Origin of the sequence: Cryobacterium sp. MLB-32, from assembly GCF_000738085.1 — a bacterium.
Taxonomy (GTDB): Bacteria; Actinomycetota; Actinomycetes; order Actinomycetales; family Microbacteriaceae; genus Cryobacterium.
The window spans coordinates 1-57,671 of sequence record NZ_JPRS01000006.1 but is presented as its reverse complement, the minus strand read 5'-3'; the positions used below and the strand labels follow the sequence as shown (position 1 = coordinate 57,671).

Annotated in this window: 47 protein-coding genes and 3 pseudogenes (1 of these 50 running past the window's edge); 30 read left to right on the top strand and 20 right to left on the bottom strand. The window is 67.0% G+C overall.

Annotated features, from left to right (window positions below):
• Positions 1-906, top strand: partial view of an L-serine ammonia-lyase gene (locus tag JF66_RS01620; protein WP_035874161.1) — the 3' portion only. It extends 468 nt beyond the left edge of the window; 906 of the gene's 1,374 nt are visible here — the last part of the coding sequence; its start codon lies off the left edge, out of view; the stop codon is at positions 904-906.
• Positions 907-997: 91 nt separating this feature from the next.
• A complete protein-coding gene (locus tag JF66_RS01615; RefSeq protein ID WP_156109610.1) occupies positions 998-1,480 on the top strand; it encodes a LysM domain-containing protein in 483 nt (160 codons plus the stop codon).
• A gap of 18 nt (positions 1,481-1,498) precedes the next feature.
• On the opposite strand, the gene JF66_RS01610 is transcribed toward JF66_RS01615, so the two are convergent.
• Both JF66_RS01610 and JF66_RS01605 read right to left on the bottom strand, forming a co-directional pair.
• A complete protein-coding gene (locus JF66_RS01610; protein ID WP_035874154.1) occupies positions 1,499-2,536 on the bottom strand; it encodes a Gfo/Idh/MocA family oxidoreductase in 1,038 nt (345 codons plus the stop codon).
• 100 nt (positions 2,537-2,636) lie between these two features.
• A complete protein-coding gene (locus tag JF66_RS01605) occupies positions 2,637-5,159 on the bottom strand; it encodes an RNA helicase (protein ID WP_035874153.1) in 2,523 nt (840 codons plus the stop codon).
• Between the two features lie 257 nt (positions 5,160-5,416).
• On the opposite strand from JF66_RS01605, the pseudogene JF66_RS01600 reads away from it, so the two are divergent.
• Both JF66_RS01600 and JF66_RS01595 read left to right on the top strand, forming a co-directional pair.
• Positions 5,417-6,969: pseudogene (locus JF66_RS01600) on the top strand (molybdopterin-dependent oxidoreductase).
• A 17-nt stretch (positions 6,970-6,986) separates the two neighbouring features.
• Positions 6,987-7,784, top strand: coding sequence for a putative protein N(5)-glutamine methyltransferase (locus JF66_RS01595; protein ID WP_035874152.1), 798 nt, complete (start codon positions 6,987-6,989; stop codon positions 7,782-7,784).
• Here JF66_RS01595 and JF66_RS01590 read toward each other — a convergent pair.
• Positions 7,771-8,202 carry a nitroreductase/quinone reductase family protein gene (locus JF66_RS01590; protein WP_081882067.1) on the bottom strand — a complete coding sequence of 144 codons (432 nt, stop codon included), beginning with the start codon at positions 8,200-8,202 and terminating at the stop codon, positions 7,771-7,773. The genes JF66_RS01595 and JF66_RS01590 overlap by 14 nt on opposite strands.
• Before the next feature lie 279 nt (positions 8,203-8,481).
• On the opposite strand from JF66_RS01590, the gene JF66_RS01580 reads away from it, so the two are divergent.
• Positions 8,482-8,865 carry a TraR/DksA C4-type zinc finger protein gene (locus JF66_RS01580; RefSeq protein ID WP_051972985.1) on the top strand — a complete coding sequence of 128 codons (384 nt, stop codon included), beginning with the start codon at positions 8,482-8,484 and terminating at the stop codon, positions 8,863-8,865.
• Between the two features lie 71 nt (positions 8,866-8,936).
• Here JF66_RS01580 and JF66_RS01575 read toward each other — a convergent pair whose 3' ends face one another.
• Together JF66_RS01575 and JF66_RS01570 are read right to left on the bottom strand one after the other, a co-directional pair.
• The gene (locus tag JF66_RS01575; RefSeq protein WP_035874146.1) at positions 8,937-9,167 is read right to left on the bottom strand and encodes a hypothetical protein; all 231 of its coding nucleotides are present in this window, start codon (positions 9,165-9,167) and stop codon (positions 8,937-8,939) included.
• Between the two features lie 129 nt (positions 9,168-9,296).
• The gene (locus JF66_RS01570; protein WP_035874144.1) at positions 9,297-9,611 is read right to left on the bottom strand and encodes a carboxymuconolactone decarboxylase family protein; all 315 of its coding nucleotides are present in this window, start codon (positions 9,609-9,611) and stop codon (positions 9,297-9,299) included.
• Between the two features lie 430 nt (positions 9,612-10,041).
• On the opposite strand from JF66_RS01570, the gene JF66_RS01565 reads away from it, so the two are divergent.
• On the top strand, positions 10,042-10,839 hold the full coding sequence (locus JF66_RS01565) for an RNase H family protein (protein WP_035874141.1): 798 nt from the start codon (positions 10,042-10,044) through the stop codon (positions 10,837-10,839).
• 260 nt (positions 10,840-11,099) lie between these two features.
• Entirely contained in the window at positions 11,100-11,486 is a 387-nt protein-coding gene (locus JF66_RS01560; RefSeq protein WP_051972984.1) for a TraR/DksA C4-type zinc finger protein, read from the top strand.
• A 78-nt stretch (positions 11,487-11,564) separates the two neighbouring features.
• Here JF66_RS01560 and JF66_RS01555 read toward each other — a convergent pair whose 3' ends face one another.
• From JF66_RS01555 to JF66_RS01545, 3 genes are all read right to left on the bottom strand, one after another.
• Complete coding sequence (locus JF66_RS01555) at positions 11,565-12,776, bottom strand: exonuclease domain-containing protein (protein ID WP_035874139.1); 1,212 nt, start codon at positions 12,774-12,776, stop codon at positions 11,565-11,567.
• Positions 12,777-12,880: 104 nt separating this feature from the next.
• Positions 12,881-14,350, bottom strand: a complete 1,470-nt coding sequence (locus tag JF66_RS01550; RefSeq protein WP_156109609.1) for a sugar porter family MFS transporter — start codon at positions 14,348-14,350, stop codon at positions 12,881-12,883.
• 91 nt (positions 14,351-14,441) lie between these two features.
• On the bottom strand, positions 14,442-14,732 hold the full coding sequence (locus tag JF66_RS01545) for a hypothetical protein (RefSeq protein WP_035874132.1): 291 nt from the start codon (positions 14,730-14,732) through the stop codon (positions 14,442-14,444).
• A gap of 175 nt (positions 14,733-14,907) precedes the next feature.
• Here JF66_RS01545 and JF66_RS01540 point away from each other — a divergent pair, with 175 nt between their 5' ends.
• Positions 14,908-15,825: an oxygenase MpaB family protein gene (locus JF66_RS01540; RefSeq protein ID WP_035874289.1), complete on the top strand. Its 918-nt coding sequence runs from the start codon at positions 14,908-14,910 to the stop codon at positions 15,823-15,825.
• On the opposite strand, the gene JF66_RS01535 is transcribed toward JF66_RS01540, so the two are convergent.
• Positions 15,822-17,105: a M18 family aminopeptidase gene (locus tag JF66_RS01535; protein ID WP_035874129.1), complete on the bottom strand. Its 1,284-nt coding sequence runs from the start codon at positions 17,103-17,105 to the stop codon at positions 15,822-15,824. The genes JF66_RS01540 and JF66_RS01535 overlap by 4 nt on opposite strands.
• A 58-nt stretch (positions 17,106-17,163) precedes the next feature.
• Between JF66_RS01535 and JF66_RS23455 the strand changes: the two genes are divergently transcribed.
• A complete protein-coding gene (locus JF66_RS23455; RefSeq protein ID WP_035874123.1) occupies positions 17,164-17,772 on the top strand; it encodes a DUF2510 domain-containing protein in 609 nt (202 codons plus the stop codon).
• Between the two features lie 2 nt (positions 17,773-17,774).
• On the opposite strand, the gene JF66_RS01525 is transcribed toward JF66_RS23455, so the two are convergent.
• Entirely contained in the window at positions 17,775-18,557 is a 783-nt protein-coding gene (locus JF66_RS01525; RefSeq protein WP_035874122.1) for a hypothetical protein, read from the bottom strand.
• Between the two features lie 136 nt (positions 18,558-18,693).
• On the opposite strand from JF66_RS01525, the pseudogene JF66_RS01520 reads away from it, so the two are divergent.
• From JF66_RS01520 to JF66_RS01500, 5 genes and pseudogenes are all read left to right on the top strand, one after another.
• Positions 18,694-20,807, top strand: a pseudogene (locus tag JF66_RS01520) (RecQ family ATP-dependent DNA helicase).
• A gap of 134 nt (positions 20,808-20,941) precedes the next feature.
• On the top strand, positions 20,942-21,769 hold the full coding sequence (locus JF66_RS01515; RefSeq protein WP_051972983.1) for an amino acid ABC transporter substrate-binding protein: 828 nt from the start codon (positions 20,942-20,944) through the stop codon (positions 21,767-21,769).
• 9 nt (positions 21,770-21,778) lie between these two features.
• The gene (locus tag JF66_RS01510) at positions 21,779-22,447 is read left to right on the top strand and encodes an amino acid ABC transporter permease (protein ID WP_035874121.1); all 669 of its coding nucleotides are present in this window, start codon (positions 21,779-21,781) and stop codon (positions 22,445-22,447) included.
• On the top strand, positions 22,434-23,234 hold the full coding sequence (locus JF66_RS01505) for an amino acid ABC transporter ATP-binding protein (protein WP_035874120.1): 801 nt from the start codon (positions 22,434-22,436) through the stop codon (positions 23,232-23,234). Before JF66_RS01510 ends, JF66_RS01505 begins: the two co-directional genes overlap by 14 nt.
• 92 nt (positions 23,235-23,326) lie before the next feature.
• A complete protein-coding gene (locus JF66_RS01500) occupies positions 23,327-24,019 on the top strand; it encodes a Pr6Pr family membrane protein (protein ID WP_156109608.1) in 693 nt (230 codons plus the stop codon).
• A gap of 248 nt (positions 24,020-24,267) precedes the next feature.
• Here JF66_RS01500 and JF66_RS01495 read toward each other — a convergent pair whose 3' ends face one another.
• The gene (locus JF66_RS01495) at positions 24,268-27,201 is read right to left on the bottom strand and encodes an AAA family ATPase (protein WP_035874118.1); all 2,934 of its coding nucleotides are present in this window, start codon (positions 27,199-27,201) and stop codon (positions 24,268-24,270) included.
• Positions 27,198-28,364 carry an exonuclease SbcCD subunit D gene (locus JF66_RS01490; RefSeq protein ID WP_035874280.1) on the bottom strand — a complete coding sequence of 389 codons (1,167 nt, stop codon included), beginning with the start codon at positions 28,362-28,364 and terminating at the stop codon, positions 27,198-27,200. The genes JF66_RS01495 and JF66_RS01490 overlap by 4 nt, the downstream gene beginning before the upstream one ends.
• Before the next feature lie 179 nt (positions 28,365-28,543).
• On the opposite strand from JF66_RS01490, the gene JF66_RS01485 reads away from it, so the two are divergent.
• From JF66_RS01485 to JF66_RS01460, 6 genes are all read left to right on the top strand, one after another.
• Entirely contained in the window at positions 28,544-29,332 is a 789-nt protein-coding gene (locus JF66_RS01485) for a DeoR/GlpR family DNA-binding transcription regulator (protein WP_035874277.1), read from the top strand.
• Entirely contained in the window at positions 29,329-30,315 is a 987-nt protein-coding gene (locus JF66_RS01480; RefSeq protein ID WP_051972981.1) for a 1-phosphofructokinase family hexose kinase, read from the top strand. Before JF66_RS01485 ends, JF66_RS01480 begins: the two co-directional genes overlap by 4 nt.
• Positions 30,312-32,372, top strand: a complete 2,061-nt coding sequence (locus tag JF66_RS01475; RefSeq protein ID WP_051972980.1) for a fructose-specific PTS transporter subunit EIIC — start codon at positions 30,312-30,314, stop codon at positions 32,370-32,372. The genes JF66_RS01480 and JF66_RS01475 overlap by 4 nt, the downstream gene beginning before the upstream one ends.
• A gap of 58 nt (positions 32,373-32,430) precedes the next feature.
• Positions 32,431-34,131, top strand: a complete 1,701-nt coding sequence (gene ptsP / locus JF66_RS01470; RefSeq protein WP_035874270.1) for a phosphoenolpyruvate--protein phosphotransferase — start codon at positions 32,431-32,433, stop codon at positions 34,129-34,131.
• Between the two features lie 39 nt (positions 34,132-34,170).
• Positions 34,171-34,449 carry an HPr family phosphocarrier protein gene (locus tag JF66_RS01465; RefSeq protein WP_035874117.1) on the top strand — a complete coding sequence of 93 codons (279 nt, stop codon included), beginning with the start codon at positions 34,171-34,173 and terminating at the stop codon, positions 34,447-34,449.
• A 105-nt stretch (positions 34,450-34,554) separates the two neighbouring features.
• Positions 34,555-35,121 carry a potassium channel family protein gene (locus tag JF66_RS01460; protein ID WP_156109607.1) on the top strand — a complete coding sequence of 189 codons (567 nt, stop codon included), beginning with the start codon at positions 34,555-34,557 and terminating at the stop codon, positions 35,119-35,121.
• A 45-nt stretch (positions 35,122-35,166) separates the two neighbouring features.
• On the opposite strand, the gene JF66_RS01455 is transcribed toward JF66_RS01460, so the two are convergent.
• The gene (locus JF66_RS01455) at positions 35,167-38,751 is read right to left on the bottom strand and encodes a bifunctional RecB family nuclease/DEAD/DEAH box helicase (RefSeq protein WP_051972978.1); all 3,585 of its coding nucleotides are present in this window, start codon (positions 38,749-38,751) and stop codon (positions 35,167-35,169) included.
• 241 nt (positions 38,752-38,992) lie between these two features.
• Between JF66_RS01455 and JF66_RS01450 the strand changes: the two genes are divergently transcribed.
• Both JF66_RS01450 and JF66_RS01445 read left to right on the top strand, forming a co-directional pair.
• Positions 38,993-39,265, top strand: coding sequence for a hypothetical protein (locus JF66_RS01450; RefSeq protein WP_035874116.1), 273 nt, complete (start codon positions 38,993-38,995; stop codon positions 39,263-39,265).
• A 2-nt stretch (positions 39,266-39,267) separates the two neighbouring features.
• The gene (locus tag JF66_RS01445; RefSeq protein WP_035874115.1) at positions 39,268-40,164 is read left to right on the top strand and encodes an FHA domain-containing protein; all 897 of its coding nucleotides are present in this window, start codon (positions 39,268-39,270) and stop codon (positions 40,162-40,164) included.
• Positions 40,165-40,175: 11 nt separating this feature from the next.
• Here JF66_RS01445 and JF66_RS01440 read toward each other — a convergent pair whose 3' ends face one another.
• Both JF66_RS01440 and JF66_RS01435 read right to left on the bottom strand, forming a co-directional pair.
• Positions 40,176-41,813: a DHA2 family efflux MFS transporter permease subunit gene (locus JF66_RS01440; RefSeq protein ID WP_035874111.1), complete on the bottom strand. Its 1,638-nt coding sequence runs from the start codon at positions 41,811-41,813 to the stop codon at positions 40,176-40,178.
• Entirely contained in the window at positions 41,810-42,628 is an 819-nt protein-coding gene (locus tag JF66_RS01435) for a tryptophan-rich sensory protein (protein ID WP_035874265.1), read from the bottom strand. Before JF66_RS01435 ends, JF66_RS01440 begins: the two co-directional genes overlap by 4 nt.
• A gap of 60 nt (positions 42,629-42,688) precedes the next feature.
• Between JF66_RS01435 and JF66_RS01430 the strand changes: the two genes are divergently transcribed.
• Positions 42,689-43,138 (top strand): MarR family winged helix-turn-helix transcriptional regulator, encoded by a 450-nt coding sequence (locus JF66_RS01430; protein ID WP_051972976.1) that lies wholly within the window; start codon positions 42,689-42,691, stop codon positions 43,136-43,138.
• 196 nt (positions 43,139-43,334) lie between these two features.
• A complete protein-coding gene (locus JF66_RS01425) occupies positions 43,335-45,590 on the top strand; it encodes a bifunctional diguanylate cyclase/phosphodiesterase (protein ID WP_051972975.1) in 2,256 nt (751 codons plus the stop codon).
• Between the two features lie 35 nt (positions 45,591-45,625).
• Here the strand turns inward: JF66_RS01425 and JF66_RS22805 are convergent, their stop codons facing one another.
• Positions 45,626-45,766: a hypothetical protein gene (locus tag JF66_RS22805; protein WP_156109606.1), complete on the bottom strand. Its 141-nt coding sequence runs from the start codon at positions 45,764-45,766 to the stop codon at positions 45,626-45,628.
• A 215-nt stretch (positions 45,767-45,981) separates the two neighbouring features.
• Between JF66_RS22805 and JF66_RS01415 the strand changes: the two are divergent.
• The 5 genes and pseudogenes from JF66_RS01415 (at position 45,982) to JF66_RS01395 (ending at position 52,053) form a co-directional block, all read left to right on the top strand.
• Positions 45,982-47,864: pseudogene (locus JF66_RS01415) on the top strand (gamma-glutamyltransferase family protein).
• Positions 47,865-48,069: 205 nt separating this feature from the next.
• Entirely contained in the window at positions 48,070-48,252 is a 183-nt protein-coding gene (locus tag JF66_RS22800) for a hypothetical protein (RefSeq protein WP_156109605.1), read from the top strand.
• Between the two features lie 139 nt (positions 48,253-48,391).
• Positions 48,392-50,527: a S9 family peptidase gene (locus JF66_RS01405; RefSeq protein WP_035874103.1), complete on the top strand. Its 2,136-nt coding sequence runs from the start codon at positions 48,392-48,394 to the stop codon at positions 50,525-50,527.
• Between the two features lie 103 nt (positions 50,528-50,630).
• Positions 50,631-51,296: a GAF and ANTAR domain-containing protein gene (locus tag JF66_RS01400; RefSeq protein WP_035874101.1), complete on the top strand. Its 666-nt coding sequence runs from the start codon at positions 50,631-50,633 to the stop codon at positions 51,294-51,296.
• Between the two features lie 43 nt (positions 51,297-51,339).
• Positions 51,340-52,053, top strand: a complete 714-nt coding sequence (locus JF66_RS01395; protein WP_035874096.1) for a GAF and ANTAR domain-containing protein — start codon at positions 51,340-51,342, stop codon at positions 52,051-52,053.
• 102 nt (positions 52,054-52,155) lie between these two features.
• Here JF66_RS01395 and JF66_RS23450 read toward each other — a convergent pair whose 3' ends face one another.
• The 3 genes from JF66_RS23450 to JF66_RS22795 are packed head-to-tail and all read right to left on the bottom strand — an operon-like array spanning position 52,156 to position 53,464.
• A complete protein-coding gene (locus JF66_RS23450) occupies positions 52,156-52,326 on the bottom strand; it encodes a hypothetical protein (protein ID WP_197059285.1) in 171 nt (56 codons plus the stop codon).
• A 14-nt stretch (positions 52,327-52,340) separates the two neighbouring features.
• Positions 52,341-53,270: a PIG-L family deacetylase gene (locus JF66_RS23445; RefSeq protein ID WP_197059284.1), complete on the bottom strand. Its 930-nt coding sequence runs from the start codon at positions 53,268-53,270 to the stop codon at positions 52,341-52,343.
• A 35-nt stretch (positions 53,271-53,305) separates the two neighbouring features.
• Entirely contained in the window at positions 53,306-53,464 is a 159-nt protein-coding gene (locus JF66_RS22795) for a hypothetical protein (protein ID WP_156109604.1), read from the bottom strand.
• Between the two features lie 133 nt (positions 53,465-53,597).
• On the opposite strand from JF66_RS22795, the gene JF66_RS22790 reads away from it, so the two are divergent.
• Positions 53,598-56,747: a DEAD/DEAH box helicase gene (locus JF66_RS22790; protein ID WP_051972974.1), complete on the top strand. Its 3,150-nt coding sequence runs from the start codon at positions 53,598-53,600 to the stop codon at positions 56,745-56,747.
• A 188-nt stretch (positions 56,748-56,935) separates the two neighbouring features.
• Here the strand turns inward: JF66_RS22790 and JF66_RS23440 are convergent.
• Positions 56,936-57,671, bottom strand: a 736-nt coding sequence (locus JF66_RS23440) for an HNH endonuclease signature motif containing protein (protein WP_197059283.1), incomplete at its 5' end; no start/stop codon positions are given.

Here is a 57,671-nt window from a genome sequence, read left to right as displayed (position 1 = left end):
CAGGACGGCGACCAGATCGCCACCTGCACCGCCACACAGCCTCTCCCCTACGCGTCCAGCGCTGAGCTGCTCGCGCTGTGCGACGAGCATGGAATCGGCATCTGCGAGGTCGCCCGCCGCAACGAAGAAGCCATCCACGGGGAGCGCGGGCTGAACGCCGGGCTGAACGCGATCTGGGACGCCATGCACGAGTGCGTCGAGGCCGGCCTGCAGGCAACGGGAACCCTCCCGGGCGGACTGAAGGTCAAGCGCCGAGCGGCATCCGTTCGTATGCGCCTTGAGGAATATGATGGCCAGTCGCAGCGTGACCGCGACACCTCGACCGAGTGGCTGCACGCGTTCGCCCTCGCCGTCAACGAGGAGAATGCCTCGGGCGGCCGCGTCGTGACGGCCCCCACGAACGGCGCGGCGGGCATCATCCCCGCCGTTGCGCACTATTACCTGCGTTTCGTGCCGGGCGCGGATGCCGCGGGAATCCGCCGCTACCTCCTCACCGCGGTGGCCATCGGATCGTTGGTGAAGGCCAACGCCTCAATTTCCGGAGCAGAGGGCGGCTGCCAGGCCGAGGTGGGTTCGGCCTGCGCGATGGCCGCCGGCGCACTCTGTGCGGTGCTCGGTGGAACGCCCCGACAGGTGGAGAACGCCGCCGAGATCGCCATGGAGCACCATCTCGGGCTCACGTGTGACCCGGTCGGCGGGCTCGTGCAGGTACCGTGCATCGAGCGCAACGCGATCGCCTCGTCGACGGCCGTCTCGGCCGCCCGCCTGGCGCTGCACGGTGACGGAACACACCTCGTGTCCCTTGATACGGTGATCGAGACGATGCGGCAAACCGGCCTCGACATGATGACCAAATACAAGGAGACCAGCGAGGGCGGCCTCGCGGTCAACGTGATCGAATGTTGATCTGACCCCGTAGGGTGGGGTGACACGTCCGGTTGGGGTTGCATTCGCACCGTTCCGGGAGTGCAACTGGGGGGTCACCATTTTTCGCACTGTGTCGCACCGAGCCGGCGTCGCCTCGGCTGCCATTGTTCTGCTCGTTCTGCTTGCCGGCTGCACGGGAACACCGACGCCCGCGGTGACCGTCACGTTCACCCCGAGTCCGAAGCCGACTCCGTCTCCCTCCCCGACTCCGACGCCCGCGCCCGCGCCTGAGCCCGTGATCACCGAGGCGCCCGCGCTCATCCCCAATCCCGAGGTACCCGACCTCGTGCCGAACGCGGAACCCGTTCCCCTGCCGCAGGGACCGGCCGTCGACCTCGGCTCCACTCCCGGAGCGCGTGGCCCGGCCGTCGCCAATTCCGCGGGCGCGCTCATGACCTATACGGTCGTCGAGGGCGACGCCTTCTTCGACATCGCCCAGCGGTTCAACATTCCCGTGCAGATGATGCTGACGATGAACCCGTCGGTGCCGGGATTGGGCGAGCGAATCTACCTCAAGCAGATCATCAACCTCGACTGGACCACCACGCGGTAGCTCCCGGCATCCGCCGGTTCAGCGGGCGGCGTGGATCCGTTCGATGATCTCGATCACGCGCAGGGCGTCGCGGGGATCGACCGGCACCGGTGCGCCTCGCAGGATCGCGTCCGCGAGGCCGGCGTAGAAGAGGTCATAGCGTCCGCGATCGGTGGGATACGGCGTGAGGTCGCCGTCGATTCCGACGAGGCCCCACTCTGCTTCGTCGGCCACTCCGAAGTCCGCGTCGGTCGGCAGGGCGCCGTTCTTGAGCGCTGCCTCCTGACCGTCGAGGCCCCAGACCGTGTAGGCCGACTCGGAGCCGAGCACGTGGAACCGCGGGGCGCGCTGGGCGGCGAGCCCGTTCATCCACAGGTGGGAGGTCACGCCGGACTCGTGCGTGAGCGCCACGAAGACATCGTCGTCGGCGAGGCCGCCCTCCCGTCGGGTGAGCGTCTCGGCGTAAACATCGACGACCGGTCCGAACAGCACGAGCGCCTGGTCGATCAGGTGCGGGCCGAGATCGTACAGCAGTCCTCCACCGTCTTCTGGCGTCGCCTCGAGCTTCCACGACGGCCTCGGGACGGGCTTCCAGAATTCGAAGCGCGACTCGAAGCGCCGCACGCGTCCCAGCGTGCCGCCCTCGATGAGCGCCCGAAGGGTGAGGAAGTCGCCGTCCCAGCGTCGGTTGTGAAACACCGTGAGCGTGGAGGCCAGCCGGTCGGCTTTCTCGACCAGGGCCCGGCCTTCGTCGCTGGTGACCGCGAAGGGTTTGTCCACCACGACCGCAAGCCCGGCATCCAATGCCCGGTCGGCGAGGTCGGCATGGGTGGCGGGCGGTGAACCGATCACGATGAGATCGAGGTCGGTCGCGCTCTCGAACAGCTCGTTCGTTGTCGCCACGATTCGGGCCTCGGGGTGGAGTCGTCGGGCGTCCGCCTGCCTGTCCGGGTTAGCCGTGACGATCACGGCGAGCGAGAACTCGGGGTTGGCCGCGATGAAGGGGCTGTGAAAGGTACGGCCGGCGAGCCCGAACCCGATCACGGCCGTGCGGATGGGTGCGAAGTGGTGAGCCATACCGCTCACGCTAACCCGTTCCGCCGGTCGCGCGCTGGTACCGCGCCGCTACAGCCGCGCGCTACCGCACCGGCGGGCGCGCGCCGCGGGTACGGCGTGGCTACAGCCGGTTGACGGCCGTCACGCGCAGCACGGCCTCGCCCGCCTCGTCGCTGGCGGCGAGGTCGACCTCGGCGCTGATGCCCCAGTCGTGATCGCCGGCCGGGTCGTCGAGGATCTGCCGCACATTCCACTGCGTCGAGGTGACCTCGATGAGCAGCAGGTCGGAACTGCGCGCATCCGCGCCGGTGAGGATCTCGTCGTGATCCTCGAAGTAGTCATCGAGCGAGTCGGCCCACACATCCGCCGTGAAGCCGTGTTCTTTATCGAGAACGCCCAGCTCTTCGTAGTTCTCCAGCGCCGCGAGCTGAACCCGGCGGAAGAGCTCGTTGCGCACCAGGATGCGGAAGGCCCGCACGTTGGTGGTCAGGCGTTTCGGGGCCGGCGGCAGGATGGCGTGCGCCTCGGTGGCGTGCTCGGCGGCATCCGGGTGCAGCATTTCTTCCCACTCGTCGAGCAGGCTCGAGTCCACCTGCCGCACGAGTTCGCCGAGCCATTCGATCAGGTCGAGCAGGTCTTCGTTCTTGGCCTCGTCGGGAATGGTCTGCCGAGCGGCGCGATAGGCGTCGGAGAGGTAGCGCAGCACGACGCCCTCGCTGCGGGCGAGTTTGTAGAAGGCGATGAACTCGCCGAAGGACATGGCTCGCTCGTACATGTCCCGTACGACGGACTTGGGGCTGAGCTCGAAGTCCGCGATCCAGGGCTGAGACGCCTTGTAGGTCTCGAACGTGTAATTCAGCAGCTCTTCGAGAGGCTTGGGCCAGGTGACCTCCTCCAGCAGCGCCATCCGCTCGTCGTATTCGATGCCCTCACGCTTCATGGCGTTCACGGCCTCGCCGCGCGCCGCGAACTGCTGGCCCATCAGCACGGGCCGGGGGTCGTCGAGGGTGGCCTCGAGGATCGAGATCATGTCGAGCGCGTAGTTACCGGTGCCCGGGCCGGGGCCCGTCTCCGGGTCGGGGTCGAGCAGTTCAAAGGCCGCGAGGGCGAACGGCGACAGCGGCTGGTTGAGCGCGAAGTTGGCCTGCAGGTCGACGGTCAAGCGGATACTGCCTGCCGCACTCTGCTCCACGATGCCGGCTTCGCGCAGGGTCTTGTAGATGCCGAGGGCGCGGCGGGCGAGCACGAGCTGGCGTTTCCACGGCTCGTGGTTGTCGAAGACGAGCGAGTGCACGTGGGCGAAGGCGTCGCCTCCGCGTCCGATCACGTTGATGAGCATGGCGGCGGTCATCTGCATGCTTGAGCTGAGCGTCTCCGGCTCGGCGTCGACGAGGCGGCGGAAGGAGGGCTCGCCCCAGGACACGAAGCCGTCGGGCGCCTTCTTGCGCACGATCTTGCGCTTCTTTTTCGGGTCGTCGCCGGCCTTTTCGATGGCCTTGAGGTTCTCGGACTCGTGGTCGGGGGCCTGGATCACGACCGTTCCCGCGGTGTCGTAGCCGGCCCGTCCGGCTCGTCCGGCGATCTGGTGGAATTCGCGCACGTGCACCTGGCGCATCTTCACGCCGTCGTACTTGGTGAGGGCGGTGAACAGCACCGTGCGAATGGGCACGTTGATACCCACACCGAGCGTGTCGGTGCCGCAGATCACGCGCAGCATGCCGCGCTGGGCGAGCTGTTCCACGAGCCGACGGTACTTGGGCAGCATTCCGGCATGGTGCACGCCGATGCCCATGCGGATGAGGCGGGAGAGCGTTTTGCCGAAGCTCGTCGTGAACCGGAACTCACCGATCAGCTCCGCAATCTCGTCGCGCTGCTCCCGAGTCGCCACTTTGGCGCTCGCGAGGGCCTGCGCGCGCTCAAGGGCGGCCGCCTGGGAGAAGTGCACGATGTAGACGGGGGCCTTCTGGGTGTGCAGCAGGTCTTCGACCGTCTCGTGCACGGGCGTGGTCTCGTAGTAGTAGTTGAGCGGCACCGGGCGCTCGACGCCGGTGACGATCGCCGTGTCCCGGCCTGTGCGCTTCGAGAGGTCCTCGGCGATGAATTTCACGTCGCCGAGCGTGGCTGACATCAGGATGAACTGCACCCGCGGCAGCAGGAGCAGGGGCACCTGCCAGGCCCAGCCGCGGTCGGGGTCGGCGTAGAAGTGGAACTCGTCCATCACGACCTGGTCGACCTCGGTGTCTTCTCCGTGACGCAGGGCGAGGTTGGCGAGGATCTCGGCGGTGCAGCAGATGATGGGGGCGTCGGCGTTCACCGAGGAGTCACCGGTCATCATGCCCACGTTTTCAGCGCCGAACGTCTCCACCAGGGAGAAGAATTTCTCGCTCACGAGCGCCTTGATCGGAGCCGTGTAGAAGCTGCGCTTGCCGGCCGAGAGTGCGGCGAAGTGCGCGCCGACGGCTACGAGGGACTTGCCGGTTCCAGTGGGCGTGCTCAGAATGAGGTTCGCGCCGGAGACGATCTCGATGACCGCCTCCTCCTGCGCCGGGTACAGGCTCAGGCCTTGCTCGGTCGCCCAGTTTTCGAAGGCTTCGAACAGCACATCGGGATCGGTGACATTGGGGAGACTCTTCAGCAGTGACATGGTCCCTTAAGACTGCCTTACTTCACGCCCGTCCGCCTGCCGTTCCCCCATTCCTCCTCGCCAGATCCGACCTGTAGGCATAACTCCTGCAATCTGCAGACCGTCCGGGCAACTTCCGCAGAACGACGGGGCAGTTCAAAACCACCTCCCCGAATTGCAGGAGTTATGCCATCCCATAGATGTTTCGGATGTCTGACGAAAGTTGGGCGACGCGCGTGAGGGGTGGTAATCCCAGCCGGTCGTTCTAGGCTGGCGGCATGGTCATCAGCAATGCCTCGAGCACACCGGTTCGGCCCCGCACGGTTCAGCGGCTCTGGCGTCCGGCGCTGGCCGGCGTTGCCGCCGCGATCGCCGCCCTCGGGCTCGCCGAGCTCGTGGCGGCGCTGCTGGCGCCCACCGCGAGCCCCGTGCTGGCGGTCGGCGCCCTCGTGATCGAGCGGATGCCGGCCGGGGTGAAAGACCTCGTGATTTCCCTGTTCGGCACGGCCGACAAGCTCGTGCTCATCCTCACCCTCGGGCTCGTCGTCCTCGTTCTCGCGGCACTCGCCGGAGTGCTCGAGTATCTGCGCGCGCCGTGGGGGCGTGTGCTCGTGGTCGCCGCATCCGCCATCGCCCTGCTTGCGGCGCTCACCCGCTCGGGCTCGGCCGCCTTCGATGCCCTTCCCTCGCTCGTCGCGGCGGGCGTCGGCACGATCGTGCTCACCGTGCTCGTGCGCCGGCTGAGTGATCGGCCGTCCGGGGAGGCGCCCTGGACCGACGTGGTTTCCTCGCCTTCACCGGCGTCAGCGCCGCGGTCGGGGTGCTGGCCCTGGCCGGCGGGCAACTCCTCCTCGCCGGAACTCGGGCAGCGGATGCCGCCCGCGCCCTGTTCACGCTGCCCCCGGCATCCGTCGCCGGCGTTCCCACCCCGGCCGGCGCCTCGCTGGGCGTAGCGGGGATCACACCGATCATCACGCCGAATGAGGATTTCTACCGCATCGACACGGCCCTGCAGGTGCCGCGCATCGACCCGAGCACGTGGCGACTGCGCATCACGGGCATGGTCGAGAACGAGGTGGAGATCTCCTTCGCGGAATTGCTCGCCCTGCCACTCGAGGAGAGTACGACAACGCTCGCCTGCGTCTCCAATTACGTGGGCGGCGATCTGATCGGCAATGCCGTGTGGCTCGGTTATCCCATTCGTAAGCTTCTGGCGAAGGCGAAGCCCACGAGCGACGCCGACATGGTGCTGTCTACCAGCTCCGACGGGTTTACCGCGGGCACGCCGATCGAAGCCCTCACCGACGAGCGCAACGCCATTCTGGCCGTGGGAATGAACGGCGTGCCGCTGCCGCTCGAGCACGGCTACCCCGTGCGCATGGTCGTGCCCGGGCTGTACGGCTATGTGTCGGCGACGAAATGGGTCGTGGAGCTCAAGCTCACCCGCTTCGACCAGGAGCAGGGCTACTGGACGCCGCGCGGCTGGTCTGAGCTCGGCCCGGTGAAGCTGTCCTCGCGCATCGACGTTCCCCGCGCAGGGGTTGCCGCCGGACCGGTGGTCGTGGCCGGTGTCGCCTGGTCGCAGCACGTGGGCGTCAGCGCCGTGCAGGTGCAGATCGACGACGGAGATTGGAACGAGGCAACCCTGGCCGACGCAATCTCCATCGACACCTGGCGACAGTGGATGTACACGTGGCCCGCGACCGCCGGCACACACACGGTGCGCGTGCGGGCGACGGATGCCGATGGCCTCGTTCAGACGTCGGTCACCCGCGACGTTGCCCCCGACGGAGCCACCGGGCTGGACCAGATCTCAGTGACGGTGACGTAAGAGACCACGGAGGATTCATGACCACACTGTCCCGGTCTGAACGCAGCCTGATTGAAAGCCGCCTGCGGGCCGCCGGCTGTGTCTTTGCCGCTGACGAGGCGAGGTTGCTCGTGTCCTCGGCTCGCTCGGCCTCAGAACTTGAGGTGATGGTCGACGCGCGGGAGAGCGGTCGACCACTCGAGCATATCCTCGGCTGGGCGGAGTTCTGCGGCCTTCATGTTCGCGTTGACCCGGGCATCTTCGTGCCTCGCCGCCGCACCGAGTTCCTGGTGCGGCAGGCCGTCGCCCACTGCCGTTCCGGCTCTGTTGTGGTCGATCTGTGTTGTGGCTCCGGGGCCGTCGGCGCCGCCGTGGCTGCCGCGGTGCCGTCAGCCGACGTCTTCGCCGCGGACATCGATCCGGATGCGGTGCGGTGCGCGCGGCAGAATCTCGATCCGTCGAAGGTCTTCGCCGGTGATCTCTTCGAGGCGCTGCCCGCACGGCTGCGCGGCGGCGTCGACGTGGTCGTGGTGAACGCACCCTACGTGCCCTCGTCGAGAATCGGGCTGATGCCTCCCGAGGCACGCCTCTACGAGGCGCGGGTCGCCCTCGACGGCGGCCCCGACGGACTCGAGGTGCAGCGCCGCATTGCCGCCGAGGCTCGCCCGTGGCTGGCCCCGGGTGGCCATGTGCTGATCGAGACCAGCACGGAGCAGGCACCCCAAACGGTCGAACTGTTTTCGAAGACGGGGCTGGCCTGCCAGATCGCGCATTCCCAGAAGACGCGTGCGACGGTCGTGATCGGCACGTCGCCGGTGTCGCTCAAGCGGGCGTGAGCACGGCGATCGGTATGGTGCGCGGGGTCTTCTTCTCGTAGTTGGCGAAGCCCCCTGCGCGGGGAACGACGACGTCGCGCCACAGCACGTCGCGCTCGGCGGCATCCGCAATGCGAACACTTACGTTGGTCTGCCGTGAGCGGATCTGGATGTGCGCCGAGGATGCGCGCCTCAGGTTGAGGAACCACTGGGGGTCTGTCGGCGCGCCCCCGGCCGACCCGACCACGATGTAGCTGCCGTTGTACTCGAAGAACCCCACGGGAACGGTGTGTTCAATCCCGGACTTCCGGCCGGCGACCGTGAGCAGAAGCACCGGCAGGGAGCCCACGGAGCCGCCAAGCCGCCCGTTCGTGCGTCGGTACAGCCACACGGCCAGGCCCATGCCGGCCCGCTGCATCCTCTTCGCCACGGCATTCATTCGCGACCCCCTTCGTCAGCACCGATCATCGCACCCGGCCTGCACCCGGTCAACCAGCACCGATCATCGCACCCGGCCTCCACCCGGCCTCCACCCGATCAGCCAGCACCGATCATCGCACCCGGCCTCCACCCGGCCATCGAGCACCGAGCACCGAGCACCGAGCACCGCACCCGGCAAACACCCGATCCCGACGAACGATCGCGCTCCCGTCGGGTGCCCGCTGGTGACTCTCGACGACGATGAGACGAGCCGGTCGAACGCGTGGGACCATGGATCATGACCGTTTCTCCCCTCAGCCCGACTCAGTTACACACCTTCGAAACGGCGCTCGGCGTGCGCCGCATCGAGCTGACCGAGCAGACCCAGCGTCTCGCCGACACCTTCGCGGGCGTGCAGTCGGCGCGCACTGACGGTTCGGCCGACGGCGCCCACGATGCGGAAGCGTCGTCGCTGCGCACCGAGTGGTCACGCATGTCGGGATTTCAGGCCGAGGCCGTGCAAGAACTCGCCGCCATTGATCGTGCCCTGCTCCGTATCGCTGACGGCACCTACGGTCTGTGTGTGCGAGGCGGCGAGCGGATTCCCGACGGCCGACTCGAGATCAAGCCGGCTGCCGACCTCTGCATCGCGTGCGCCGAGAAGGCCGCCGCGCGGCGCTGAATAATGCGGTGGGCGGATGCGATCAACGACTCCCCCGCCCGTTCTGAGCGCACGTGGTGTGATCTCAGCAGTTATCGACCTGACCGGTTGACCACGCGGGAATGTACGAGCAACCAGACACCTCGGTACGCGAGCGTAGCGGCCAGGGCGAAGAAGACGACCGCGGAAACATAGTTGAACCAGGCGGATGCGTTGATGACGGTCAAGATCGAGAACATCAGCACCGCAAACGCTCCACAGATGAACATGACCGCGGGTCCGCGTGACGGGGCAGTCGACTCGTGCTTTCCGTTGCTGATCATACGCAACAGCCTAGGCCGGCCCTCGGCCCGCCGCAGGCCGACCTCTGACGCTGGGGCCACGCGACTGTAGCCCCAGCGACGAGAACGGGCCCCCGGCTCTGCGGGGGCCCGTTCTCCTTGCCCGGGGAACTACTCGGTGTCTTCGCTGCCCAGCCGGATGGCCAGCTCAAGTGCCTCGGCGATCTTCACCGCGGCCGTCATCGTGCGGGGAGTACCCACGATCGGTGACACAGCCACGAGCACGTCTTCGACATCGTCCACCGTGAGGCCCGCCTCGGCACCCGGCCCGACGTGCATCAGGTAGGACGCGACCGGCGCATCGACGGCCACGAGCGCGGCGATCCGCACGAGCAGCAGCGAGCGCTCATCCAATTCCGTGCGCGCCAGCGACACGGCGTTGATGTCTGTGATGGCATCCAATACCGGGGTTTCTCCTGTTGCCATGAGTCACACTCCATTTCCGGGGCGTCGCCCCATCGATATCTCGTCGGGGCCCGTAGCAGGCGGCAATCCGCCGGCCGTCCGGGCCGGTCGACATTGTGCCACCGAGTCGCCACGGGGGTAACCCTCAATAGCGTTGGAATCCGCTGGGAGTCAAACCGCCACTTTCTGTGGCCCCGCGGCCTGCACGAAATTCTCGACGACCTCGATGATTCGGCCCGTGCAGCCGCCACACCCGGTGCCGGCCCGCATCGCGGCGTGTTTTACGCAAAGCGTGGGTGCCGTTGACGTTCGATCACCAGATGAGCACACATGCGCGGCCCGAGTGAGGGGCCCCGTTCACAGGTTCGACACAAAGGGACACCGACCCATGCGATCGCGCACGGTGACGCGGCGCATTGGGACACGGTGACGCGGGTGGTTGAATAGACCAATGACGATTACAGCTGCCGCCGACGGTTCCGCGCTCGGTAATCCGGGGCCCGCAGGCTGGGCCTGGTACGTCGATGACGCCAGCTGGGCGGCAGGCGGCTGGAAGCACGCCACGAACAACCAGGGCGAGCTCAAGGCCGTTCTCGAACTCTTCCGCGCGACCAAGCACATCGACGACGACCTCCTCGTGCTCTGCGACAGCCAGTATGTGATCAACTGCGTGACGAAGTGGATGCGCGGGTGGAAGGCGAAGGGCTGGCGCAAGGCAGACGGGAAGCCCGTCATGAACGTCGATATTCTGAAGGAAATCGACGAGGAAATCGTCGGTCGACGGTACCGCTTCGAATGGGTCAAGGGCCACGCCAATCATCCGCTGAACGAGGCCGCGGATGTGCGTGCACGCGGCGCCGCAGAGTCCTTCCAACGCGGTGCACCGGTGCGCAGCGGACCCGGTTACACCGCTTCCGGCACACGGTCGGCCGCCGCTGCTGCTGCTGCTGCTCCGCACGCTGCTTCCCCGGCCGCTCCACTGACCGCTCCCCCGGCCGCGCCACAGAGCACCCCGCGATTCACCCACGACGAGCTTTTCTCCCTCGATGACGCCGACCTCGGCGACGCGAACGAAACCATCGACGACCACCAGCTCGGGTTCGACTCCCGCGACTCCGCCGAGCTGCGCAGCGTGAGTGAACGCCAGAGCGTCACCCTGACCTTGAGCGCCGAGGACTACTCCCGGCTGGCCCAGCGCGCACAGGTGCGCGGTGTGAGCATCGAGGATTGCCTGCGTGGCTTGATCTGAGCCGAGCGATCTGACCGCTCCGACGGCACCGTCAGGCCAGCCAGGCCTAACGGCCGGGCCTGGTCCAACGGCTTGGCCTGGCCCAACGACCCGACCCGTTCCTTCTGTTGCAACAGCTGTGTCTGCTCCTGTTGCGCGACAGAACCTAGGCGTATAATTCCGCTCATCTACGATCCGCCACTCCGGCACGTCGGAACGAACGACGCGTCGGAACGAGCGCGCAACAGCCGTCTCGTCTCCCCGCAACGACAGGAGCAACCATGGTCATGACAGCACTCACCACTGCCGACGTGAGGCACTTTGACAAAGACCTCAAACGCATGCGGGTCGAAATCGTTGCCGAATTGGATCGTTTGTCAGGATCCCTGGACGAGGTACGCGAGGCACGCGACGGCACGCAGGACGACGAGCACGACCCCGAGGGCCCGACCCTCACGATGGAGTGGTCCCGGCTGTCGGGCGTGCACCACGAGTTCGCCGACAAGCTTGCGCGCATCGACCGTGCGCTCGCGCGGGTCGACATCGGCACCTACGGTTTCTGCACCAGGCGAGGAGAGGCGATCGGGCGCGAACGCCTGACCGCCCAACCGGCTACGGAGTATTGCATTGACTGCGCCCGTGAAATCGAGGCCGAGAAACGGCGCTAGGCCGCCCCCTCGCACTAGGCCGAACTAGGCCGCACTAGGCCGAACTGGGCCGAACTGGGCCGAACTGGGCCGCAAGGGCTACTGCACTCCGATGAGTGACCGAAGGCCGAATTCGGACACGATCGGAATGCCGTAGTCCTTCGCCTTGCCCGTCTTGCCGGTGGGGGCACCCGGATTGGCGGCCACGAGCAGTCTCGTGCGCATGGTGATTGCCGGCGCGACCCGAAAGCCGCGGGCATTCAGCTCCCGGTGCCAGTCTTCCCGTGACCGGGCAAGGTCCCCCGTGAGCACCACGATGTCGCCGCGCGTCAGCTGCACTCCGTCACACGAGGTCGTGCCGGACCGCAGCGTGGCCACCGGCGCGGCGGGGGAATCGGGAACGTTGAGCATCTGTGCGACCGCCCGCAGGTCGGCTCGATCGGCCGGGGTCATCTCCCCCGCTTCGACCGCGACCCGGGCCAGATCATCGCAGTACTCAGCGTTCAATCGCCCGCAGGTGTCCCCGTCGATCCCGTGAACGGCAGCGAGCTGCACGAGAGCCGTGAGGTCGCTCAGCGACAGCTCCCGCGTCAGCAGGGACCTGTCGAGCAGGGCGAGATAGTCGAGGTGCCCGTCCGGACCGGAATGATCGGGCAGCCGAGCGGTCATCCGCTCGAGGAACGTTGGGGTGTGCGGTGACTCGACCCCGCGCCGTGGAGCCCAGGGCACGGACGCTCCCTTGAGATGCCTCCAGGGCATGGATCCCGCCCGGTCCATGGCGTCCTGCCACGATGAGAGGTCGGGTGCGCTGTGAACATATGCGGAGAAGAGTTCTGCCGTGGCGATCGCCTGCCCCAGAGCCTGCTGCGCGTCCGTGACGTCGATGTCAAAGGCGGCACAGCAATCGACGAGCGAACGGCCCGCGCCGGGCAGAAAATCCCGCGCGAGTTGCATGGTGCAGATCGCGTCCATTCCCAAACGGGGACGGTAGCCCATCCGTGCGAATTCCCCCATCAGAAAGCCGGTCTCGAATTCTGCGTTGTGTCCCACGAGCACACGCCCCGAGAGCAACTCAACCAGGCTCGGAGCGATCAGGTCGAACGTCGGGGCGGCCACCACCTCGGCCTCGGTGAGTCCGTGCACACCCTCGCCCGCCAGTTCCCGTCTCGGGTTGACGACGCTGTGCCACCGTCCGGTGATCTGCGCAGCGGCATTGAGGTGCACCACGGCCACCTCGACAACTCTGTCGAGCCGGTAAGGGAACAACCCCGTCGTCTGGAACTCGAGTACGGCAAATCCACGTTCGGGCATTCTTTTCCTTCACCTGTTCTCAGGCGAAGTTATCGGCGCGGGCCCCCCGCCCGCGAGTTCCAATTCGGGTGGCATTCATTTGGGGGCTCCGCAGCAACTGCCGGTTATACGGGGATCTTCTCTGCCTTCCGGGCTTCCTTGCCCGCATTTCGTGCCGCGTTCTTCGGGGGCAGCAGGGTGTCGGCCTGCTCGAGCGACATGCCGTTGGTTTCCGGCACCTTGGCGAGGACGAACCAGAACGACAGCCCGGCGAAGAGCGCGTACATGGCATAGGTAATGGTGAGAGACAGCTCAGCCATCGGCGGGAAGCTCACCGTGATCAGGAAATTGGCGATCCACTGTGCCGCCGCGGCAAGGCCGAGGGCCTTCGCCCTGATCGAGTTCGGGAAGATCTCACCGAGCAGCACCCACACGACCGGGCCCCACGACGCACCGAAGGAAATCACAAAGACGTTCGCGGCGATGAGCGCGATCGGCGACCACGCACCGGGCAGGCTCAGCTCACCGGCCACCGTGAGGGACTGACTGAAGGCGAGTGCCATCGCGGCGAGGGACACCGTCATGCCGATCGATCCGGCCAGCAGAATGGGACGTCGCCCGATGCGGTCGACGAGCGCGATGGCCACGAGCGTGACGAGGATGTTGGTCACCGAGGTGATCACGGAGATGGTCAGCGAATTTTCTTCCTTGAAACCGACCGCCTGCCACAAGGTTGTGGAGTAGTAGAAGATCACGTTGATTCCGACGAACTGCTGGAAAACCGAGAGGATGATGCCCACCCAGACGATCGGCTTGAGCCCGAAGGTCTTACCGCGCAGGGAGCCTGATTTCTGCGAACGGGCATCATCCGTGATCGAATCTTTCATATCCCGGATCTCGCGGTCGACATCGCCCGCGGGCCACAGTCGAATGAACACGGCGCGGGCATCCGCTTCACGGTCCTTGAGAACGAGGAACCGCGGCGACTCCGGCAGCAGGAAGGCGACCGCGCCATAGACCACGGCCGGGACGGCACCGGCGAGGAACATCCAACGCCACGCCTCGAGACCGAACCACAGCGGCTCGCTCGCGCCGTCGGCGGCGCCCGCGAACATGGCGTCCGAGAGCAGCGCGGTGAAGATGCCGAGGGTGATCGCCAGTTGCTGGAGGGACCCCAGCCGACCGCGCATGTGGCGCGGCGAGATTTCGGCAATGTAGGCCGGTGCCACAACGGATGCAAGACCGATGCCGAGCCCGCCGACCACCCGCCACACGATCAGGTCGACGACGCCGAACGCGAGGCCGGAGCCGATCGAGCTGAGGAGGAAGACCACACCACCCACGACCATCATCGGGATCCGACCGAACCGGTCGGCAAACCGCCCGCCGAAGAATGCTCCGGCCGCCGCTCCGAGGAGGGCACAGGCCACAGCGAAACCGGTGAGGGCCCCGCTGAGCGCGAATTCCTTCTGCACCGCATTGACCGCGCCGTTGATGACGGAGGAATCAAACCCGAAGAGGAAACCTCCAAGAGCTCCGGCAACGGCCAGAATGATGACCTTGCGATTCGTACTCGGCGTGGTGATAGCGGTCAAAGTCAGGCTCCCTGTGGTTTAAAGCAACCTACCGAGCCTACGCCCGTCGACGACCCCTGCCTTTACAGGCGCCCGTTCCTAGCGATTTTCCCTACAACACCGGGAGCCAACGCGAACGAACTCGCTCCGTCACCTGCGCGCCGAGCAGGCGGGCAACGTCCGCCGTTGCCTGGCGCACGTGCAGCCCCACGCGTAACGCTTCCGCCGGGTTCTCGGCACTAAACCGCACGATCACTCGCGCTTCCCCCGACACCACGGCCAATTCGGATGCCTCGACGGTCGCCATTTCGGCTGCCGCGCGAGCCGCCGTGGGAACCACGGAGTCGGGCGTCACTCCGTCTCGGAGGTCGCCGACGGTGAGGGTTATCCGATAGGAAGGCATGTCTTCAGCCTACGAGTCCAGCCACGCCGGCACGGCCAGCACGGTTCGGCTCGGTTCGGTTCGGCTCGGTTCGGCTCGGTTCGGTTCGGCTCGGTTCGRCTCGGCTCGGTTCGGCTCGGCTCGGTTCGGAGCAGTCACACAGCCCGCTCGCTGGTCTCGCCGCTACGCTCACCTAATGGGCAAGTTTGCAGACAGCTGGCGATCACATTTGCTGACGACCCTCTCCGGCGACGGCGACGGCCGCCCGACGTGGGTCTCCCAAATGGAGAAGGGCAGCGACCGCGGATTCTTCGGCCCGGGTTCCGCCTCCTGGGCCGTGCACGGCGGCTTGGCGACCATGGTTGCCGGTATCCGCGCCCTGCTCATGCAGACCCTGCACCCGGGAGCGATGGCGGGCGTGCACGACTGGTCCCGATATCACGAAGATCCCCTCGGTCGCCTATCCGGAACCATTCGGTGGCTGGTCACCGTGACGTTCGCCGACACTGAGACGGCCGTCCGTGAGTCCGGGCGCGTGGCTCAGTTCCACGGACGCGTTGCTGGCACCTACCTCGATGCCCAGGAGAACGAGCGTTCGTACGCGGCCGGTGACCCCGAACTGCTGTCGTGGGTGCACGTGGTATTCACGGATGCCTTCCTTGAGTCCCACAAGCTCTGGGGCGGGGCCATCCCGGGCGGCGCCGACGCATACGTGCGCGAGTGGGCGAAGGCCGGCGAACTCATCGGCGTGCAGAACCCGCCGGCTACTGCCGCCGCGCTGCAGTCCCAGCTTGAGGCGTTCCGCAGCGCGAACATCCTCAAGAGCGACGAACGAGTCGCTGACGCGGTGCGGTTCATCCGTCATCCGCCGTTGAGACGCTCAATGCTGCCGTTTTACCGCATCATGTTTGCCGGCGCCGTCGCGTCGATCCCCCGTGAATACCGCGACATGCTCGGCCTGCGCCGCTCCTGGCTCCCGGTGGTCTGGGCCACCGGGGCGGTGCTCACCTTCGTGCGCCTGCTCCTCGGCCCCGCGTCCTCCTCAGAGGACGCCGCGCGCGTGCGCATCACGCGCCTGGAGGCCGCCGAGGCCGCCGAGGCCGCCGCCAGTTAGCTCGCGGGGCTGAAGAACGCCTCAATAGCGGCCGACAGAGCCCCCGGGTCGTTCACGTGGCAAAGTTCGCGGGCGGAGTGCATCGACAGCAGAGCAACGCCCACATCCACCGTGCGGATACCGAGCCTTGTCGCGGTCAGCGGTCCGATGGTCGAGCCGCACGGCACCGTGTTGTTCGACACGAATTCCTGGTAATTCACGCCGGCCTGCTCACAGGTGCGTGCCCACAGGGCCGCGCCCACGGCATCCGTCGCATAACGCTGGTTGGCGTTGATCTTGAGCAGCGGACCGCCCCCGAGAATGGGCATATTGGCCGGGTCGTGACGCTCTGAGTAGTTCGGGTCCACGGCGTGGCCGGCGTCGGCCGAGAGACACCACGACTCGGCGTAGGCCTGCAGCCGCTGCGAAACGGATGCCCCGAGGCCGGCCGAGATGCGGGTGAGGATGTCGTCGAGCAGGGGCCCACTGGCTCCGGAGCGCGACTGCGAGCCCAGTTCCTCATGGTCGAACGCGGCCAGCAGGCTGATGCTCGTACCACCGGACGGCACGGCTGCCGCCGCGATGAGCGCACGAAGGCCGGCGTGAACGGCCGACAGGTTGTCCATGCGTCCCGCCGCGAAAAGCGTGTTCCCAAGGCCGAACCGAGCGGGCGGCGCGGTGTCTGCGGTCAGGATGTCGTAGCCGGCCACGTCCGCGGCTTCCACACCCGCACGGTCGGCGAGGTGCGCGACCAGGTCGGCCTGCGCAACGTCTCCGACACCGAAGACCGGGGTGAGGTGACGCTGCCGGTCGAGCACGAGACCGTTGTTCACTTCACGGTCGAGGTGAACGGCGAGCTGCGGAATGCGGAGGAACGGGCCCGTGCGCACGAGGTGCTCCGTGCCGTCCCGGGTGACAAGCCGGCCGGCGAGTTCGAGCTCGCGGTCAAGCCAGGAGTTGAGCAGCGGACCGCCGTACACCTCGACGCCGGCCTGCAACCAGCCGTGAGAGCCGATGGTGGGTTTGGGCTTGAGCTTGAAACCGGGCGAGTCCGTGTGGGCACCGAGAATTTTGTAGGGCGTTGTCGGTCCAGCCCCCACCGGCTGGAGCCACGCCACGACGGCCCCGTCGCGCACGACGAAGCGACCGCCCGGCTCCCCCGACCACTCGTCCGATTCGCTCAACCGCACGAACCCGTGCGTCTCGAGGCGACGGGCAACCTCGGCGGCCGCGTGGTACGACGACGGCGAGGCGGAGATGAAACGGGCGAAGTCATCGATATACGCGGGTGTGGCATCCATCCGTCCATCCAACCACCGATGGAGTGCGCACCTAGACTGGGTGCCACACGATGGGGGAATGATGACGGATTCAGCAGGAAACACACTTCACGAAAAAGGCTGGTACCCGGATCCGTCCGGGGCTCCGGGACTTCGCTGGTGGGACGGCGCGCAGTGGACCGAGCACCAGCACGATCCGTCCCTCGAGGTCTACGGGGTCACTCCCCCACTTGTGGCCGGGTCAGGCACCCGCGTGAACAATGCGCTGCTCTGGACGATTGTGCTGCTTCCGATTCTGTCCTTGCTGGCCATGAGCCAGTTCGATATGACCACGTATCTCATGAATACGCTGTCAACCGATGCCCCGATGATCGACGCGACGTACACGCTGATCCAGATTCTCAGTTTCGGAATCTACGTGGCCAGCATCCTGCTGGCATTCTTCGATCGGCGGCGACTGTCCCGGCTCGGACTCGCCCGCCCGTTCCACTGGGCCTGGACATTCCTCTACAGCGGCATCTACGTGATCGGCCGCTCGGTCATCGTGCGCCGCCGGGTGGGCGGCACCCTCACGGCGGTCTGGGTGTGGGTGGCGATCGTCCTGCTCGGGGTCATCGTGAGCGCGACCAAGATTTCGACGGCAATGAACATGTACATTCCCGCTGTCATGGACACTATTCCGAGCTGAGACTATTCCGAGCTGAGACTACCCCGGCGGATGGGCCCGAGTTCTTCCGGCTGCGGGGCAGGTACCGCGGTCTGCAGAGCGGCACGCGCGAACGCTGCGCCGCCGACGGAGGGCGTCCAGGAATTCCCGTACCAGAGCTCGCCTTCCGTGAAGACCCCAAGGCGGGTCAGCAGCCGCCATTTGTCGAGGATCAGCCGTTGTGCCCGCATCGGCTCAACCGGGCTGCCGTCCTTCTCGGCCCACCCGATCGTGTTCAGGCCCTGGGCTACGGCGTCGAAGTAGTCCTCTTCTTCGTCGAGGCTGCGCGTGGCGATGAACAGCAGCAGAATCCGCGTCGCATCGGTGATCACCGGAGTACGGCTCTTGTGCACCGTGCGCGCGAGGTGCCACCAGAGTTCGCGGGGCGACCGAGCGAGTGTGCGCCCTTTCACGGTCAGCGACAGCTGCCCCTTGCTCACCCGCAGCAGCCCAACGTCACGCATGTACGCGCGCATCTCCCGCAGGGGGGTGATGTTGCTTTCCCGGTTGACCGGCACCGGCCACCCCCAGTCCAGCTCGGTCGTGGCCTCGACCACGACGGCAGGCGGCAGGAGGCCGGCCTTCGTCAGGCGGATGCCGCTGTCCCCGACGCGCCGCAGCATCCAGAGCACGTGTCCCACCATGCGGGTCATCGCCCGTTCGTTGAGCAGGATCGGGTCGCTCACGCGCGCCTGGGCAACCAGACGCCGAAATCCGGGAACCGATTCCGGATGCATGCGTGGCTCGAATGATTGGATGACGTTCATACGCCGAGCCTAACGACGGGCCCCGACCGTGACGTCGCGTGCCGCCGCGAGTCGCGTTCGCTTAGCCTTGAACAATGGCCAGAAACAGTGAAACCACGACCGTCACCGTGTCAGCGGCATCTGACACGCTTGACGTATGACTGACACCCGCGAATCCGCTCTCGCCATCCTGCGCACGCTCGTGGGCCGGCCGGATGCCGACTTCCACGACGGCCAGTTTGAGGCCATCGAGACGCTCGTGGACCAGCGGCGCCGCGCGCTGGTCGTGCAGCGCACCGGGTGGGGAAAGTCGGCCGTGTACTTCGTCGCGACCCTGCTGCTGCGGCGCCAGGGCGCCGGCCCCACGATCCTGGTGTCCCCCCTGCTTGCCCTCATGCGCGATCAGGTGGCGGCCGCCGCGCGCGCGGGAGTGCGCGCGGTTTCGATCAACTCGTCCAACGCGCACGAGTGGAGCGATGTGTTGCAGAAGCTGCAGCGCGACGAGGTCGACGTGCTGCTCGTGTCTCCCGAACGACTGAACAATCCGTCCTTTCGGGACGAGCAGCTTCCCGCTCTGATCAATCGCGTGGGGATGCTCGTGGTCGACGAGGCGCACTGCATCTCCGACTGGGGCCACGATTTTCGTCCGGACTACCGACGGCTCCGCGACCTGATCGCCGAGATGCCCACGGGTGTGCCCGTTCTCGCCACCACGGCCACGGCCAACAGTCGGGTCGTGACCGATGTGGCAGAGCAGATGCAGTCGGCGGGCAATGCCGTCATCACCATTCGAGGGCCACTCGCGCGCACATCGCTGCGCCTCGGTGTGCTGCGGCTGCCCGATTCTCGTGCTCGGCTGGCCTGGCTGCTGAGCCACCTCGGCGAACTGCCCGGCAGCGGCATCATCTACACCCTCACGGTGTCAGCGGCCGAAGACACGCCCGGCTGCTCCGCGACGCCGGTCACACGGTGCGCGCCTACACGGGACAGACCGACACGAGCGAGCGGGAAGAGTCCGAGAGGCTGCTGAAAAACAACGAGGTCAAGGCCCTCGTGGCCACCAGCGCCCTCGGGATGGGCTTCGACAAGCCCGACCTGGGCTTCGTGCTGCACCTCGGGGCCCCGTCCTCGCCCGTGGCCTACTACCAGCAGGTGGGACGCGCCGGGCGCGCCACCGAGAACGCCGATGTGTTGCTGCTGCCGGGAACCGAAGACGAGGCCATCTGGCACTACTTCGCCACCGCGTCGATGCCCAACCAGGCCAAGGCCGAATCCGTGCTGCGCGCGTTGACCGACAACGGCGGAGCCCCGCTGTCCACCCCGGCTCTTGAGGCACGCGTCGACCTGCGCCGCACCCCACTCGAGCTGCTGCTCAAGGTGCTCGACGTGGACGGCGCCGTACGCCGGGTCAAGGGTGGCTGGGTCTCGACCGGCCAGCCATGGACCTACGACAGCGAACGCTACGACCGCATTGCCGCGGCCCGCGTGCACGAACAGCGCGCGATGATCGAGTTCGAAACCACCACGGGCTGCCGCATGGAGTTTCTGCAGCGCGCCCTCGACGACGAAACCGCGGTTGCCTGCGGCCGCTGCGACAACTGCACGTCACCGTGGTACCCCGTCGACGTGCAGGACGAGGCCGCCGCGACCGCGGCCGCCTCTCTCGACCGTGTCGGTGTGACCATCGACGCCCGCGCGCAATGGCCCACCGGCGTGGCAAACCTGGGCGTCAACGCCACCGGCAAGATCGCGCCGGCCGACCGGCTCTCCGAAGGACGGGCCCTCGCCCGGCTCACCGATCTGGGCTGGGGCGGAGCGCTGCGTGGGGTCTTTGAGCCGCAGGCGACGGATGCCCCCGCCAGCCACGCGATGACGGCCGCCTGCATTCGCGTGCTCGCCGAGTGGAACTGGCCGGAACGCCCCGCGGCCATCGTCACGATGCCGTCGCGGCAGCATCCGTTGCTCATAGATTCCGTGGCACGGGCCCTGTCAGAGGTGGGCCGATTGCCGTGGCTCGGGGAACTCTCTCCGGCCAATGGCGGCCCCACCGGAACGGCAGGCGGCAACAGCGCCTACCGCCTCTCCAACGTGTGGGAGCGATTCGAGGTGGGGCCAGAGCTTGACGCGGCCCTCGAACCGTTCGCGGGCCAGCCCCTGCTGCTCATCGATGACGTCGCCGACAGCCGGTGGACTCTCACCGTCGCCGGCCGGCTGCTGCGTCGACACGGAGCCTCAGCCGTGCTGCCGTTCACGCTCGCGCTGCGTTCCTAAGCCGGTTGGCGAACACGCTGTGGCGGCGCCATACGGCGTAACCGGAATATTCGACGTCTCCCGCGACTTGTTACGCTACGGATGCTGCCTCTGGCGGCCTCACTCTTTCTGACACCGATAAAGGCACGCACCCCATGACGATCAACCGCATGACGATCAAGTTCACGCTCAGCTCCGCCGCACTCCTCACGGCCGTCGCCTTGACCCTCACGGGCTGCTCCGCGACAACCGCCGGCTCCTCGAACGCCGGAACCGACACGTCTCTCAGTTCCGTGCAGGAATCCGGCACACTGACCGTCGGCACCGAAGGCACCTACCGTCCGTTCTCGTTCCACGAGGACGGCTCAGGCGACCTCACGGGTTACGACGTGGAGGTCGCCACGGCCGTCGCCGCCGAGCTCGGTCTCACGGTGAAATTCGAAGAGACCCAGTGGGACGGCATCTTTGCGGGCCTCACCTCCGGTCGCTTCGATATGATCGCCAATCAGGTGTCCATGACCCCCGAGCGCGTCGCCGCCTACGAATTCTCCACGCCCTACACCTACTCGAACGGCGTCATCGTGGTTCCGAGCGACAACACATCGATCACCTCGTTCGAAAGCCTGGCCGGCAAGACGACGGCCCAGTCACTCACGAGCAACTGGAACACCCTCGCGACCGAAAGCGGCGCCACCGTTGAAGGCGTCGAAGGGTGGGCTCAGTCTGTCGCCCTCGTCGAACAGGGCCGAGTGGATGCCACGGTCAACGACAAGCTGACCTTCCTCGACTACAAGAAGAACAATGACGCCACCGGCCTCAGGGTCGCGGCCGAGACGACCGAGCAGTCGGAGAGCGCCTTCGCGTTCGCCAAGGGCGGCACGGCTCTTGCCACCGCAGTTGACGAGGCCCTCGCGACTCTCGCCGCCGATGGAACCCTCGCTTCCATCTCCGACAAGTACTTCGGCGCCGACGTCAGCAAGTAACTCGTACCCATGATCCAGCCCAATTGGGAGTTGTTTTTCAGCTCCCTGCTGCCGCTCCTCGACGGGGCCATTCGCGGCACGATCCCGCTGGCTCTCATGTCGTTCGCGATCGGCCTGGTCCTCGCACTCGTCCTGGCCCTGATGCGGCTGTCGTCGAGCCGGTGGCTGTCGACCATCGCGCGCGTGTATATTTCGATCGTGCGCGGCACACCGCTTCTCGTGCAGCTGTTCGTGATCTTCTACGGGCTGCCCTCGATCGGAGTGGTGATCGACCCGTGGCCGAGCGCCGTCGCGGCGTTCTCGATCAACGTGGGCGGGTATGCCGCCGAAGTCATCCGCGCGGCCATCCTCTCGGTGCCCAAGGGGCAGTGGGAGGCCGCGTACATGATCGGGATGTCGCGGGCGCGCGCGCTCACGCGCATCATCCTGCCGCAGGCCGCCAGGGTCTCGGTGCCCCCGCTGTCGAACACCTTCATCAGCCTCGTGAAGGACACCTCCCTGGCCTCGGTCATCCTTGTGACCGAGTTGTTCCGCGAGGCGCAACAGATCACGGCCTTCAGCCAGGAATTCATGCTGATCTACCTCGAAGCGGCCCTGATCTACTGGGTCATCTGCCTCGTGTTGTCGACCGGGCAGGGAATCCTCGAAAAGCGATTGGACCGCTATGTCGCCCGCTGACCTTCCTGTGCCCCCGTCGGCGGATGCCGCGGCGCCGGCCCTACTGTCGGTACGGGGCCTGCAGAAGAGCTTCGGCACGAATCACGTGCTGCAGTCCGTCGACCTCGACGTTTCGCGCGGCGGCGTGCTGGCCCTCATCGGCCCGTCCGGGTCGGGTAAGACGACCATTCTGCGGTGCCTGAACGGGCTCGAACTCGCCGACGGTGGCACGATCGAGGTGGCGGGGGAACTCTCGATCGCCTTCGACGCGGCACCGTCGAAGAAAGCCCTCACGACACTGCGCGACCGCTCCGCCATGGTCTTCCAGCACTACAACCTCTTTCCCCACAAGACAGTGCTCGAGAATGTGACCGAGGGCCCGATCATCGTGCAGAAACGACCGGCTGCCGAGGTTCGAGCGGAAGCGCTGGCCCTGCTCGACCGCGTGGGCCTCACCGAGAAGAAGGACAGCTATCCCTTTGAGTTGTCCGGCGGTCAGCAACAGCGCGTCGGAATTGTGCGCGCGCTCGCGCTGCGACCACAGCTGTTGCTGTTCGACGAGCCGACCTCGGCCCTGGACCCCGAGCTGGTTGGTGATGTACTGCGCCTGATCAAGGAGCTCGCGACGGAAGGCTGGACCATGGTCATCGTCACCCACGAACTCGAATTCGCCCGTGAGGTGGCTCACGAGGTGGCCTTCGTCGACGGCGGCCGGATCGTGGAGCGAGGCGAACCCAAACAGCTGCTCCGGAATCCGCAGAACGAGCGAACGCGGCAGTTCCTGCACCGTCTGCTCTTCCCGTTCTAGTTCGCGCGTTGGGGTGTCGGCGCACGGGCTACGCTGGATCGGTGCCCCTGCAGACGTCATCAGTTCCGATCCAGCCTTCAGCGAGCCGGAGTGTGAGCCCGAGTGTGAACCTCCCCGACAGCACGCCGGCGAGGCGCATCGTGGGGGTGATTCGCCTTGCCATGGCCCTTCTGCTCGTGGCGGCCGTGGCGACGCAGATCGTCGACGAGTCGGTACACGATTCGTTCGTGCCGGCGGAGTACTTCAGCTATTTCACGATTCAGTCAGCAGTCATCGTGGCCGTCGTGCTGGCGTTCGCCGGCGCGGTCAGCATGCGCCGACGGCGGGATTCCGACCTGCTTACGAGCCTGCGCCTCGCGGCGCTCTGCTACGCCGTGGTCACGGGTGTGGTCTATGCGGCGCTGCTGCGCGGTGTTGCCACCGACGGCTATGCCGGCATCGCCTGGCCCAATGAGGCTCTGCATGTGTGGGCGCCGATCGTCGTCGCCGTCGACTGGCTCGTGGCCCCCGGGCGGTCCAGACCGGCGTGGGGCAGACTCTGGGCGACCCTGTATTTTCCCATCGCCTGGCTCAGCTTCACGCTCATTCGAGGCGCCGTCACCGGCTGGTACCCCTACCCATTTCTCGATCCGGCATCGGCGGCAGGCTGGACCGGTGTGCTCCTGTACATTGCGGCGATCGCTGTCTTCATCACCGGCACGGGGGCGGTCGGCATAGCGGCGGCGCGGCTGGCCACACGCGGTCGCGGAGACGTTTCGGATTTAGGAAGACATGGCGCCGTCTAAGACAGCGGCACCTGAGACAGCGGCACCTGAGACAGCGACGTCTAAAACAGCGACGTCTAAAACAGCGGCTTAACGATTAGATCAGTCTGGCCGGTAGGGCGATCAGACTGATCTAAAAGTAGGTCAATCAGAATCTGTAGGGCGATCTGACCGATCTAGACACAAAAAATATACTGCTGTTCCCGAACACGATCAAGGGGTATCGTAAAAAAGTTCATTTTTTCTGGGGCCGGCACTGAGGCAGTCCCCTAGCGAATCACGCTGTAGCCCGCGTCCGTCACGTCGATGTTCAGACGCGCCGGAATTTGCTCCTTCATAGACTCGACGTGACTGATCAGCCCGATCGCGCGCCCGCCGGCGCGCAACCTGTCCAGAGTGCCCATGGCCGTCTCGAGGGTTTCGCTGTCGAGAGATCCAAAGCCCTCATCCACGAAGAGCGTGTCGAGGGTGATCCCCCCGGCCTGCGCGGTGACCACCTCGGCGAGCCCCAGCGCGAGGGCGAGCGAAGCGAGGAACGTCTCCCCGCCGGAGAGTGAGTGAGTGGCGCGAGCGCGCCCGGTGAATTCATCCCGAATGGCCAGTCCCAGCCCGGAGCGCGCTCCCCCTTTCACCCGGGAGTCGTCGTGTTCGAGGGTGTAGCGCCCACTGGTCATCGTGCGCAGTCGCAGGTTGGCCGCCACCACGATTTCTTCCAGCTGGGCGGCCAGCACGTAGGTCTCCAGTCTCATCCGTTTCGTATTCGGCTCCCGCCCCTGCACGACATCGGCGAGCTGACGCACCTGTGAGTGTTCCGCCAGCAGGCCTTCTGACGCGGCGAGGTGTGTGGTGACCTCCCGCACGAGCACGGCGAGCTGGCCGGCGCGTTCGGTCAGCGAGCCCTGCACGGCCACGGCCGCGTCCCGCGCCAGGCTCGCAGCATCCAACGACGCCAACGCCGGACCGCAATCCACCGAATCGGTCGGCAGATCGATCAGCTCCGGGTCGGCGAGCACCCCGCGCGCAGCGGCAAGCTCGGCGTCGTGACGCCGCACATCGGCGTCGAGCAGATCGGCGGCGGCCCCATCCAGCCGAGCCGCCACGGCCGCGGGCTCATCGTCGAAGTCTTCTTCCGCCAGCTGCCCGGTCAGTGCCACCCGAGCGGCGTCCCGAGCATCGGAGCGTTGTCGGCTGAGCGCGAGCGCCGCATCCAGGTCACGGGCACAATCAAGCTCACTCTGCAGCTCCCTGACATGGTCGGTGACACTCTCGTACCCGCCCCGGTGAGCTCCCACCCGTTCCGCGAGCGCCACGCGCTGCCCGGCACGCTCCCGATGGGTTCCGGCGGTCGTATCCCGGGTATCGCGGATCGCCGTCACCCCGGCCCGGCCCGCGTCACGTTCGAGCCGGAGGGCCGTTTGTTCCTGCATCAGGCCGGCGACGAGGGCCGAGGCAGCGCGCGCCGCGGTCACTGTTGTGCGGGCACCCGCACAATCTGTTGCGAGGTCCTCACGGCTTCGTGATCCCGCGAGAGCCTGTGCAAGAGCCAGTCGATTGGTGATCTCCCGAACGATCTCCTCGGCCTCGGCAAGTGCGCTGTGTACCGCCGTCATGGCGTCTCGCGCCCTGTCGAGGTCCAGCGCGGTGACGAGATCGCCCTCGGCCGGTGCGGGAGCGGGATGCGTCAGGGAACCGCAGACCGCGCACGGCTCCCCGTGCACGAGGTGCGTGGCCAGTTCCGAGGCGTGCCCCGCGAACCGGCGGGTCACGAGCGCCTCGTATTCGGCCGCGACCCGGGAATTGTCCCGGCTGCGCTCGGCCAGAATTGAGCCGGCAACGGTCAGCTCCGCGGCGTGACGCGCGCTGTCTTCTGCGGCCTCGAACGCCGCCAAGGCCCGGTTCAGGGCGTCAACGGCCGCGGTCTCTCCGGCCGCGGCGAGAGTCGCCGCCGCGAGTTGCTCGCCCACGTAGTCGATCTGCTGGGGAAGGGCATCGACGCGTTCCTGGGCGGACTGCAGGTCATCGGCGCACCGGATGAGCGCCTCCTCGAGGCCCGAAATCTCCTGGTCGAGTGCGGGCAGTCGCTCCTCATCGGACAGCACTCCGGCGAGAGCCCCGAGCCTCCCGATCAGGTCGTCGATGGTGGGCTGGAGCGGATCGTGCGCATCATGTCCCCTGTTCGACCAGGCGAGCCTGGCCGACGTTTCAGCCTCCACCGCCTTCCGCCAGTCCGTCGTCGCGGTCTGATGGGAGCGCACATGCGGCCAGACTCGGGAGGCGCGAGCGGCGAGCCGCAGCGTCTCGCGTTGGGCTTCCACCTCGGACCGTCGGCCCTCGAGGGCGCCGAGGGCCTCACGAGCGAGCGTTCGGCGCGCCTGACGCCGCAGAGTCTCCCCCAACGCCCGGTGGTGCTCCGCCGCCGCGTCGAGGGTGACCGCCGCCGCCGTGGCGCGTACCGTGGCGTCGTCGCGCTCCAGGTTGAGGTCAGCGAGAGCGGCCGTAAACCAGCCCAGGTCGGGGACGGACGGTGGGTCGGCCAGACGGAGCTGCTGTGCGGCCGCCGCAGCGTGTACCGTCACGGCCCGCTGCACGGTGGCCAGCCTCTCGTCGAGGGCCTTTCGGCGTTCATCCAACGCGGTTTCCAACCGCTCGAACCGCATCGTTCCGAACAGGGTACGAAGCACGGCACGTCGTTCTTCGGTCTTGGCCAGCAGAAAATGCTGGAACCGGTTTTGGGCCAGCAGGATGACCTGCAGGAACTGGTCTTCTTTCAGAGGCAGGATCACGCTCAGTTCGACACCGACCGCCTGAGGCTTGGCGGCGACGCCCCGCCACTCATCGCCGTCGCGAATCTGCAGAACGGCAGTGGGCGCCGCGGTCGTCATTCCGGTGCCGTTCTTCTTGGCGCGCTCGTACTCCGGACTGCGATACACGCGGTAGTCGCGGTCGTGCACGCTGAAGTCGAGTTCAACGAACGACGGATCGTCCGGTGTGCAGTGGTCGCTGCGCAACTGCGGCTCCGCGCCCGTGAAGCGGGGAACGTGCCCGTAGAGAGCAAAGCAGATGGCATCGAGAATGCTCGATTTTCCGGCCCCGGTCTTGCCGGTGATGAGAAAGATCCCGTCCGCGTCGAAACGCTCGAAATCCACGACCTGCTCGTTCTTGTAGGGGCCGAACCCGGCCAGTCTGAGCCGGGTGATCTTCATGAGTCGACCTCCGTGATGCCCTGCTCGGTGAGGAGCTCTGCGACCAGCGCGCTCTCAAACTCGGTCGGACCGGCACCGTTGCGCACGAATGCCAAAAACCCCGCCACGATCTCGGGGTCTCCCGTTGCCTCCCGGATGCGTTCGGCGTAGGTCGCGCCATCCGTTTCGACCGTGACCGCCGGCCGGTGCTCGAGCGTGACACAGTGCGGAAACCGCGTCTGCAGGGTGCGCATGCCGTCGAGCGGCCGAACCTGGTCGGTGAGGACGGCCTTCACCCAGTCGTGTTCGCGGACACCGTAGCGCTCGTCGTGGAGCAGCTCATCGATCGGCCCCTCCAGCACGCTCAGGCGTCGGGGCACCGGCAGGTCTACCCAGTCGACCGACCCCAGCCCGTCGGCATCGAGGGTGACCAGCCAGCCGCCACGCGGCTTGCCGGCCTCGGAGAAGGAATAGTGCAGCGGGGCGCCCGAATAGCGCACCCGCTCGCTCAGCCGTGCCCGGCCGTGGATGTGGCCCAAAGCCACATAGTCGGGGCCGTCGAACACTCCAAGGGGAACCACGTCGAGGCCGCCCACCGTGATGTCTCGCTCCACCTCACTCGCCTCCGACAGCGCCACGCCGCCGGCGGCGAAACAATGGGACAGCACGACGCTGCGGCCCGGCCGAGCCGCCATGTCGACCCGAATCTGATCCATCGCGAACCCCAGCACCTGCTCATGGGTCTTCAGCGTCACGCCGGGGTGCAGGTGCCGCACCAGCACCGGCTCGAGATACGGGATGCCGTAGAAGTTCACCGGGCCGTGCGCGTCGGTCAGGGTGATGGGGTGCAGGTACTGGTCGTAGCTGGTCACCACGTGGATTCCGGCGAGGCTCGCCCACTCCGATTGAAAGCCGAGGCGCGCGGCCGAGTCGTGGTTTCCGCTCGTGAGCACGACCGCGGCACCCGCCGCCTTCAGCTCACGCAGTACGGCCGTGAGCACCGCATAGCTCTCTTTCGAGGGCATGGCATGGTCGAAGACGTCCCCGGCCACAACGACGACATCGATCTGGCGATCCCGCACAATCTCCACCAGGGCACCCAGAACGGTGCCCAGATGATCGAGCGTGGGGTGGGTGTGGAACGTGCGCCCGATGTGCCAGTCGGAGGTGTGCAGGATCTTCATGCTCATCACGCTACCGTCGCCCCCTGACGCTGGCGGGATGCCGCCGTAACGCCCCCGGAACGCCGGCCACCGTATTTCTTTATTTATCTGTGTTTTTCTTGACAAGCAAACATAAACACAGTTAAAGTCAATGAAACCAACTTCTAATGGCTACCGTCACTCACCGTCGAGGAGGCATCGTGTTCGCCGAAGAACGCCACGTATTGATCGCCGCGCTCGTGACCGAACGTGGTCGCGTCACTGTGAGCGAACTCGCCCGTCGATTCACCATCACACCCGAAACGGTCCGTCGCGACCTCGACGCCCTGGAAACGGCCCGCCAGCTTCGTCGTGTGCACGGCGGCGCCGTGGCCATCGACCACATGAGCATGTCGGAGCCGAGCATTCAGGAGCGGCAGACCCAGAATCTCGATGAGAAGACCCGCATCGCCCGGGCCGCCCTGGCCATGATTCCCACGAGCCGCACCGGATCGATCATCCTCGATGCCGGCACGACCACCGAACGTCTCGGCGACCTGCTGGCAACATGGACGCCGCCGGCTCCCGGAGACCAGCTGCTCGTGATCACCAACGCCCTGCCGATCGCCGGCAAGCTCTCCGACAACACCGCGATCCACCTGCACGTGCTCGGTGGCCGGGTGCGCGGTTTGACGAGCGCAATCGTCGGCAGCAGCACCATCGAACAGCTCAGTGCCCTGCGTCCGGATATCGCGTTCATCGGCGCCAACGGCGTGAGCGCCGAATTCGGCCTGAGCACGCCCGACTCCGTTGAGGCGGCCGTGAAGTCGGCCATCGTGCGTGCCGCCCGGCGCGTTGTGGCGCTGGCCGATTCCTCCAAGCTCGACGAAGAAACCCTCGTTTGTTTCGCGGCCCTCGCGGACATCGACACCCTGATCACGGATGCACCGCCATCCGCTGCACTCGCGGCCGCCCTGGCCGACGCCGACGTGGAGGTTGTCATCGCATGATCGTTACCCTGACTCCGAACCCGAGCCTGGACCGCACCATCGAACTCGTCGAGCCGCTGGCGCGCGGCGAGGTGCAGCGCGCCGTGCGCGCCCACCACGAGCCCGGTGGCAAGGGTGTCAACATCTGCCGCGCCCTCGAAGCCTCCGCGGTGAAATGCCTCGCGATTCTGCCCGGCGACAGCGACGATCCGGTTCTCGTCGCGCTACGCCTCCACAAGGTGCCGCACCTGGGGCTTCCGATCGGGCAGGCCCTGCGCAGCAACGTGGCCATCACCGAACCCGATGGCACCACCACCAAGGTCAACGAACCGGGACCGATTCTGACCTCGGCTCAGCAGGCCGACCTCATCGAACTCGTCCTCGACCGCTCTCAGGGAGCCAGCTGGCTCGTGCTCGCCGGCTCGCTGCCGCCCGGCGTGCCGGTGGACTTCTACGCCGACATCATTCACGCCCTTCGCGCCCGCTATGGGTCTTCAGCACCCCGCGTGGCCGTCGATTCCTCGGGCGCCCCGCTCGCTGCCGCGGCACTGGCCAGGCCCGACCTCGTCAAACCCAATGCCGAGGAACTCGCCGAACTGACCGGGTTCTCTACCGCCGAAACCCTGGAATCCGACCCGGAGCTCACCGCGGAAGCGGCCCGGACCCTCGTGGCCGGCGGCGCCGCAGCGGTGCTCGCCACACTGGGATCGAAGGGGGCCGTTCTCGTCACGGCCGCGGGTGCCTGGCATGCCACGACTCCCCCGATGATCGCTGTCAGCACGGTCGGGGCCGGGGATTCCGCCCTCGCCGGGTATCTGCTCAGCAGTAATGCCGGCGCCGAGCCCACCGATTGTCTCCGCCAGGCCGCTGCCCACGGCGCCGCCGCAGCATCCCTCCCGGGTTCCACTGTGCCCGCCCTCAGCCAGACAGACCCCCGCGTCGTCACCGTGAAGACGCTGGAAAAACCAAAGATAACCACACATCCAAAGGAGGATGACCAGTGAGTGCACTGATTACCCCGGAGCTTGTTGCTCTGGACACCAACCTCGGTAGCGAGCCGGCGAGCGTTATTCGCCACCTGGCCGGTCTCATTGCCGGTGCCGGCCGCGCCACCGAGGTCGACGGCCTGTACGCAGACGCCCTCGCCCGCGAAGCAAAGACGTCCACCGGCATCCCGGGCGGACTGGCCATCCCGCACTGCAGGTCGGCGGCCGTTCTCGAGCCGACCCTCGCTCTGGCCCGTCTCTCCACGCCCGTCGACTTCGGCGCCGCAGACGGCCCCGCCGACCTGGTGTTCTTCATCGCTGCCCCCGAGGGCGCCGACCAGGAGCACCTGAAGATTCTGGCCAAGCTCGCCCGGTCCCTCATGAAGAAGGACTTCACCGCGGCCCTCCGCGCGGCATCGTCGTCTGATGAGATCGTCGACCTCGTCACCGCCGTGGTCACTCCCGCGCCCGTTTCCGCCGGTGCCGCCCACGCAGCTCCCAGCGCGAACGCCGGCACGTCGGCATCCGTTGCCGGCCGTCCGACGCTCGTCGCCGTCACGGCCTGCCCCACCGGAATCGCGCACACCTACATGGCAGCCGATTCCCTCGTGGCGGCCGCCAAGGCCGCCGGCATCGACCTGCAGGTGGAGACCCAGGGCTCGGCCGGCCTCACGCCGCTCGATCCCGCGGTGATCGCCGCCGCCGGGGCCGTCATCTTCGCCGTGGACGTGGACGTGCGCGGCCGCGAAAGGTTCGCGGGCAAGCCCGTCATCAACGCCCCGGTCAAACGTGGCATTGACGAACCGGACAGGCTGATCCAGGAGGCCCTCGCGGCCGCCACGAACCCGAACGCCCGCCGGGTCGGCGGCACACTCGACGCCTCGGAGTCCACCGAGAAGGCCGAGCACGTCGGCCAGAAGCTCAAGCGCGCACTGCTCACCGGCGTCAGCTACATGATTCCCTTCGTGGCCGGCGGAGGCCTGCTCATCGCCCTCGGCTTCCTGCTCGGCGGCTACCAGATCACAGAAATCGCGGACAAGGTCGTGCTGGAGAACAGTCTCCTCAACCTGCCTGACGGCGGGGCGAACCTCCTCGGCGGGTTCGGCGTCTACCTCGGCGCGGTCTTCTTCAAGATCGGCGCCATTTCGATGGGCTTCCTCGTTCCGGCCCTCGCCGGGTACATCTCCTACGCGATCGCCGACCGCCCCGGTATCGCGCCCGGATTCGTCGCCGGTGCTGTTGCCGGCTTCATGGGAGCGGGCTTCCTCGGCGGCATCGTCGGCGGCCTGCTCGCCGGTGTTGTCGCTGCGAGCTTCGGTAAGCTCAGCGTTCCGCGCTGGCTGCGCAGCCTGATGCCCGTCGTCATCATCCCGCTTGTCGCGTCGATCGTGGCATCCGGCCTGATGTTCATCGTGTTGGGCGGACCGATCGCGGCACTGACCGCCGGACTGAACTCCTGGCTCAACGGTATGACCGGAACCTCCGCGGTCATCCTCGGCCTGATCCTCGGCCTGATGATGGCCTTCGACCTCGGCGGACCGGTCAACAAGGTGGCCTACGCCTTCGCCGTCGCCGGTCTCGGTGCGGCCAGCCTCACCAACCAGGCACCGTGGCAGATCATGGCCGCTGTCATGGCCGCCGGCATGGTTCCGCCGCTCGCCATGGCACTCGCCACGGTGATCGACCGCAAGCTGTTCAGCCTCGCCGAGCGCGAGAACGGCAAGGCAGCCTGGCTGCTCGGCGCGTCGTTCATTTCCGAGGGTGCCATTCCGTTCGCGGCGGCCGACGTGTTCCGCGTCATCCCGGCATCCATGCTCGGTGCGGGAATCACCGGCGCACTGTCCATGGCCTGGGGTATCACGAGCAAGGCACCGCACGGCGGAATCTTCGTCTTCTTCGCGATTGACAACTTCCTGCTCTTCCTGCTGGCCATTGTGATCGGTACCGTGGTGTCGGCCTTCACCGTTGTGGGCCTCAAGCGCTATGTCGGTCGCAAGCCCCAGGCGGCGCAAACCGACCTGCCCGACGGGACCGACGCGACCACGACCACGCAGGCGAGCCTGCAGACCGCGTAGTTTAGAGAACACTGAGTGAGACACCGCTGACCAACCGTCACAAGAAAGAGTGAGTCCCGTGCAGACGTTTTCAGACACCACCTACACCGGAGTCGGTGTCAGCCCCGGACGGATCATCGGATCCGTCCGGCAGATGCCCCACCCCGTGTCAGAGCCCCCCGTGGGCGAGCGTCTCGCCACGGAGACCACCGCAGACGAGGCGTCGGCCGCTCTGCGAACGGCCTCCAAGGCCGTTCAGGCCTCCCTCACCGCTCGGTCGGTCGGCGCCCAGGGCGCAGGCCGGGAGGTGCTCGAGGCCACGGCCCTGATGGCAGCCGACCCGATGCTCATCAAGGCCGCGGTCAAGCTGATCGTCGCCGGCTCCTCGGCGGAACGCGCGATCTGGGATGCTGCGGCATCCGTTGCCGAGATGCTGCACAACCTCGGCGGTTACATGGCGGAGCGGGCAACGGATGTGCTCGACGTGCGTTCACGCATCGTGGCCGAGCTGCGCGGGGTTCCGGCCCCCGGGATCCCCCTGAGCGACACGCCCTTCGTTCTGGTGGCCGACGATCTCGCTCCCGCCGACACCGCCACGCTCGATCCGGCCGTCGTGATCGCTCTGGTCACGTCGGGTGGCGGCCCGCAGTCGCACACGGCCATCATCGCCCGTGCGCTCGGACTGCCCGCGATTGTGGCTGCCGTCGGCGTGACCGATCTCATCGACGGAACCCTCGTGTATATCGATGGGGCGGCCGGCATCCTCTCCGTCGACCCCGGCGAGACCGAGGTCGCAGCGGCGACGGCATGGGCCGCGACGGCAGCTGCTCTCATCGACTTCGACGGCAACGGCCGCACGAGCGATGGCCATCTCGTGCCACTGCTGTCCAATGTCGGTGGCGCGGCGGATGCCGTGAAGGCCGCGGCCGCCGGCGCCCAGGGCGTGGGACTGCTGCGCACAGAGTTTTGTTTTCTCGACCGTGACACCGAGCCGACCGTTGACGAGCAGGTCACCGCCTACCGGGGCGTCTTCGACGCGTTCCCCGGCAAGAAGGTCGTTCTGCGCACGCTTGACGCCGGGGCCGACAAGCCCTTGCCGTTTCTCACGGATGCCTCTGAGCCGAACCCGGCACTGGGCGTGCGGGGGTATCGCACCGACTTCACCTCCCCCGGAGTGCTCGAACGACAGCTCCAGGCCGTGGCCCAGGCCGCGGAGGGCTCGGACGCCGACGTGTGGGTAATGGCCCCGATGATTTCCACCGCCGAGGAGGCCGGCGATTTCGCCGCCCTCTGCGCCGCGGCGGGCCTGAAGACCCCGGGCGTGATGGTGGAGGTTCCCTCCGCCGCTCTCACGAGCGAAGAGATTCTGAAGCGCGTCGACTTCGTGAGCCTGGGGACGAACGACCTCACCCAGTACGCGATGGCCGCCGACCGGCAGCTCGGCCCGCTGGCCGCGCTGAACACGCCGTGGCAGCCGGCAGTGCTGCAGCTCGTGCGCCTGACGGTGGCCGGCTCCCTCGCCGAGGGACACGACAAGCCCGTCGGCGTCTGTGGCGAGGCAGCGGCAGATCCGGCTCTCGCCGTGGTGCTCGTCGGCCTCGGCGTCTCGACCCTGTCGATGACCGCACGCGCTCTGTCCGCCGTGGGAACCGTTCTGGCGAGCGTCACCCTCGCCGAGGCTCAGAAGCTCGCCGCCCTCGCCCTCGCCGCGCCCAACGCGACCGAGGCCCGCGCCTCGGTGCGCGCACACTTGCCCATTCTCGAGGAGCTGGGCCTCTAGCCCGGCTGCTCACACATCGAAGAGACTCCAGGAGAAACAATGTCTGAACGTACCGCTGTCATCGCCAGCCGCGTAGGCCTGCACGCCCGACCCGCCGGCATCTTCGTCGCCGCCGTGAGCGCCCTGCCGATCGAGGTCACCATCTCCATGCAGGGTGAACCCGCCGACGATGCCATGGATGCCGCCAGCATCCTCTCGATCATGAGCCTAGGCGCCAGCAACGGCGACACCGTTGTGCTGCGCGCCGAGGGCGAGGGCGCCGACGAGGCACTCGCCTCGCTCGTGAAGATTCTGGAAACAGACCTCGACGCAGAGTAGCCACCCGACCTAAAACCGGAGAAGATGGCGACACGCCGCCCAGTTGGCCGTCCCGGCCTGGCGTGTCGCGTTTTCTCCGGTTTTGTGCGGTTCTAAGGTGTGCTGATGAATGACGAGCGTTGGCAGAAAATCACGCAGTGGCCCCTGACCATAGCCGGGGTCATCTTCCTGATCACCTACACGGTGCATGTGCTCTTCGACTATCACGGCCACTTCGCCGTGCTGATCGTGTCGATCATCGTCACCGCCTGGCTGTTTCTCGTCGTGGACTACCTCGTGCGCTTCTCGCTCGCCGCCGACCGCGGCCACTGGTTTCGAACGCACATCTTCGACCTGCTCGCCGTGTTGTTGCCCGCGGTGCGCCCCCTGCGTACGCTGCGACTGATCACCCTCTTTCCGGTTTTTCAGCGCACGACCGGGGAGGCACTCCGCTCTCGAGTGAGCATTTACCTCGCCGGTTCGATCTGCCTGCTGCTCTACCTGGCATCCCTCGCCGTTCTGCAGAGCGAGCGGTTCGCTCCCGGAGCCAACATCAGGACATTCGGCGATGCCCTGTGGTGGTCGGTCGTGACGCTCGGCACCGTGGGCTACGGCGACTATTACCCCGTGACGACGCCGGGCCGGCTCGTCGCGGTGGCCCTCATGGCCGGGGGCATTGCCTCGTGGGTGTGATCACGGCCACCCTGGCGTCGTGGATCGTCGAACGCGTCACGGCGATCACACCACGCTGATCGGCCGGTCCGTCGCTGCCGCGGCGGCACGGGGGTCGACCAGGGTGATGAAGGCGCTCAGCTGGGCGAGGGCCTCGGCATTCCTCGGCAAAGTGTCGGTGAGGGCCGGCGAATAGACGAGGTATGCGGCCCACTGCGCACGCGAGATGGCGACGTTCAGCCGGTTGGCGAGCAAGAGAAACTCGAGGCCGCGCGGCACGTCGTCGGCGGAGGACGCCGCGAGCGACACGATGGCCACCGCCGCCTCCCTGCCCTGGAACTTGTCGACGGTCCCCACCGGCACGGCTCCGAACCCGGCGTCACTCAGCACGCTGCGCAGCAGTTCCACCTGGGCGTTATACGGAGCGACCACGATCACGTTGTCGAGTTCCAGCGGCGCCGTGTGGCCGCCTGAGGACCAGGCCCGCCCGACCACGTTGCGCACGAGAGCCACGACCGCGGCCGCTTCCTCCACTGAGGTGGTCGAGTTGTTCCGGTGCGTGACGGGCAGCGGATGCAGGCCGGGCGCGACCCCCTCGAGCCGGCGGTCGGACGAGTGCGAGCGAAGCTTGCCCTCGTAGGACAGCACGGACACGGGAGCACAGACCGCGGGGTGCATGCGCCAGCTCGTGGCGAGAAAATAGCCGAACTCATTCGGCAGCACGTTGTGTCCGTCGCACAGCCAACCGAGCGCGGACGTGTCCACCGGCTCGGGGTGCGTGCCCTGGCTGACCTGCGGAAGCTGTTGCGGGTCGCCGAGGAGCAGCATCCGTTGTGCCGAGACGGCCGCGGCGATGGTGCTCGCGAGCGAGTACTGGCCAGCCTCGTCGATGACCAGCAGATCGAGCGAGCCGCGCGGGATGCGCCCCGCGTTGCTGAAGTCCCACGCGGTGCCGCCCACGACGAAACCGCCGGCCTGGCCTGTGAAGCGGGAGAACGAGGTCGCGTCGAGCGCCGTCCAGGGGGCGGGAAGCTTCTCCTCGCCTTTTCGGGCCTTCTTTCCGACCCGCTCCGGGTCGAGGCCGGCGGCCAGCACGGCCCGCAGCATGTTTTCGACCGTCGCGTGCGACTGCGCGACGACACCCACCCGCCACCCGTGGGTGAGCACAAGATCGGCCACGACGCGGGAGCCCACGTAGGTCTTGCCGGTGCCGGGAGGCCCCTGCACCGCGAGGTAGGAGCGGTCGAGGGTGAGCAGGCTCTCCAGGATGGCCGCGCGCACGTCGCCATCGATCACGGGTGCCAGTCCGCCTCCGGGCACCGTGGCTCCGGGCACCGTGGCTCCGGGCACAGTGCCTCCCTGCACAGTGCCTCCCTGCACCGTGGCACGTGGAGCCGACCGCTGCGACGCTGACCGGCGCGGCGCTGACCTACGGAGAATGTCGAAGGCCGCATCCGCCAGAGGCTCGGGGTAGCTCTCCAGCACGGCCCGGCCCCACTCCGAGATCGCTTCCACCTGCGTGCCAGCGGGAGGCGGCGTTCCCGGGGTGAGCGCGATCGGGAGTTCATCGTGGTGCGGGGCGTCGCGCTGCAGAATTTCGTCGATGAGGTAATCGCCGTCGTCGGTCACGTCGACGATCGTCGCCTTGTTGTGCGCGGTGCGTGCCCCCGGGTCCGTTCCGCGCGCCAACGGCGGATACGGCGGACCGTACACGAGGAACGGCTGGTCGCTGGCCTTGATCGAGCTGCCGGGCGCCAGCTGTCCCGACACGCGCAGCAACCGGCGGTCGAGGCGTTGCCGCCCCTCACGGTGCCAGCCCGTGTCGACGGAAGCCGCGTCGATCACGAGCACGCCCCGGGTGTCCGACCAGTCGTCCACGGGGGTGCTCAGGCGCGCGAAGTGGTCCCACCAGAAGGACTTCTGCTCGCGGCGGTGGTAGTCGATCGCGGCGGACGCGAGGGCGAGGGCGGTCTGGTCGGCCGTGCGCTCGGCGGGAGGCACATCCTCCAGCAGGGCCGCCAGCTCAAGGTACACGGGATCGGGTTCACGCACCGGCACGTCGAGCTCAAGATCAAGCGCGCTCGCGAACGGAACCTCGTTCTCGGCGGCACGGGCGAGCAGCCAGTCCCGCAGGCGCAGCGTGGAACGGCAGTCGTAGGCGTTGTACCGGGCGATGTCGCCGAGAACGGATGCCGCGGCATCCGCGTGCCCGGCGGCCAGCAGCGCACGCGACCGCACGTATTCGGTGATCGAGTCGGCGGCGTTTGCGACCCCCTCACGCTCGTCGTCGCCCATGTAGAGCGGTTCGAGCTTTTTGAGCGAGTAGCTGCGGCTGCCGATGCGCAGTCCCTGGCGCACGACCGGGTAGAGATCGATCAGTACCCGGCTGCGCAGCAGATCGTCGACGATCTGCTCGCCCACTCCGTGTCGGGCCGCCAGGCTCAGCAGATGGGTGCGTTCGTAGGGGGCGTAGTGGTAGATGTGCATGCTCGGATGCCGCGCCCTGCGGTCTTGCACCCATTCGAGAAAGCTCACCAAGGCCGCTCGTTCCTCGGCGTAGGTATGCGCCCAGAACGCGTGGAACGTGTCGTCGGGCTCGACCAGGCCGAACAGATAGTCCAGCCCCCAGGTCACGGTTTCCGTGTCTGCCGAGGCCCCGGTCTCGGAATACAGCGGGTCACCTTCGAAGTCGAAGAACACGTCGCCGGCATCCGGCGCGGGCAGGGCGGCGAGCGCCGCCGGGTTGATCACCGTCCAGTTGATCGGCTGTCCGGTGCGCGGGGGTTCGACCTGCAGACGCGCCTGCTCGCGCAGTGTCGCGAGCGTCGAATCGGTCATCCCCTCAACCGGTCCGTGAGCCGCCGCCAGTTCGTCGATCGTGCACACGCCGGCCGCACGCAGCCGAGCTCTCTGAGCAGACCGGAGGTTGGCCACGAGCAGCACGTCGCGATGGGCCCGCACCTGGAGTTCGCACTGCTCACAGCGTCCGCAGGCGCTGTAGCGCGGATCGTTCCACTCGGTCGCGGCCGGGTCGGCGACCCGTCCGTCGACCAAGGCCTCCAGGCGGGCGCGACGCCGGCGGTACACGGGAAGGATGTCATCGAGCCGGTGGGAGCTCGTGCGTCCGTCGCCGAGGAGCACGTGCACCCGCTCTCCCACCCTGATCCCCTCGCGCATCAGCTGGTCGCTGTACGCCGCGAGCTGCAGGAGCGCCGTGACCCTGGCCGTGCGGGCGAGCTTGGTGTCGTAGATCTCATAGCTGGTGTCATGCCCACCGCGGTCGGCCGGCGAGCGGATGATGAAGTCGGCGTACCCGAGAAAGCGGCCGTCGAAGAAGGCGGCCTGGTACACGACGTCCGCTCCACCGCGCAGGGCCTCCGCCGTGTGAGCGACGGCGGTGTCAATGCTGTCGAGTCGCGGACGCTCGATTTCGACAACGGTGTGCGTGGCCCGCAGCCGCTCGAGCATGTGTCGCTCGTGGGCGTCGCCGAGTTCCGCGGTGCGTTGCAGCATGGCGTCCGGGGCCACGGGCGTAGCCCCGATCCGGCCCAGCTTGCCGTCCAGAGTGCGCATGAGCGCCCACTCGCAGTGCGCGGCAGCGCTCAGGTCACTCGCCGAGTAGATGACGGTCATCCCATCGAGCACGTACACGCAGACTCCTTGCCGACGGGGATGAACACCCCGTGTTGTGAGGCTACCGAACGCCACCGACACACGTGGCCCATCCGTGGTTTCCCCTGTTTTCCCAACACTTCCCGCGACTTCCCGCGACTGCCCGCGACTGCCACCCCTATTTCGAGGCAGCAACGCCGAATTTCTCGCGCCGAGCGACACTCCGGGGCTTACAATAATCAGACAAATCCATGTGCCAGCTAATCAGTAAGGACACACCGTGACTGAACGCCAGAACTACCTCGGAAATGTCGAAAACACCGAAGAACCGCGTGAGCGCACCATTACGGACTGGACCGATCTCGGTGAGGAAATGTGGTCGTATCTCACCGGCAAGGGTGCCGCGATCAACTACACGTTCATCGACATGTCGGTCGAGGTTCCCCGCGACATCGGCCCCGATGCACCGCGCGCCACGTGGAAGATCGACGGAACGCTGCGCGTGACGACGAGCGATTCCCTCACGCCCGGCTCCGACCCGCACCGCAAGTAGTCATGAGTCCCTCGGTGGAGTTGCACATCGACCTTGCTTTCTCCCTCTCCGAGCCGGGCAACGGTGGCCCGACCGAGCGGCTGCAGGGCACGGTCACGGCCGATGGCACCGATGTTGCCGTGTATGCGAGCAACCCGTCGGTACTCGTTCAGGGCCAAACCATGAACCTCACGATCATTCGTGGTCTGGCGGCGCAGTTGGCCGCGCGGGGGCTCACGGTTTCCCTGAGCGGGCCCGACGGTCTGATCGCCCGCATCGGCGATGTCGACGCACCGCTGGTTCAGCGATTGCTCACCAAATCGCCGAACATCACACTGGGTAGTCGGGCGGCACTCGCCCCGCTCATTCGCAGCGGTGCGAAGAATGTGCTCGTCACGTCACCGCCGGCGATTCCGCTGCCGCCACCGACGCTCTTCCCCCTGGTGCCGACGCTCGATCGCAAGCTGCGGCGCCGCGTCACCACGACGCACTACGCGCACGGCGGCGGTCGGCCCCGGCTGATCTTCGTGGTTGGTTCCGAGAACTGGAACGGGCAGAAGCCGCGTGAGTTCGATCTACTACCCACGAAAACGACAATCGGCTCGGCGCCGGAATCCGATCTGGTGCTTGCCGGTTTGAAGGCGTTCCATGCCGAGATCCACCACGACGAGAATGATGAATACGTTCTCTACCCGCTCGGCGAGGTGAGCGGCAGCGTTCGCATGGTCGACGGTGCCGCCTCAACTCGGAGCGGGGGCATCATTCTGCGCACGGGCTCGCGGGTCGAGATGGGAAAGTGGCGCATGGCATTCTTCCGCGAGGAATTCGCCGACCACGGCCGCCCGTTCGGCGGCCGGGTGGGTGGCGAATTCGCGGTGCAGAAGCCGCAAGGTCCGCGACCTCGTCGTACCCAGGGTTAGGGTTCCCCGACCTAGGGCTCCACAACGGGAGGAACGGATGCCGACTCGCCGACAGGCTGGTCGGCATCCGTCGTCTCCTCGTCCCGGGGCGCACGACCGGAGAGTCGAAGTGTCGCGAGGAAGCCGAGCGCAAGGAATCCCGCCGCCGCGACGGCGGCGTATCGGGTTCCGTCGCTGAACGCGTCCCTGGCCGCATCGGCCACCGCCGGACTGCGCTGCTCGAGCGCGGGAATCGCGGAGCCGGCGCTGTCGACGACGGCGTCCACCACTTGACTGCGCGCCGCCGCCGGCACGGCCGGCATCTCGGCGAGCTTGGCGTCCAAGGACGCGCCGACCGAGGTGAAGAGGATCGTTCCCAGGATGGCGATGCCCAGAGCGGAACCGATCTGCCGGGCGGTGCTCGACGTACCCGAGCCCTGGCCACTCTTGTCAACGGGCACGTCTTTCAAGACCACCCCGGTGAGCTGCGCGGTGGCGAGTCCCACGCCGAGGCCGTAGACGAAGAGGAAGGGCACCACCGACAGCCACGTGGCCTGCGCCGAAATCATGAATCCGAGGCCCGTCACACCGACGATTTCCAGAAGCAGCCCAACCTGCACGATCGTGACCGGGGAGACCCGGTTACCCAGCGCTCCGGCCACCCCGCTTGCCACGAACGCGCCCATCGCGAGGGCGAGAAGCACGAACCCGGTCTGGAGCGCGTCGTAACCAAGCACGTTCTGCAGCCACAGCGGCAGGGACAAAATGATGCCGAATTCTCCGAGGGACACGATCAGGGCGGCTATATTCCCGTTTCGGAATGAAGCGATCCGGAACAGCGAGAACGCGAGCAGTGTGGTCTTGCCGGCCTTCTGCCGACGGATGCCCCACCAGACGAAGGCTATTCCGGCCAGCACCGAGATGAGGAAAACGAACGGGATGATCGACAGGTCGTAGGGCCACGTGTAGTCGCCGATGGTGAGGGGGCGGCGGGCGAGCCACCATCCGTAGCTGCGTCCCTCGATGAGCCCGAAGACGAGGGTGGCGCTCGCGATCACCGAGAGCACGGCACCGACCACGTCGACGCGGCGCGGGTCTCCGGTGTCGCGCGACTCGCTCACGAAGAACAGCACACCGACGATGATGATCAGACCGAGCGGAACATTGATGCCGAACGCCCAGCGCCACGAGTAGTACGTGGTGAGGAATCCGCCGAGCAGGGGTCCGACCGCGACCATACCGCCGATCGTGGACCCCCAGATGGCGAAGGCGATGCCTCGCTCGCGCCCGCGGAATGTCGCGTTAATGAGTGAGAGCGTGGTGGGGAGCACCATCGCGCCGCCCACTCCCTGCAGGATACGCGAGGCGATCAGCAGATCGCCGGTTTGGGCGAGGGCGGCGAACACCGAGGAACCGGCGAAGATGACAATGCCGAGAAGCAGAATCCGTCGCCGCCCGTATCGATCGGCGAGGGTGCCGAAAACGAGGAGCAGCGCCGCGAAGACGAGTGTGTAGCTTTCCTGCACCCATTGCACCTGTGTGGAGGTGATGCCGAGGTCGTCGACAATCGACGGAATGGCCACGTTGACGATCGTCGAATCGACGATGATGAGCGCCACCGCGATGCTGATGAAGACGAGGCCGAACCAACGGCGGCGTGCACCGTTCATGCGCTGACCGCCGTCCGGGCGTGCCGAACGGATGCGCCGCCGGAACGCGCGCGCATCCCCGCCACGGCGGTGGCGCCGATAACGATCGCCACGCAGACGAGGGCGGCCACTCCGGCCGGAACAGAGAGGGGTTCGCCACTCAGCCGAGCGATGGCCACCCAGCCGAGGCCCCAACAGAGCGCAATCGTAGGCGCCCAGCGGCCCCGGTCATACCAGGCGAGGAACACGCCGACCAGCCCCGCCACGCCGATCACAACGACGGCCCACAGGTCGGGAGACACTCCGAAGCCGGTAAATCCGGCCGCCACCAGCACCGCCGCCACGTTCGCGGCGGTGGCCACACAGACCCAGCCAAGGTAGAGACCCATGGTTGCGTCGACCAGCACCCCCTCGAGCCGGTTCTTCGGTCGGGTATCAACCATGATCCGCATCGTGCCCACCAGAACGACCAGAAGCAGCACGATGATGGGAACGCTCAGGGCCAGCAGGTCGAACTGCACGCTGAGGATCCACGCGGCGTTGAGCAGCAACGACAGGGCGATCGGGTAGCCGAGCCGCCGCTGGCGGGCATCCGTCTTCTGGGACGGCAGGAGCTGCCAGACGGCATACGCCAGCAGCCCGGCGTAGATGGGTGTCCAGATGGCGAATGCCGGCCCGCCGGGCGCGATGAGCGTGGCGTCGGCCGCGAGGGCGCCGCCGGAGACCTCGGGCATGGGCGTTCCGCCGGCGGCACCCGAGCCGATGAAGGCGCCGACGATACCCAGCACGGCGCTAGCCAGGACCGTGCCCTGACGAAGTGCATCACGGTGTTCCATGATCATTCTCCTAACCGTCAGCTAGCTGACAAATAAATAATTTAGCACTATGTTGAACGCATGACTACGCCTATTCCGGGGCCGCCGGAGACTCCGGATTCGATGAGTGACTGGCCCACCGGTCGCCTGTTGTCCACGGCGGCCCGGCTGGTGGAACACGCCTGGATCGAGGCGCTCGGTCGTCTCGGGCTCACGCACGCCGGCCTCATCGTGCTGCACCTGCTCGGACCGGGTCCGCTCAACCAGACGGAACTGGCCCGTGCGGCACGTGTGCAGACGCAGACAATGTCACGCACTCTCGAACGACTGGAGCGCGAGGGGTACGTTGCCCGCGTGCGCGATGAGCGTGACCAGCGTCGCCACTCGGTCACCCGAACGGAGGCCGGTACCGCGGTCTGGCACCAGGCGGGCACCCTCGAGGCGGACGTTTTTCCCGCCCTGAACGACGCAGCCGTGCTGCGCGACGCCCTGCTGGGCATCATCAGCGCGTCATCAGCTCGCCGCTGGTAGACGCATCGTCGGGTCCCCGTTCCGGTGGCACTCGGACTGGGGACACTTAAACGGGGGTATACAAACGCGCTTTCCGCTAGCGTAAAAGCAGGGAAGCGGGGGCGCAATGGGATCGACATCAGGTGTCGCCACAGCCCGCCAACGTGGGAGTCAACGCGGGAGTCAACAGGCAGCACCACGGTGGCTGACCTGGGCCATGTGGCTCGGTCTCATCGCCTACACGGCAAGCCTGCATCTGCCCGGCGACGACCTGGACACGAGTCGGACGGACATCCGAACACACGTCTGGCTGTCGTTGCTTTCCCTCTGGATCCCGGCCCTGGTCTGTTGGCTCGCCGCGACCAGAAACCGCGGCCTGACGGGGCAATTGTCGCTGGCCGCCGCCGCCGTCACGTGTTATGCGCTCGGCGCAACGTACTCCGCCATCGCGCCCATCGTGCGCGACGAGCCCCTTTTCCCTTCCCAGGCCAACTTCGGGGCGCTGATGTTCTACCCGGTCATCCTCGTGTCCCTCGGCCTGCTCGTCCGTCACCAGCGGAGACGACTGCCCTGGTCTGTCGTGCTCGATTCCGCGGTCTGCGCCCTGGGCGCCGCTGCCGTGCTCGCCGCTTTTCTGGCCCCCCGCGTGGATTCCGCGAGTCCCGGTGCCGCGATCACACCCACCGCAATCGCCCTCGCCTTTCCCCTGTTCGACCTCCTGCTCGTGGCCGTGCTCGTCGGCATCGCCGCGTCGCCGGAATTTCGGTTGGGACGATGCTGGTTGCTCCTGGCCACCGGCCTTCTGGTCTTCGCTGCGACCGATATCGCGTACGCCACGCTCCTGCTCGCCGGAAAGTATCACAGTGGCACCCTTCTCGATGCCGGCTGGGCCCTGGGCCTCACCATGGTCGCTGTCTGGGTGAACGCCCGAACCCGGGTGGGCCTACGTGGGACACGATCGCCTCGGCGAACACGGGCACTGCTCGTGCCCGCGGTCACGACGGTCGCCGTCCTCGTCATCCTGCTGTTAGCCACACGGGTGAGCGTCTCACCGGTGGCCCTGCTGCTCGCCGCGGCCACCCTTGCCCTAGCGGGCGTGCGCACCCAGCTTGCCTTCCGGCAGGCCGGTGCCGTGGGCACGCTGCGACGCCTCGTCCTCACCGATGACCTGACCGGACTGGCCAATCGGCGATCCTTCACCTGCACCGCGGGTACACGGCTGGCGGCACGGCCCGACGCGCCGGCCGCAGTGCTCATGCTTGACCTGGATAGGTTCAAGGAAGTCAATGACACCTTCGGCCACGACGTAGGCGATCTCCTTCTCGCCCAGGTCGCCACCCGGCTGCTCCACGAGATAGACACGGCCGATACCCTCGCCCGCCTGGGCGGGGACGACTTCGCGCTACTGCTCGATGACGCGGATGCCGAGCAGGCGACGGCAACAGCCCAGCGGCTCCGACTAGCGCTGACCGAGCCGTTCGCGAGTGACGGGTTCACACTGGGGATCACCGCCAGCATCGGCATTGCCGTTGCGCCCGGGCAGGGCAGCGATCTGACGACCCTGCTGCGCAAGGCTGACATGGCCATGTACAGGGCCAAGGCGACGCACTCGGGGCTGCACGTCTATGTCGATGCCGACAACGCTCACAGTGAATGGAAGCTTCACACCCTGCAGGAGCTTCGGCTGGCCTTACGCACCGACCAATTCATCCTGCAATACCAGCCCAAGGTCGACCTGGCCACCGGCGACGTGACCGGAGTTGAGGCCTTGGTGCGGTGGAACCATCCGACGAGCGGGCAGCTTTCCCCGTCTTCTTTCCTCACCGTCACGGAAGACGCCGGGCTCATGCCCGTCCTGACCGACGTCGTTCTCACGCTCGCGCTGGACCAGGCAGTGGAATGGGGTGCTCAGGGTCACACGTTCTCCATCGCCGTCAATCTGTCGGCACGCTCCCTGACCGACGTCCAGCTGCCCGATCGCATCGAAGCCATGCTGTCTGCGCGTCGGTTGCGTCCTTCCGCCCTGATGCTCGAAATCACCGAGGAGTTCCTGCTGGAAGACCCTGGCTTGGCCGTCGCTATTCTGGGTCGACTGCGCTCGATAGGCCTTCGGGTCTCGCTCGATAATTTCGGCACCGGCCAGAGTTCGCTGAAAAACCTGCGCGACCTCCCAATCGACGAACTCAAGTTGGACCGATCCTTCATCACGCCGATGAGAGACAACCCGATGGCAGCCGCGCTCGTCAGCTCCACGATCGATCTCGCTCACAGCAGCGGCCTCAGAATCGTGGCTGAAGGGGTTGAAGACAGCGCGATAGTTGAGGCTCTGACCCGATACGGCTGCGATGAGGCGCAGGGGTATCTGATGTCTCACCCGGTCTCCCCCGATGAACTGAGCAATTGGCTTACCGGGCGTCGTCGAGCTCTCCAAAAATCCGCTTCCTCCTCGGATTTCACCGACTTCCACTGGTAGAACCCGACACGTCTGAAACTTCAGGGAGTCCGACGTCAGCTGACAGCCTTCGCCAGCAGGGCGACGAGTCGTTTCCGATCGGTGGCGGTCAGCGTGGTGACGACATAAGAAAGCGGCCAGAAATTACCGTCGTCGAGGTTCGCCTCCGGCTGCACGACGATGGTGGAGTAACGCACCGTGAACGTGGCTGCGCGTGGGAAAACACCACGACCGTGCCGTCGTTCGTGGCAGGCTTCTGCCCTCGTCAGGGAACCGGTCGTGCGGGATAAAGGTATACAAATGACTAAATGTTTGTGTGATTGTATTCAATCGGCGCCCAACTGTGACCGACAGATCGTGGGACACGCCCGCCCGTCTCCCATGCCGACGACCCGAAGCCGAAAGTGAACCCATGTCCTTCTCACCTCCGCACTCCCTGACCACCCGCCCCACCCTGCAGGCACCTTCGGCATGACGGCGTCCACGCACTGGATCGCCACGGCGACAGCGCAGGCCGTGCTGGAACGGGGCGGCAACGCCTTCGACGCCGCTGTTGCGGGCGCCTTCGTGCTGCACATCGTGGAACCCCACCTCAACGGCCCCGGCGGCGACATGACCGGAGTCTTCACCACGGCGGAGCGGCCGGGCGTGCCGATCGTGCTGATGGGCCAGGGCCCGGCCCCGGCCGGGGCGACCCGCGAACACTACCGTGGAGAGGGCCTCGACCTGGTTCCCGGCTCGGGAGCTCTGGCCGCCGCGGTACCGGCCGCCGTCGACGCGTGGCTGCTCCTGCTCCGCGACCACGGCAGCTGGCAGCTCGACGACGTGCTCGCCTTCGCCCTCGGCTACGCACGCAACGGCCACCCCATCCTCGGACGGGTCTGCGACACCATCGCCGCGGTCTCCGACCTCTTCACCGAGCATTGGCCCACCTCCGCCGCGCAGTGGATGCCCGGCGGCCGCATTCCGAGCGCCGGCGACATCGTGACCAACGAACCCTGGGCCCGGGTTCTCGAGCGGCTCGTTGCGGCGGCAGCGGATGCGGGTGAGCCGCGTGAGGCACGCATCGAGGCCGCCCGCACGGAGTGGCGCGAAGGCTTCGTCGCCCGCGCCCTGATTGATTTCGGGCGCACCCCGCATCGACACTCGTCGGGCACCGACCACCGCGGCGTCATGACGCTGGCCGACCTGGCCGACCTGAGGGCTTCCTTCGAACCGGCGACGACGGCGGTCTTCCGCGGACACACCATCGCCAAGACCGGCGCCTGGGGGCAGGGGCCGGTACTGCTGCAGATGCTGACCATCCTCGAGGGCTTCGACGACGAGCACCTCGACCCCTCGACCGCGCTCGGGGCCCACACCATCCTCGAAGCCGAGAAACTGGCCCTCGCTGATCGTGACACGTATTACGGCGATGCCGACGTGCCACTCGACCACCTGCTGTCGCTCGCCTACGCTGACGCCCGCCGACAGCTCATCACCCAGACGGCCTCGCACGAGTTCCGCCCGGGAACAGTCCCGGGAGTCATCCCCTTCACTCCCCCGATGCGCACCGACTACCGTCCCCCGGCTCTCGCCGCACTCGGAGTGGACGTGCCTTTCGCGGGGGTAGGCGAGCCCACCGTGGCGGCGCCAGGGGCTGTGGCTTCACATGGGCCCGCGCCGGCATCCGCTGCCGAACCGGTCGTGATGCCGAGTGGTGAGATGCGCGGCGACACCTGCCACATCGACGTCGTCGACCGCTGGGGCAATATGGTCTCGGCCACGCCGTCCGGCGGCTGGCTGCAGTCCTCGCCCACCATCCCCGAACTTGGATTCTGCCTCGGCTCGAGGCTGCAGATGACCTGGCTCGAGGAGGGGTCTCCCTCGACTCTCACGCCGGGCAAACGCCCCCGCACGACCCTGACCCCCACGCTCGTGCTGAAAGACGGCGCGGCGGTGACCGCGCTCGGCTCGCCGGGAGGAGACCAGCAGGACCAGTGGCAGCTCCTCTATCTGCTGCGCACCATCGTGGGCGGCTACTCACCGCAGGAGGCCATCGACGCCCCGGCCTTCCACACCACGTCGTTCCCCGGCTCGTTCTGGCCCCGCACATGGACGCCGGGCGGCGCCGTTGTCGAAGACCGGCTCGGCGACGACGTGATCGCCGAGCTGGAACAGCGCGGCCACGTCATCACCCGCTCCGGCGGCTGGTCGCTCGGCCGCCTGTCCTGCGTGACCAGCGATCCGACCACGGGCCTGCTGCAGGCGGCCGCCAATCCCCGGGGAGCCCAGGGTTACGCCGCCGGACGGTGACGACCACGCGGACAACCATCGCTCAGCTGCTCAGCTGCTCAGCTGCTCAGCGCACACAAGCACGAATCCCACCAAGAAACTCTAAATTACCACCCGGACACGACGAATTCCAGCCCCCTGACTGGGATGAACGGAACCCAGCTCTGCCGCCGTAGTCTGAAAGGGTCGATCCGATCACACAGAGTCGGCGGCAGGAAGGATTCTCGTGAAGATGCTACAGATTGAATGCCCGGAGTGCAATCAATTGGTCTGGATCACGTCGGACACCCGATTTGCCACCTATCATGCCAAGGATGGATCCGCCGAGGATTGCCCCGGCTCGCGGATGATCATTCCGGTGCCCCCCAAAGCGTCCGCGCGACGAAAGACCGCCACGACGACGCTGTAGTCGCGTCGCACCATACAGAGGTGCCGGCATCTCGTCGACGACAAGACGGATGTCGGCGCGTCCTGATTCTCCCTCGCCTCCGGGGTCGAGACGGCCCCGCTCATGGCAGGAATTCCCGGCCCGCGACGTACCCTTGATTATGAGCACTCCTCCGATCGCGGCGAAGAAGCCGCAGCAGCGTATCCACCACGCCGACGTCCACGTGGACAACTACGAGTGGCTGCGTGACAAGGAGAACCCCGAGGTCATCGCCCACCTCGACGCGGAGAACGCGTACACGGATCGACGTACGGCACACCTTGAGCTGTTGCAGGAACAGATCTTCGACGAGATCAAGGGCCGCACGCAGGAGACCGACCTCAGCGTTCCCGTACGCCGCGGCGACTGGTGGTACTACACACGCACCGTCGAGGGCCAGGAATACGGCATCCACTGCCGGGCGCCCATCACCGATCTCGACGACTGGGTGCCCCCGGTGGTCGACGCAGCGGGTGCCGGTCTTCCGGGCGAACAGATCCTGCTCGATGACAACGTGGAGGCCACGGGCCAGGACTTCTACTCGCTCGGCAGCTTCGATCTGAGCACCGACGGCACCCGGCTCCTCTACGCAGCCGACGTGGAGGGCGACGAGCGCTATACGATCCGGGTGCGAACGATTGCCACGGGCGAGAACCTGACGGACGAGATTCCGAACACGAGCGCGGGCGCGGTCTTCGAACCGAGCGGTCGATACCTCTTCTACACGACCGTCGACGACGCCTGGCGCCCCGACACCGTGTGGCGCCACGAGATCGGCACCGCGGCATCCGCCGACATCAGCGTTTTCACCGAACCCGACGAACGTTTCTGGGTGGGCGTGGGCCTCACCCGCAGCGGTCGATACCTGATGATCGAGGCCGGCTCAAGCGTGACGACCGAGACCTGGATGCTCGAGAGCAGCGACCCGACGGGCGAGTTCGCGGTGGTGTGGCCACGCCGGGACGGCGTGGAATATGACGTCGAGCACGCGGTGATCGGCACCGAAGATCGCCTGCTCATCGTGCACAACGAGCATGCCGTGAACTTCGAGCTGGTGAGCGTCGCCGCGGCCGACCCGCAGGGTGAGAAACGACTGCTGCTTCCCCACAACCCCGAGATCCGGCTCGAGAGCGTCGATGCCTTCCGGGACTTCGTGGTGGTGGAATACCGCAAGGACGGCCTGACCCGGGTAGCGGTGGCTCGCCGCGAGGACCAGGGCACCCCCGACCACGGACTCACCGAGATCACCTTCGATGAGGAACTCTTCGCGGTCGGCACCTCGGGCAACCCGGAATGGGACCAGCCCACGGTACGCCTCGGGTACACGAGCTTCATCACGCCGGGAACCGTCTACGACTACGTTGTCGCCACCGGTGAACTGCGCCTGCTCAAGCAGCAACCGGTGCTCGGCGGGTACGACCCGACGCGGTATGAGCAGCGGCGGGAATGGGCCCGCGCGGCCGACGGCACGCGCATCCCCATCTCCCTGGTCTTCCGACGCGACCTCGTGGTTCCCGGCACGCCGGCACCCACCGTGCTCTACGGTTACGGCTCCTACGAACACAGCGTCGATCCCGGGTTCGGAATCCCCCGGCTGAGCCTGCTCGACCGGGGCATGATCTTTGCCATCGCGCACGTGCGCGGCGGCGGCGAGCTCGGCCGGCTCTGGTACGAGCAGGGCAAGACGCATCAGAAACGCAACACGTTCACGGATTTCGTGGCCTGCGCCGAACACCTGATCGACGAGGGCTATACGGCACCGGATCGCCTGGTCGCGGAGGGCGGCAGCGCCGGTGGGCTGCTCGTGGGCGCCGTCGCGAATATGGCGCCAGAGCTGTTCTCCGGCATCCTCGCCGTGGTGCCGTTCGTCGACGCGCTCACGTCTATTCTCGACCCCTCCCTTCCCCTCACGGTGATCGAGTGGGACGAGTGGGGCGACCCCCTGCACGACCCGGAGGTGTATGCCTATATGAAGTCGTACTCCCCCGTGGAAAACGTGCGCGACACTCACTATCCCCGGATCCTGGCGGTGACGAGCCTCAACGACACCCGGGTGCTCTATGTGGAGCCGGCCAAGTGGGTCGCGCGCCTGCGCGAGGTCGGAGCGGATGCCCTGCTCCGCACCGAGATGTCGGCCGGCCACGGCGGTGTCTCCGGTCGGTACAGCGCGTGGCGCGAACGAGCGTTCAACTACGCGTGGGTGATCGACGCTGCAGGGGCGCATCCGTCGGGCGAACCCGCGGTCGTCGTCGATTAGGAGCAGATCGCCCGGCCGCGCGCAAAAACTTCCGCGCGGTCCGACAGACGGTCGTATCCTGTAGGAGTACAAGCTCAGAAAGGGTCAGAAGGGCCGGTCGGTCATGTCGCACTGGGGATTTTCGAACGAGGGGGATTCCGAGACTGCGGCCTGCGCGCAGTTCCTGGCGGCCCTGCCCGTGGCGGGAGTCGCCGTGGCGGTTTTTGGAGCGTCCCTGCCGGAGACGGCCGTTTGTTCCACGGATGCCCTCGCCACCCGGCTCGACGAACTGCAGTTCGACCTGGGCGAGGGACCGCGGTGGGAGGCCGTGCAGTCTCGGCTCCCGGTGCTGCTGCCTCACGTGCAGGACCGGCCTCACCCGGACTGGCCGATGTTCGGGAATGCGCTTCTCAAGACCGATGTGCAGGCCTTGTTCGTGTTTCCGCTGGTGGTCGGTGCCCTCGACGTGGGGGTCGTCGAGCTCTACAGCCACTCCCCCGACACACTCGGCCCCGAGGAGCGGATCATCGCCCTGGCCCTGGCCGACCGGCTCGCCTGGAGCCTGCTCAACCGCATCCTCGCCATGAACGATCAGACGCATGGTGACGAACAGGACTCTCCCCTGTCTCGCCGCGAAATTCACCAGGCGACGGGCATGGTGCTCGTTCAGCTGGGTCTGACGGCCACGGAGGCTCTGATGCGCCTGCGGGCACACGCCTTCTCGCACGACGAGTCCGTGCGAGACGTGGCCCGTCAGGTGGTGCGCCGAACACTTGTTTTCAGTGACTGACAATGCTCTTTACAATGCCGATTTGCGTTCTACACTGAACCGTATGAGCTCCCTGACGCGTGCCTCGCTTGTGAGCGGAGCATTTGTGAAACTGGCCGACGCGCTCGTCGGCGAGTACGACGTGCTCGATGTGCTGCATACTCTCGTCGAGCAGGCCGTGCAGTTGCTCGATGCCACCGCGGCCGGGCTCCTCCTGGCCGACCCGGACGGACATCTGCAGGTTCTGGCCTCCACCAGTGAGGAAAGCCAGCTCGTGGAAATACTGCAGAGCCAGGCCGGGGTGGGGCCCTGCGTGGATGCCTTCCGCACCGGTCACGTGATCACGATGAGTGACATTGAGGTCGAGGGTGCCCAGTATCCCGCTTTCACGCGCGCCGCCCTGTCTCAGGGTTTTCGTTCCGTGCACGCGATCCCGATGCGGGTGCGTCCCCAGACGATCGGCGCCCTCAACCTCTTTCGTGCGCAGCGCGGCCGGCTGACGGAGGAAGACGCCGCGATCGGGCAGGCCCTGGCCGATGTCGCGACCATCAGCATCTTGCAGGAACGCACCGTGCGCGAGAAAACCGTCGTGAACGAACAACTGCAGCGTGCCCTGAACAGCCGAATCCTGATTGAGCAGGCCAAGGGCGTGATCGCCCAGCAGACCGGCCTCGATATGAACGAGGCCTTCAACCGGCTGCGTGCCTACGCTCGGTCGCACAGCGAGGCCATGCACATCACCGCGGAGAACGTGATCAACAACCAGGTCGCTGTGTAGCAGCGCTCAGGTCACGAGCCCCTCGCGCTCGGCGACCGACAACGCCGGGCGCGGTTCGAAAACGTCCAGCAGAAAGTCCTTCTCCCGGTGCTGCACGGTGCGCTACAGTCCGGCCAGGTGCACGAGCTGGGTGTGCACGCTGTCGGCGTTCAGGGGGTAGTCCGGCACGGGGTGGCGCCAGTGACAGGCCAGCAGAACTCCGTCTGCGGTAAGGCTCGCACGGCATTTGTCAAGCAACTGTCGCAGGTCGGTCGCCGAACAGTAGTAGGCCACCTCCGAGAGAACGATCAGCTCAAAGGAGCCGGCAGGCCACTGGGTCGGCAGGACGTGCTGTTCAAATGTGATGTTTCGATGCTCGGCAAGACGCTTCCGAGCCGTCTCGAGCGCTTGTCAGCGGAGTCGACGGCCAGCAGGGAATCGCAACGACGGGCCAGCTCTCCCGTGAGCACCCCGGTCGAGCAGCCCAGTTCGAGCACAGCACCAAAGCGCTCCCGGGGCAGGGCAGCGAGAGTGAGCGCCCGTTTGCGCCTCTCGTACCAGCGGGTCTCCACATCCCAGGGGTCGCTCCGGTCCGCGTAGAGCTCGTCGAAGAAGGGCGCGGGGAGGCTCTCGGTCGTTCGCACTGGCGTCGGTTCCGGGTGGCTCGCGACCGCGCCGGGAACGGTCCCGGCCTCGATGAACGTCTCGTACCCGCGTGTGAAGTGCGCCGTGACATGATCGTTGGCGATCGGTTCGCCTCCCGCAGTCTCCGCAGGTTCATGGCCGTGGCTCTGACGCCGGCCAAGGGCCCGCAGCTTCACCTCCCGTTCCTCGGGGCTGAGGTCGAGCGCGCACAGCGCCTCCTCCGGCCACACGTCGTCAGTGGGCGACGACCAGTGCCAGGCCGAGATCGGATACTCGAAGAGCCTCGCCGTGCCGGCCGCGGCCGCGTCGGCGGCGGCATCGCCCGCCGCGATGTGGTCCGGGTCACCGTCAGCCCGCCAGGGGGCCACGATCCAGGTGCCGGGTTCGGCAGGTTCCAGCTCCGCCGAGATGGCAGCGGCGGCATCCCGCACATGCGCGGTCAGCGCGCCGTCGGGTAGCTCCAGCAGACGCACGGCCGCATCGGGGGCCAGCACGGCGACTGCCGTCATCACGTCGAGGCGCCGGATGGCGGCGAGCCGCTCCGGGGCATCCGCATCGGCGGCCGCCCGGTCGCCGTTGCTCAGCACGAGCACCGAAATCGGCCGACCCAGGCCGGCCGCCCGGGCGATCAGCCTCCGGCTCCGAGCGTCTCGTCGTCAGGGTGGGCGGCCACCACCACGAGTCGCCGCAGGTCGTCGAGTGGCAGGGCGGGCAGCCCGGCGCGCCAGTCCGATGCCGCCCAGACTTTCTCCGGGGTGCCGTCCTCCCCGTGACCCAGGTTCACCATGGCACTTCGTCCTCTCGCGCCCGTCGCCTACGCCTCGCGAAGGCGACGCGACACTATCACCAGACCGGGCCGCGAGCCAGAGCCGTTCACCACCCAACCGACCGCGCGGCAGCCGGCATGACAAAATTGAACCATGACGGCGAGAAACTCCGGGGGGACGCCCGCATGGAAGGCCCTGCTTGCGGCACCGGTGGAGCCGAACGGCGTATCCGTTTCGCGTCAGTCCGCTCGGATCGGCAGCGCCGCCGCCGCCGAGCGCGCGCCGGGAACGCCACCCACGCGCATGGGTCTGCAGTTCGAACTTCGGGAGCAGATTCCGCGCACGCACGAACGGTGGCGAGGCCCGACCGCTCAGGCCGTGAAGACCGTCAAGCCCGGCCACGGGGAGTTTCGGCTCGGAGTGCGCCCGGTCGTTCAGAACGACAACGGCAACTGGGTGCGCGCCAACCTCGCCTGGAACAACCTCACGTTCCAGGTGCGGGAGCTCAACCTCGACCCGGTTCAGCACCGCTGGTTCTCGGAGCTGATCGCCCTCTACAGGGCCGTGCGCATGGTCTATTCGAGCCAGGAGGCAGACTGGATCTACCTCGACGAGTTCAGCAGCCCGCTACTCTGGCACTTTCTCGGCGACGCGGACCGGCTGGGAATCGCCCTCGTGGGAACGGGCAAGAACGTCACCGTGACCCTCGGTGCCGAGGCCACGGTGAGCCTCAACGTCACCCGCGACGCGGCAGACCTACGCCTCGCCAGTACCCTCACTATCGACGCGATCGCCGGCTCGGTGGAAGCCGCCGGCGCCATCGGCAGCCACGGCGTCTACACGTACGATTTTGCGCCGCACGCCGCCTTCACACTCGCCGCCACGAGCCATCCACTCACGCCCGAGCAGCGCTCGTTGCTCGGGCGACCCGCCACGGCCATCGTGCCCGAGGCCGACGTGAACGAGTTCCTCACCGAGTTCTACCCGGCCCTCCGCCGCCGCATGCGGATCGTCAGCACGGATGCGTCGGTGCTGTTCGCCGAGCCCGCCCCACCCGTACTCGTGCTGACCGCCCGTTTCGGCGCGAAGCACACGCTGCGCCTTGACGCGCAGATGGAATACATCGAGGGAACCCTCAGAACCCGGCTGCCGCTCACGCCCGACGCCGACGATGCAGAGCCCCGAGACACCGAGGCCGAAGCCCAGCTGCGCGTGCGGGTGGCCGGAGTGCTGCGCGACGCGGCGGACAGCGCTCTAGATGGCGCTGATGGTGACGCGATACCGATGCTGCAGGGCGTCGACGCCGCCGTGTTTACCGAAACCGTGCTGCCCCGGTTGCGCGCTCTCAACGGCGTGCGCGTCGACGTGGTCGGCACCGAGCCTGCGTACCGCGAGCTCACCGCCACTCCCGAGCTCACCCTGACGACCGTCGAAACCGAGCAGCGCGACTGGTTCGACCTCGGCGTGCTCGTGTCGATCGACGGCCGCAGCGTGCCGTTCGCGCCACTCTTCACGGCGCTGTCGAAGGGCCAGACTCGACTGCTGCTCATCGACAACAGCTACCTCTCGCTGCGCCAACCGGTGTTCGAGCGGCTGCGCGAGCTCATTGACGAGGCTCGGGAACTGTCGGAATGGGAGACCGGCCTGCGCATCAGCCGCCACCAGGCCAGCCTCTGGGCCGACTTCGAGGACCTGGCCGACGAGACCGAACAGGCCGTCACGTGGCGCGCAGCCGTGGCAGGGCTGCTCGACGCTTCCGGCATCGACTCGACGCCGCTGCCGGCCGGCGTGACCGCCACTCTGCGCCCGTACCAGGCCCACGGATTCGACTGGCTGGCTTTTCTCTGGAAACACCGGCTCGGCGGCATCCTCGCCGATGACATGGGGCTGGGCAAGACACTGCAGGCACTCGCCCTGATCGCTCACGCCACGAGCACCGGGGCCCGCACCGAACCGAGCACACAGGCGAGCAATGGGTCGACCACTGACTTGAGCATCACGTCGGGCACCGGGACTCATCCCGAAGGAACCATCGCGGCGGGCACCGAACCGAGCACCGACGACCGGAGGCCGTTCCTGGTCGTGGCGCCGACATCCGTGGTCTCGAACTGGGTGGCCGAAGCCGCGCGTTTCACGCCGGGCCTCCGGGTGCGCGCCCGCACCGAGACCCAGGGTGGCGGCAGGGTGTCCATCGCGGATGCCGCGGCGGGCGCCGACGTGATCGTCACGTCGTATGCACTGTTCCGCCTCGATTTCGACGCGTACCAGGCCCACGGCTGGGCCGGACTGATTCTCGACGAGGCGCAGTTCGTGAAGAACCGGGCGTCGCAGGCACACCTGTGCGCGAAGGAGCTGCGCACCCCCTTCAAGCTCGCCATCACAGGCACCCCGATGGAGAACACCCTGCTCGACCTGTGGTCGCTGTTGAGCATCGTGGCGCCCGGGCTGTTCCCGTCTGCGCGGTTGTTCACCGAGAACTACGTACGCCCGATCGAGCGCGCCGAGAACCCGGCCCTGTTTGCGAAGCTGCGGCGACGCATCCGCCCGGTATTGCTGCGGCGCACCAAGGAGATCGTGGCGCCGGAACTGCCGGCCAAGCAGGAGCAGGTGCTCTCGATCGAGCTGGGCCTCGAACACCGTGCGATCTACGACACCTTTCTGCAGCGGGAGCGGCAGAAGCTGCTCGGGCTGATCGAGGATATGGACAAGAACCGGTTCATCATCTTCCGGTCGCTCACGTTGCTGCGCCTGCTCAGCCTCGATGCCTCACTCGTGGACGAGGCCTACCGACACGTGCCGTCGAGCAAACTGGACGCGCTGTTCGAGCAGCTCGACGACGTGGTGGCGGAGGGGCACCGGGCGCTCATCTTCAGCCAGTTCACGTCGTTTCTTCAGCTCGCTGCGGCCCGGCTCGATGCTGCGGGCACGCCCTATTGCTATCTCGATGGCTCGACCCTGCGCCGGTCGGAGGTGATCGACCGGTTCAAGACCGGCCTCGCGCCGGTGTTCCTGATCAGCCTCAAGGCGGGCGGATTCGGCCTCAACCTCACCGAGGCCGACTACGTCTTTCTGCTGGACCCGTGGTGGAACCCCGCCACCGAGGCACAGGCCATCGACCGCACGCACCGCATCGGCCAGACGCGCACGGTGATGGTGTACCGCATGGTGGCCGCGGGCACGATCGAGGAGAAGGTGATGGCTCTGAAGCAGAAGAAGGCAGAGCTCTTCGACTCGGTAATGAACGACGACGCCGCGTTCAGCGAGTCCCTCACCGCCGACGACATCCGCGGCCTCTTCGACTGACCCGCTCCCCCGAGCGCATACCCGCCAGTCCACGATCTGCCCGTCACGCACCGTCGGTCAAGCACCCACGGGTCAAGCACCCGCTGGTCGAGCAGCGCCGTCTACGGCCCCGGTTGTCGAGCTTGTCGAGACACGAGATCCCGCGAGCCGCCCTCCGGACGCCCCATCTCACTGCCGAGGCGTGACCTTCACGCCTGCAGCCGGAGTGGCGACCCCAACTTCAGGGCTGACTTGCTCTTCAACAGGATCGGCGTGCGGGTCGGGTCGGCGGCGGGCGGCGGGATCAGCCAGAATTCTTGCCGGATGCGGATGATTTTCCACCCGTCGTTGTGCAGCCTGAGGTGGTGCGGGCTGCAGAGCAAAATTCCTTCCTCGAGGTTCGTGAGCCCGCCCTCCGCCTGCCACAGCCGAAGGTGATGCGCCTCCGAAAAGCTCGGCGGCCTCAAGCAGTCCTTCCACATGCACCCACCGTCCCGAAGGGCCAACGCCGCGCGTTGAGCGGTGGTGAACAGTCGTTGTTCGCGTCCAACGTCAAGCACCGTTCCGTCTCGACCGAACAACACGGGTGTGAAGCCGGTGTTGCACACGGTCCGGTCGATGGTGGCGGTCGTAGCGGCGTCCGGTGTGCCTTCGATGAACCCGTTGCGAAGGAGCACGAGGCCCGTTGTCGGCTGCGTCGTCGTGGGCGCGGCCGGTGTGCGCCCTGCCTCAGTGGGCCCTCCGGTCGTGGGCGCGGCCGTCGGATCCGGTACGGGTGCCCCAACGACGACCAGTTTGACCGACGGGCGGATACGCCCGAACAGTGTTCCGGGGTCGGCGGCTGCGGCGACCTTGATCACCTCGATCAGGGACTCGGCGGCGATCTGGTCGGTGGACCGGGGGTCGTCGATGATGCGCTGCGCCCGCTCCTTTTCGCCTTTCTCC

Coding starts and splice junctions, on each gene's coding strand:
- JF66_RS01610 (WP_035874154.1), bottom strand. CDS start 2,536: ATGGCTCACCACTTCGCACCCATCCGCACGGCCGTGATCGGGTTCGGG.
- JF66_RS01605 (WP_035874153.1), bottom strand. CDS start 5,159: ATGTCACTGCTGAAGAGTCTCCCCAATGTCACCGATCCCGATGTGCTG.
- JF66_RS01595 (WP_035874152.1), top strand. CDS start 6,987: ATGACCACACTGTCCCGGTCTGAACGCAGCCTGATTGAAAGCCGCCTG.
- JF66_RS01590 (WP_081882067.1), bottom strand. CDS start 8,202: ATGAATGCCGTGGCGAAGAGGATGCAGCGGGCCGGCATGGGCCTGGCC.
- JF66_RS01580 (WP_051972985.1), top strand. CDS start 8,482: ATGACCGTTTCTCCCCTCAGCCCGACTCAGTTACACACCTTCGAAACG.
- JF66_RS01575 (WP_035874146.1), bottom strand. CDS start 9,167: ATGATCAGCAACGGAAAGCACGAGTCGACTGCCCCGTCACGCGGACCC.
- JF66_RS01570 (WP_035874144.1), bottom strand. CDS start 9,611: ATGGCAACAGGAGAAACCCCGGTATTGGATGCCATCACAGACATCAAC.
- JF66_RS01565 (WP_035874141.1), top strand. CDS start 10,042: ATGACGATTACAGCTGCCGCCGACGGTTCCGCGCTCGGTAATCCGGGG.
- JF66_RS01560 (WP_051972984.1), top strand. CDS start 11,100: ATGGTCATGACAGCACTCACCACTGCCGACGTGAGGCACTTTGACAAA.
- JF66_RS01555 (WP_035874139.1), bottom strand. CDS start 12,776: ATGCCCGAACGTGGATTTGCCGTACTCGAGTTCCAGACGACGGGGTTG.
- JF66_RS01545 (WP_035874132.1), bottom strand. CDS start 14,732: ATGCCTTCCTATCGGATAACCCTCACCGTCGGCGACCTCCGAGACGGA.
- JF66_RS01540 (WP_035874289.1), top strand. CDS start 14,908: ATGGGCAAGTTTGCAGACAGCTGGCGATCACATTTGCTGACGACCCTC.
- JF66_RS01535 (WP_035874129.1), bottom strand. CDS start 17,105: ATGGATGCCACACCCGCGTATATCGATGACTTCGCCCGTTTCATCTCC.
- JF66_RS23455 (WP_035874123.1), top strand. CDS start 17,164: ATGATGACGGATTCAGCAGGAAACACACTTCACGAAAAAGGCTGGTAC.
- JF66_RS01525 (WP_035874122.1), bottom strand. CDS start 18,557: ATGAACGTCATCCAATCATTCGAGCCACGCATGCATCCGGAATCGGTT.
- JF66_RS01515 (WP_051972983.1), top strand. CDS start 20,942: ATGACGATCAACCGCATGACGATCAAGTTCACGCTCAGCTCCGCCGCA.
- JF66_RS01510 (WP_035874121.1), top strand. CDS start 21,779: ATGATCCAGCCCAATTGGGAGTTGTTTTTCAGCTCCCTGCTGCCGCTC.
- JF66_RS01505 (WP_035874120.1), top strand. CDS start 22,434: ATGTCGCCCGCTGACCTTCCTGTGCCCCCGTCGGCGGATGCCGCGGCG.
- JF66_RS01495 (WP_035874118.1), bottom strand. CDS start 27,201: ATGAAGATCACCCGGCTCAGACTGGCCGGGTTCGGCCCCTACAAGAAC.
- JF66_RS01490 (WP_035874280.1), bottom strand. CDS start 28,364: ATGAAGATCCTGCACACCTCCGACTGGCACATCGGGCGCACGTTCCAC.
- JF66_RS01480 (WP_051972981.1), top strand. CDS start 29,329: ATGATCGTTACCCTGACTCCGAACCCGAGCCTGGACCGCACCATCGAA.
- JF66_RS01465 (WP_035874117.1), top strand. CDS start 34,171: ATGTCTGAACGTACCGCTGTCATCGCCAGCCGCGTAGGCCTGCACGCC.
- JF66_RS01460 (WP_156109607.1), top strand. CDS start 34,555: ATGAATGACGAGCGTTGGCAGAAAATCACGCAGTGGCCCCTGACCATA.
- JF66_RS01445 (WP_035874115.1), top strand. CDS start 39,268: ATGAGTCCCTCGGTGGAGTTGCACATCGACCTTGCTTTCTCCCTCTCC.
- JF66_RS01440 (WP_035874111.1), bottom strand. CDS start 41,813: ATGAACGGTGCACGCCGCCGTTGGTTCGGCCTCGTCTTCATCAGCATC.
- JF66_RS01435 (WP_035874265.1), bottom strand. CDS start 42,628: ATGGAACACCGTGATGCACTTCGTCAGGGCACGGTCCTGGCTAGCGCC.
- JF66_RS01430 (WP_051972976.1), top strand. CDS start 42,689: ATGACTACGCCTATTCCGGGGCCGCCGGAGACTCCGGATTCGATGAGT.
- JF66_RS01425 (WP_051972975.1), top strand. CDS start 43,335: ATGTGGCTCGGTCTCATCGCCTACACGGCAAGCCTGCATCTGCCCGGC.
- JF66_RS01405 (WP_035874103.1), top strand. CDS start 48,392: ATGAGCACTCCTCCGATCGCGGCGAAGAAGCCGCAGCAGCGTATCCAC.
- JF66_RS01400 (WP_035874101.1), top strand. CDS start 50,631: ATGTCGCACTGGGGATTTTCGAACGAGGGGGATTCCGAGACTGCGGCC.
- JF66_RS01395 (WP_035874096.1), top strand. CDS start 51,340: ATGAGCTCCCTGACGCGTGCCTCGCTTGTGAGCGGAGCATTTGTGAAA.
- JF66_RS22795 (WP_156109604.1), bottom strand. CDS start 53,464: ATGGTGAACCTGGGTCACGGGGAGGACGGCACCCCGGAGAAAGTCTGG.
- JF66_RS22790 (WP_051972974.1), top strand. CDS start 53,598: ATGACGGCGAGAAACTCCGGGGGGACGCCCGCATGGAAGGCCCTGCTT.